The organism is Enterobacter cloacae complex sp. 2022EL-00788 (assembly GCF_026627565.1).
Classification (GTDB): Bacteria; Pseudomonadota; Gammaproteobacteria; order Enterobacterales; family Enterobacteriaceae; genus Enterobacter; species Enterobacter pasteurii.
The window spans coordinates 1-57,671 of record NZ_JAPNMC010000002.1 but is presented as its reverse complement, the minus strand read 5'-3'; the positions used below and the strand labels follow the sequence as shown (position 1 = coordinate 57,671).

The window sequence follows — 57,671 nt, the reverse complement described above, 5'->3', positions numbered from 1 at the left end:
CAAAAAATACCCGGATCAGTACTTCGACGTTGCGATTGCCGAGCAGCATGCGGTCACCTTCGCGGCGGGCCTGGCGATTGGCGGATACAAACCGGTGGTGGCGATTTACTCCACGTTCCTGCAGCGCGCCTACGATCAGGTTATCCATGACGTTGCCATTCAGAAGCTGCCGGTGCTGTTTGCTATCGATCGCGCGGGCATCGTGGGGGCTGACGGCCAGACGCACCAGGGGGCGTTTGACCTCTCCTTCCTGCGCTGCATCCCGGACATGATTATCATGACGCCAAGCGACGAGAACGAGTGTCGTCAGATGCTCTTTACCGGCTACCACTATCAGGACGGACCCTGCGCGGTGCGTTATCCGCGCGGCAATGCCCTGGGCGTTGAGCTTAAGCCGCTGGAAAAGCTGGACATCGGTAAAGGTCTGGTGAAGCGCCGCGGCGAAAAAGTGGCGATTTTGAACTTTGGCACGCTGATGCCTGAAGCGGCAAAAGTCGCTCAAGCCCTGAATGCGACGCTGGTCGATATGCGCTTTGTGAAGCCGCTCGATGAATCGCTTATCCTGAGCATGGCGGAAAGCCACGACGTGCTGATTACGCTGGAAGAGAACGCCATCATCGGTGGCGCGGGCAGCGGCGTTAACGAGGTGCTGATGGCGAACCGTAAGCTGGTTCCGGTGCTGAACCTCGGCCTGCCGGACCACTTCATCCCACAAGGCACTCAGGACGAGGCGCGCGCGGACATTGGTCTGGATGCCGCCGGTATTGAAGCCAGAATCCGCAGCTGGCTGGCCTGATCCCTCCCCTTTTCTGCTCCTGCTATGCTTAAACGTATTGTTTAAACAGCAGGAGCGGAACCATGCAATACACGACATTAGGAAAAACGGACCTCAGGGTGTCCCGGCTTTGCCTGGGCTGCATGACGTTTGGCGAGCCTGACCGGGGAAACCACGCCTGGACGCTGCCGGAAGAGAGCAGCCGCCCCATCATCAAACGCGCCATTGACGGCGGCATTAACTTCTTTGATACCGCCAACAGCTACTCCGACGGCAGCAGCGAAGAGATCGTGGGCCGCGCCCTGCGGGATTTTGCCCGTCGGGATGAGGTAGTGGTCGCCACCAAGGTGTACTATCCGGTGGGCGACCTGGCCGAAGGACTTTCGCGCGCGCAGATCCTGCGCTCCATTGATGACAGCCTCAGACGCCTGAACATGGATTACGTTGACCTGCTGCAAATCCACCGCTGGGACTACAACACCCCGATTGAAGAGACGCTTGAGGCGCTGAACGACGTCGTGAAGGCCGGTAAAGCGCGCTACATTGGCGCGTCGTCTATGCACGCGTCGCAGTTCGCTCAGGCGCTCGATCTCCAGGCGCAGCACGGCTGGGCACGCTTTGTCACCATGCAGGATCACTACAACCTACTCTATCGCGAAGAAGAGCGCGAGATGCTGCCGCTCTGCTATCAGGAAGGCGTGGCGGTGATCCCGTGGAGCCCGCTGGCGCGCGGGCGTTTAACCCGCCCGTGGGGGGAGACCACGGCCCGCCTGGTGTCGGATGAAGTGGGGAAAAATCTGTACGACGCTACCGAAGCCAGCGATGCGCTAATTGCCGAACGCGTGGCCGGGATCGCCGACGATACCGGAGCAACCCGCGCCCAGGTGGCGCTGGCGTGGCTGCTGAGCAAGCGCGGCGTCGCCGCGCCGATCGTGGGTACATCGCGGGAAGAACAGCTGGATGAGCTGCTGAGCGCGGTGGATTTATCGCTGACGCCGGAGCAGATTGCCGAGCTGGAGACGCCGTACCAGCAGCATCCGGTGGTGGGGTTTAAGTAAGCAAACGCCGGGTAGCGCAGCGCTTACCCGGCGCTCAAAACATTCAGCCGAAGTGGTCGTACCCTTTCCAGTCGAGCTTAACCGGCGCGCCCTCACGGACAAACTGCAAACCTTCACTCTCCGGCATCACCTGCCCGATGCAGGTAAATTTCGCGCCCAGATGCGCTAACGCCACATCCAGCGTCCCGCGGTTCAGTTCGGGCACGGTGAAGCACAGCTCGTAATCTTCTCCGCCGGATAGCGCCCAGCGCAGCGCCTGTTCAGGCGCTGCATGGCGCAGCAGCTGCTCTGACAGCGGGAACAGGTCCAGATCGATACGCGCTCCCACGCCGCTGGCCTTGAGGATGTGGCCGAGATCGGAGATCAGCCCGTCAGACAGATCGATAGCCGAGCTGGCGCGCTCGCGCAGCGCCTGACCGTGCAGAATACGCGGCGTTGGCCGCAGGTGGCGCTTCACCAGGTATGCCGCATCGTCGGCGTCGTTAACCTTCAGGCGGTCCTGGAGGATCGCCAGCCCCGCCGCGCTGTCCCCCGGCGTACCGGTCACGTAGATCCAGTCACCCGGTTTTGCACCCGAGCGCTTCAGCGCACGTCCCACCGGCACGTAGCCGTGGATCGCCAGGGTCATCGACAGCGGACCGGCCGTGGTATCACCGCCAATCAGCTGCATATCGTAATAGTTCAGCTGCTCAAACAGCGCATCGCTAAAGGCTTCAAGCCAGGCTTCATCCACCTCTGGCAGCGTCAGGGCCAGCGTCAGCCAGGCGGGATCGGCGCCCATTGCCGCCAGATCGCTGACGTTAACCGCCAGCGCTTTATACGCCAGATCGGCAGGAGCGATATCAGGTAAAAAATGACGTCCGCACACTAAGGTGTCGGTGCTGATTGCCAGCGTCTGTTTTTCGGGAACATTGAGAAGTGCACAGTCATCGCCAATGCCGGTTTCAACATCAAGACGAGAGGTTCTGACACGGTCGAAATAACGGGCAATCAGGGAGAATTCGCCGCATGCCATACGTTATGCCTCAGCAAATAAAAGAAAAAACCGGAGCCGCACTGCCCGTCAGACAATGCAGGACTCCGGTTTGCGGATCACTTTTTGTGGGGACGGATCGCAGGTGCGGCTTTATCCAGCACGCCGTTAACAAATTTGTGGCTGTCTTCAGCGCCGAAGGTTTTCGCCAGCTCGATCGCTTCGTTGATGGCTACCTTGTACGGCACATCATCACGTTTTGACAGCTCAAACAGCGCGATACGCAACACTGCCTTTTCCACCTGACCCAGCTCTTCCAGCAGGCGGGACAGGTATGGCTTCATCAGACCATCGAGATACGCGCTATTAGTCGCCACTCCCGACAGCAGTTCACGGAAGTACAGAACGTCAACGTCTTTCACGTCCTGTTCTGACAGGAACTGGTATTCAACATCAGCGATGTCGTTCTGGGACAACTGCCAGGAGTAAAGTGCCTGGACGGCACATTCACGGGCGCGGCGACGAGCAGCAGGTTTCACGGAATTCCCCTTACAAAAAATCAGGCCTTAATGGCTTTCAATACATTGATCATTTCAAGCGCGGTCAGTGCAGCTTCTGCACCTTTGTTACCGGCTTTGGTGCCAGCACGTTCGATGGCTTGTTCAATACTTTCGGTAGTCAGCACGCCGAACGCGACAGGAATTTCAGCATCCTGTGCAACGTGTGCCAGACCATTGCTTGCACCGCCCGCAACGTACTCGAAGTGCGCAGTGCCGCCACGAATAACGGTACCCAGCGCAATCACGGCGTCGTATTTACCGGTTTTCGCCAGCGCGCCTGCTGCCAGTGGCAGTTCGTATGCACCTGGAACCCAAACAACGGTAATGTTGTCATCTTTAACCTGGCCGATACGCTTCAGGGCGTCAACCGCACCTTCCAGCAAGCTGTCGTTGATGAAGTTGTTGAAACGCGCAATGGTGATGGCGACGCGAGCGTCCGGGGTAGCTACAGCAGCTTCAATAATGTTCATACTCTTCCTTTACGGGTTCATTTGGCCCCGCAGGGGGGCGGATTTTATCATAATACTTTGCGCGCTGCTTCCCTATTTCGGGAGCAATTACGCTGTCGTTAAATGGAGGCAGACATCCGGACCCACCGGACGTATCTCGCTGAAGGCGAGTTGCGGTGCGTCGGCCAGTTTTTCAAGGCCGGGCAGCACAAACAGGCCGCGCGCGTCGTTCCCTAACAGTTTAGGTGCAAGGTAGACGATCAGCTCGTCCACCAGCCCCGCCTGGAGCAGCGCGCCGGCGAGCGTCGGGCCCGCTTCGACCCAGATGCTGTTAACCTGCTGTTTGCCAAGCAGCATCATCAGCACCACCAAATCGAGATGCCCGTTGTGCTCCGGCACCATTATGCTGCGCACGCCTTCCGGCCACGCGCGCGTATCGTCTTTAGTGCGCGCAATCCAGGTTTCACCCGGCTGCTGCACGATGCGGTGCTCCGGCGTCACGCGGTTCTGGCTATCAATGATAATGCGCAGCGGCTGGCGCAGGTTTTCCTGCGGATAAAGCGCCTGAGTATCGGAGTTCAGCTCGTCCCAGCGCACGGTCATGGCCGGATCGTCAGCCAGCACCGTTTCACTGGTAGTGAGAATAGCATGGCTTTGCGCGCGCAGACGTTGCACATCGCGCCTTGCCTGTGGCGACGTGATCCACTGGCTTTCACCGTTCGCCATCGCCGTCCGGCCGTCCAGCGACGCGCCAAGCTTCAGCTGGATAAACGGGAAGCCGGTGCGCATACGCTTCAGGAACCCTTTGTTGATCGCTTCCGCATCCTGCATCATCAGGCCGTGACTGACGTCGATCCCTTCCTGCTGCAGGCGATACAGGCCGCGCCCCGCCACCTGCGGGTTAGGATCCTGCATGGCGGCAACCACGCGCGAGACGCCTGCCGCAATCAGCGCTTCGCAGCACGGCGGCGTGCGCCCGTGGTGGCTGCACGGCTCAAGCGTAACGTAGGCCGTTGCGCCACGCGCTTTTTCTCCCGCCATGCGCAGGGCATGGACTTCGGCATGCGGCTCGCCCGCGCGGTAGTGAAAACCTTCCCCCACGATCTCGCCATTGTTAACAATAACGCACCCAACATTCGGGTTAGGGTGAGTGGTAAACCGACCGCGCTGCGCCAGCTTCATGGCTCGCGCCATGTACATCTCGTCCTGCATGGTCTTAATCCTGTAAGCGGGCGATCTCTTCGCCAAATTCTTTGATATCTTCAAAGCTACGGTAAACCGAGGCGAAGCGGATATAGGCGACTTTATCGAGCTTTTTCAGCTGCTCCATCACCAGATTACCGATCATTTTGCTCGGCACTTCGCGCTCGCCCAGACCCCGCAGATAAGATTTAATATGGTTTAGCGCCATTTCGACGTCATCGGAGCTGACGGGCCGCTTCTCCAGCGCCTTGAGCATTCCGCTACGCAATTTCTCTTCGTTGAACGGCTCGCGCACATCGTTACTTTTTACCACGCGCGGCATCACCAGCTCTGCCACCTCAAAGGTGGTAAAACGCTCGTTGCACACCAGACACTGCCGACGACGGCGCACGGAAGACCCTTCGCCTACAAGACGTGAGTCGATGACTTTGGTATCCACAGCGGAGCAAAATGGGCAATGCATACGATGTCCCTGTTATCTGGTTAACTGATTTCTATTTTACCCTGAACTGGCCCGACAACAAAGGAAGAGCTTTTTGAGACAAAGGATCTATGCCTGAGCGCACTATCCTGTCTACCATTGCAACAATCTGTGATTTCAAGGAATTAAACGCAATGACAAGACGTTACCTGAAAATAGTGCTGCTGGGGAGCCTCTTCACGCTTAGCGCCTGCGCACAGCAAAGTGAAGTCCGCGAGATGAAACAGAGCGTGAATACGCTGAACGTGGCCATGGACAAGCTCAACAAGGAAACGGTGAAGATAACCCAGCAGAACGCGCTCAACGCGAAATCCAGCAACGGCGTTTATTTATTGCCAGGCGCAAATACGCCGGCCCGACTCAACAGCCAGATTGGCATGCTTAAAATGTCTCTGGTGAACGTTGCAGCCAACGCGGATGGTACGCGCGCCACACTGCGTATCCAGGGGGAGTCCGACGATCCGCTTCCGGCCTTTAGCGGCACCGTCGAGTGGGGGCAGATCCAGGGCACCACCGAAGATTACCAGGAAGTGAACGTGAAGAACCAGCTTTTCACCGCCCCGGCAAGCACGCTTGCGCCGAGCGACGTCGATATCCCCGTTCAGCTGAGCGGCCTCACTCCGGAACAGTTAGGCTTTATCCGCATTCACGATATTCAGCCCGCCGCGCAGTAACCTCAGATCCGCAGCGGAGTGCAATTTCACTCCGCTAACATTTACACTCCGCAAAGATTGGCAACATAAATGATTGCCGCTACAATCCCGCCCGTCTAAAGTACGCAAACGTGAACGCAATCGATTACGTATGTGAGAGATATGTGAAACAACACATATTTTTGTGAGCAGGGATTCCTATAATAGGCTCCGCAGAAACACGAAATATTTAGAAACGCAATTCGCGCATTTTTCACTCCCGGAAGGGAATTTCAATCAGTGGCATGATTATGAAAAAAACATTACTCGCAGCCGGTGCAGTTCTGGCACTCTCCTCCTCTTTCGCCGCTAACGCAGCGGAGAATAACAAGCCAGAATACGTATCCGACTGGTGGCATCAGAGCGTTAACGTTGTAGGCAGCTATCACACCCGTTTCGGACCGCAGATCCGTAACGATACCTACCTGGAGTACGAAGCCTTCGCCAAGAAAGACTGGTTTGATTTCTATGGCTACATGGATGCGCCGGTATTCTTCGGTGGTAACACCGACGCGAAAGGTATCTGGAACCACGGTTCTCCGCTGTTCATGGAGATCGAACCGCGCTTCTCCATCGACAAACTGACCGGTACCAGCCTGGCGTTTGGTCCGTTCAAAGAGTGGTATTTCGCGAACAACTATATCTACGATATGGGCCGCAATAAGTCCGGTCGCCAGAGCACCTGGTATATGGGTCTGGGTACTGACGTTGATACCGGCCTGCCAATGAGCCTGTCCCTGAACGTGTATGCAAAATACCAGTGGCAGAACTACGGCGCTGCGAACGAAAACGAGTGGGATGGCTACCGCTTCAAGGTGAAATACTTCGTGCCGATCACCCAGCTGTGGGGCGGCAACCTGAGCTACATTGGCTTCACCAACTTTGACTGGGGTTCAGACCTGGGCGACAACGATTTCCGTGACCTGAACGGTAAAAAAGCGCGTACCAACGACTCCATCGCCTCCAGCCACATCCTGGCGCTGAACTACGATCACTGGCACTACTCTGTTGTTGCGCGTTACTGGCACAACGGTGGTCAGTGGAACGACGATGCGAGCCTGAACTTCGGCAACGGCGACTTCAGCGTTCGTTCTACCGGCTGGGGTGGTTACCTGGTCGTGGGTTACAACTTCTAACCCGTGCAGTATCGCACCCTCGCCTCCTCCACGGGAGAGGGCGCAAACACAAAAAACGGCAACATCGTTGCCGTTTTGCTTTTACCTCGCCACCCGGCTTTTACTGCTTAACCTTGCGCAAAAAATCCGCCAACGACCTGTCCGCGCTTTCGCTGTACCGTCTTTCCGTCTGTGCAATATTAAGGCATCTGTCGAGACGGAAGCAGCGATAGTCATTGCGCCGCTCGCACCACGCGGCCAGCAGCCAGTGCTCGCCCCAAAAGAACAGCCCCAGCGGCTGGACCTCACGCCGGCTTAACTGCCCGGCCTCATCACGATAGTGCAGCGCCAGCACGCGCTGAGCGGAGATGGCCTGGTGAATCAGGTCGAAGCCGCTGCGCGAGTGCTGCTGTAGCGCAATTTCCGGGGCATAAATCCGCGTCTGTTCGGCCCTGCGGCGACGCTCCTCCGGCAGGATCGCCAGCACTTTTTCCTGCGCCGACTCAAGCTCTCGCGACAGTAACTCCCCGCCCCAGGTCTTGAGCAGACGGATCGCCACCATTAGCGCCTCGGACTCTTTGTTGGTCAGCATTAGCGGCGGCAAATCAAAGCCCGACATCAGGCGATACCCGCTTCCCGCCTCGCCTTCTACCGGCACGCCAGACAGCGACAGGTCGCGGATATCGCGGTAAATCGTGCGTTCAGATACGCCCAGCCTTTCTGCCAGATGCGCCGCCGTTGTCAGTCTCCTGCCCCGCAGGATTTGCACAATCTGAAATAAACGGTCAGCGCGTCGGGTCATCGTGTTTGTTGCTCTCAGGCCGGTTGATGAAGGCCGACGCGATTGCCTTCGCTGTCGGTAAACAGGGCGATAGTGCCAATACCGTCTGGCAATTCCAGCGGGCCAAACACGCACTTGCCGCCCGCGGAAGCGATACGATCGAGCGTGGCCGCCAGGCTGTCAGTGTGCAGATAAATAATAGCGCCCTGAGAGGACGGCGTAATACCATCAAATTTTGCCAGCGCGCCGCCGGTGGCGGGATCCTCATGCGGGAAAATCGCCAGTTCCGCCACGTCCATCTTCTCGCGACGCAGCGCAACCTGCATCACCGGCTCGTAGAATTTAATGGCGCGGTCCATGTCGACGACGGGAATTTCAAACCAGTTAATCACACTTTTCATACTTCCTCCTGCCTGCTGTTAGGGTTCAGAGGGAGTCTACGCCAGGGCTCCTGACAGCATACTGTCAGGAGTATTTATCCGGTTAAGGTAAAAAAAAATCCCGGCCAACAGGCCGGGATTTCGATACGCATAAGACGTTGCCTTACGGCAGAATTGACGGCTGATCCGCCCCTTCTTTCTCGACCTTCTGCTGGATCAGGTGCTCGCGCTTCATGCCCAGCTTCAGCGCCAGCGCGGACGCCACGTAGATAGATGAGGCCGTACCGATAGAAACACCGATCAGCATGGTCAGCGAGAAGCCTTCCAGCACCGGGCCACCGAACAGGAACAGCATCAGGATCACCATCAACGTGGTGCCGGAGGTGATCAACGTACGGTGCAGCGTCTGGGTCAACGACACGTTAAAGATTTCGTACGGCGTACCGCGACGGATCTTACGGAAGTTTTCACGAATACGGTCAGATACCACGATGCTGTCGTTCAGTGAGTAACCGATAACGGACATCAGGGATGCCACAATCGTCAGGTCAATCTCAATGTGGAACAGGGACAGTATGCCCATGGTAATGACCACGTCGTGCGCCAGAGCGATAACCACGCCTGCCGCCAGTCGCCACTCAAAGCGGAAACCGACGTAAATCAGGATCGAGATCAGCGCCACCAGCAGCGCCATAGCGCCGGTCTGCGCCAGGTCTGCACCGACGCTCGGGCCGACAAACTCGATACGCTTAACCGTCGCGTCCTGGCTGGTCGTTTCGTTAATAACCTGTACGACCTTGCTGCCCAGCTCCTGGCTGCCGTTAGCATCGTGTACCGGCGGCATACGCACCATGATGTCGCGGCTGCTGCCGAAGTTCTGCAGCAGCGGCTCTTCAAAGCCCGCTTTTTGCAGCGACTCGCGCATCTGGTCCATATCGACCGGTTTTTCCAGGGTAATCTCAATCACCGTACCACCGGTGAAATCAAGCCCCCAGTTAAAGCCCTTCACGCCCATAATGACGATGGACAAAATCAGCAGAAAACCTGAAATGCCGAAGGCCCAGTAGTCCCAGCGCATAAAGTCCCAGACTTTACGGCCATGGTTCAATTGTTCAACAGTATATTCCTGTGCCACAACGCACTCCTCAGATAGACAGCTTTTTGACGCGCTTGCCGCCGTACAGCAGGTTCACGATGGCACGGGTGCCGACAATAGCGGTAAACATCGACGTTGCGACACCGATACCGGTTGTAATCGCAAAGCCTTTGATCGCGCCAGTACCCACTGCATACAGGATAAGAACCTTAATCAGTGTTGTTACGTTCGCATCAAAGATGGAGCTGAACGCCCCTTTGTAGCCTTCTTCAATCGCCTGCTGTACAGAGCGACCGTTGCTCAGCTCTTCTTTGATACGCTCGTTTATCAGTACGTTGGCGTCGACCGCCACCGCAAGGGTTAGCACGATACCCGCTATACCCGGCATGGTTAGCGTCGCCCCTGGCAGCAGGGACATGATACCGATGATCAGCACCAGGTTGGCAATCAGCGCGGACGTCGCGATCAGGCCGAACTTCTTGTAGAAGAAGATCATGAAGATGATGGACACCGCCAGACCAGCCAGACACGCTTCCAGGCCCTGTTTGATGTTCTGCATACCCAGGGTTGGACCAATCGTACGTTCTTCAACAATCTGAATTGGCGCAATCAGCGCACCGGCACGCAGCAGCAGAGAAAGCTGACGCGCTTCGTTCGGGTTGCTGATACCGGTAATGCGGAAGCTGTTACCCAGACGAGACTGGATGTTGGCGATGTTAATCACCTCTTCCTCTTTCACCAGCACCGCGCGACCATTAGCGTCTTTTTTACCGCTGTCTTTGTACTCCACGAACAGGGTCGCCATCGGCTTGCCGATATTGTCCTTGGTGAAGTTAGACATGATGTTACCACCCGCGCTATCCAGCGAGATGTTAACCTGCGGCTGGTTGTACTCATCCTGGCTTGAAGTGGAGTCGGTGATATGGTCACCGGTCAGGATCACGCGCTTGTACAGCACAACAGGCTGGCCTTCACGGGTCTGTTTCACTTCTGAATCGCCCGGCACACGGCCTGAGGCCGCTGCAGCCTGATCGACGTTGGAGTTAACCAGACGGAACTCCAGGGTCGCCGTCGCGCCCAGAATCTCTTTCGCCCGCGCGGTATCCTGGATACCCGGCAGTTCAACCACGATACGGTCGGCACCCTGACGCTGTACCAGCGGCTCAGCCACGCCCAGCTGGTTTACACGGTTACGCAGAATGTTGATGTTCTGCTGAACGGCGTATTCACGCGCTTCGCTCAGACGCGCATCCGTCATTACCGCACGCAGCTGGTTGCTGCCCTGAGAGGTGATGACCAGATCGCGGTGACGCTGGGTCAGATAAGTTACAGCCTGATCGCGCGCCGCGCTGTCGCGGAACGTGATGCTCATGCCGTAGTTATCTTCTTTACGGACGGTGGTGTACGGAATGCCTTTATCGCGCAGATCGCTGCGCAGGCTATCGATATTTTGTTCCTGCAGCTTGCCGAGGGCGGTATCCATATCCACTTCCATCAGGAAGTGAACGCCACCACGCAGGTCAAGACCGAGTTTCATTGGCTCTGCGTTCAGCGCAGCCAGCCAACGTGGGGTTGCAGGAGCAAGGTTAAGCGCCACGACGTATTTATCACCCAGCACGCCCATCAGCGCTTCACGTGCGCGGAGCTGCGTGTCGGTGGTGTCGAAGCGAGCAAGAATTGCGCCCTCTTCCAGTGCCACAGACTTAGCGGTAATTTTTTCTTCTTGTAACGTTTTCTGGACCTGGATCAGCGTTTGCTCACTGGCGGCGACACCGCGCGCGCCAGTGATTTGAACGGCCGGATCCTCACCATACAGGTTGGGAAGCGCGTACAGCAGGCCGACGATAATCACGACGACCAGCATGATGTACTTCCACAAAGGATAACGGTTTAACACGGCAGTTCCCTTTGGGAAAAGTTGGGATTACAGCGCCTTCATGGTGCCTTTCGGCAGAACGGCAGCTACGAAGTCACGTTTGATAACCACTTCAGTGGTGTCGTTGAGGGCGATAGCAATGTAGCCGTTTTCCGCTACTTTGGTTACGCGACCTACCAGGCCACCATTGGTCAGGACTTCATCGCCTTTCGCGATGGAGTTCATCAGGTTTTTGTGCTCTTTAGTACGCTTCTGCTGTGGACGCAGGATCATGAAGTAGAAGATCAGACCGAACACAACCAGCATCAGAATCAGTGACATTGGGCTGCCCTGCGCTGGTGCTCCCGTTGCTGCTACCGCATCAGAAATAAAAAAGCTCATTCAAATTCCCTCATTATTAAAATTAATCAACGTTCAACGGTGGAACATCCCGCCCCTGACGTTGGTAGAAATCGGTCACGAAGCTCTCTAATTTACCCTCTTCGATAGCCTTACGTAAACCAGCCATTAAGCGCTGATAATAACGAAGATTATGAATGGTATTGAGTCGCGCGCCCAAAATCTCGTTGCAACGATCGAGATGATGCAGATACGCGCGAGAATAATTGCGACAGGTATAGCAATCGCACTCGGAATCGAGCGGGCTGGTGTCACTCTTATGCTTCGCGTTACGGATTTTCACCACGCCATCGGTAACGAACAGATGACCGTTACGTGCATTTCGTGTTGGCATGACGCAGTCGAACATATCAATGCCGCGACGTACGCCTTCAACCAGATCTTCCGGTTTGCCCACACCCATCAGGTATCGTGGTTTATCCGCCGGGATTTGCGGGCAGACATGCTCCAGAATGCGGTGCATATCTTCCTTCGGCTCACCCACAGCCAAACCGCCGACAGCGTAGCCATCAAAGCCTATCTCTACCAGACCTTTAACGGAGATATCGCGTAAATCTTCGTAAACGCTGCCCTGAATAATGCCGAACAGCGCATTTTTGTTCTGCAGGGAGTCAAAACGGTCGCGGCTACGCTTCGCCCAGCGCAGGGACATCTCCATTGAGCGTTTCGCGTAGTCCCAGTCCGCCGGGTATGGCGTGCATTCGTCGAAGATCATCACGATATCGGAGCCGAGATCGTACTGAATCTCCATTGATTTTTCCGGATCGAGGAAGATCGGATCGCCGTTGATCGGGTTACGGAAGTGTACGCCCTGCTCGGTGATCTTGCGGATATCGCCCAGGCTGAAGACCTGGAAACCGCCGGAATCGGTCAGGATCGGGCCTTTCCACTGCATGAAGTCGTGCAGGTCGCCGTGGAGCTTCATGATCTCCTGACCCGGACGCAGCCACAGGTGGAACGTGTTGCCGAGAATGATCTGTGCGCCAGTGGCTTCCACCTCTTCCGGCGTCATCCCTTTTACGGTGCCGTAAGTGCCCACAGGCATAAACGCGGGGGTTTCAACCACGCCGCGATCAAACACCAGGCGACCGCGACGCGCGCGGCCATCGGTGGTATCGAGTTCAAATTTCATTTTTTCTCCGACGTCAGAAAAACAGTCCAACGTTGTAACACGGTGCCGCGGACTTATTCCCCGACACGCTCATTCAAAGCCTGCGGATTGTACGTGATAAACATCGCGTCACCGTAGCTAAAAAAGCGATATTTTTGTTCTACCGCAGACTTGTAGGCATTCATCGTATGCTGATAACCCGCAAATGCGGAGACCAGCATAATCAGCGTAGATTCAGGCAGATGGAAGTTGGTCACCAGCGCATCAATCACTTTGTACTGATAGCCCGGGTAGATAAAGATCTGCGTATCGCCAAAGAACGGCTCGATCAAACCGCTTTTCGCGGCCTGCGCGGCGCTTTCAAGGGAACGTACCGACGTCGTACCGACGGCCACCACGCGGCTGCCGCGCGCTTTCGCCGCCAGCACCGCATCCACCACCTCCTGCGGCACTTCGGCATACTCAGAGTGCATGATGTGGTCTTCAATGCTGTCCACGCGTACCGGCTGGAAGGTTCCCGCGCCGACGTGCAGCGTGACAAACGCCATCTCAACGCCTTTGGCGCGCAGTTTTTCCAGCAGCGGTTCATCAAAGTGCAGGCCTGCCGTCGGCGCCGCGACCGCGCCAGGCTTCTGGCTGTAGACGGTCTGGTACAGCTCGCGGTCGGCCTCTTCGTCCGGGCGCTCAATGTACGGCGGCAGCGGCATGTGGCCGATGGTGTTGAGGATATCAAGCACCGTGCGCTCGTCGTTGAACTCCACCTCGAACAGCGCATCGTGACGCGCGGTCATGGTCGCTTTGATACTCTCGTCATCGCCCAGCAGCAGCTCAGCGCCCGGCTTCGGCGCTTTGGAGGCGCGAATATGTGCCAGAATACGTTTATCATCGAGCATACGTTCGACCAGCACCTCAATCTTGCCGCCGCTGGCTTTACGGCCAAACAGACGCGCCGGGATCACGCGGGTATTGTTAAAGACCAGCAGATCGCCAGGGTTGAGCTTGTCGACCAGATCGGTGAAAGTACCGTGCGTCAGCGCGCCCGTTGGCCCGTCAAGTGACAGCAAGCGACAGCTGCTACGCTCAGGCATGGGGTAGTGAGCAATCAGGGATTCAGGTAGTTCAAAGGAGAAATCGGCGACGCGCATGACGTATACTCGTGACTTAAAAACAGGCGGCATAGTCTAGTGCTCACACCCATTTGCTGCAACAACTAGCCGCCACCGGACAAATAAAACGCATGAATTTTCTCGCTCACCTGCATCTCGCTCACCTCGCGGACAGCTCCCTTTCCGGCAATTTGCTGGCCGATTTCGTGCGCGGCAACCCCGCTGACGCCTATTCCCCGGAGGTTGTCGACGGGATTTTTATGCATCGCCGCATCGACGTGATGACCGACAACCTGCCGGAAGTGACGGAAGCCAAAGCCTGGTTCCGTCCCGAAACGCGCCGCGTTGCGCCGATTACCCTTGACGTGATGTGGGATCATTTCCTCTCGCGCCACTGGGAACGGCTTTCGCCAGAGATGCCGTTACCCGAATTTGTGCGCTATGCCCGTCAGCAGGTGGCGATCATTTTGCCTGACTCGCCGCCGCGCTTCGTAAATCTCAATAATTACCTGTGGTCGGAACGCTGGCTGGAGCGTTACCGCGAGATGGATTTCATTCAGAACGTGCTTAACGGCATGGCCAGCCGCCGCCCGCGTCTTGACGCGCTGCGCGACTCCTGGCACGACCTGGACGAACATTATGACGCGCTGGAAACGTGCTTCTGGCAGTTCTACCCGCGCATGATGGCGCAGGCAAAAAACAAGCAGCTCTGAGTGCGTTTTCATTGATAGGTAAAAGCTGGCGGAACGATTGTCACCACCTCTTTGTCTTATGAGCGAACACTCTCTATACTGGGCCGCGTTGCGTTCCAAATAACCTTAGTATCTACAGGAGAATCATATGGTTCTGGTAACTCGTCCGGCTCCGGATTTTACGGCTGCAGCAGTTCTGGGCAACGGTGAAATCGTTGAAAACTTCAACTTCAAACAGCACACCAACGGTAAAGCGACCGTTCTGTTCTTCTGGCCAATGGACTTCACCTTCGTTTGCCCGTCTGAGCTGATCGCGTTCGACAAACGTTACGAAGAATTCCAGAAGCGTGGCGTGGAAGTGGTTGGCGTCTCCTTCGACTCTGAATTTGTACACAACGCATGGCGTAACACCCCTGTCGACAAAGGCGGCATCGGTGCGGTGAAATACGCGATGGTTGCGGACATCAAGCGCGAAATTCAGCAGGCTTACGGTATCGAACATCCGGACGCTGGCGTTGCGCTGCGTGGTTCTTTCCTGATCGACGCCAACGGCATCGTTCGTCACCAGGTTGTGAACGACCTGCCGCTGGGTCGTAACGTTGACGAAATGCTGCGCATGGTTGACGCGCTCCAGTTCCACGAAGAGCACGGTGAAGTGTGCCCGGCTCAGTGGGAAAAAGGTAAAGAAGGTATGGCTGCTTCCCCGGACGGCGTGGCTAAATACCTGTCTGAGAACGTATCCAGCCTGTAATCGGCACGGTTTACGGAAGAGGCCCGCTTATGCGGGCCTTTTTTTATGCTTTACGCTGCGTCTCTCGCCAGATGCGCCAGGCCATGCCTGCCAGCAGGATCACGCCCGCAATCAGCACGCCCCACACCAGCAGCGTGTTCATCCTGCTCGCCCGTTCGGCCGCAGAGGTGGCGCTCAGGCGAGCCTCGCCGCCTAAGGCGACATTATCCTTAAGATCGGCCTGCGGCAGGTTCGCCATATCATACGTTTTACGCAGCGCGGCAGGGATCAGCATGTCAGGCTCCACGCCGGCAGGTTTTGCAGCCCCGTTTCCCCATGCGAGGAGGTACGGCGCTTTTCCCTGCGCGTTAAACACCAGGTCATAGCGGTCGCGATGCCCGATGACGCCCGGCAGGTATTCCGACAGACGCGCATTCAGCGTCGTGATTTTCACCGCCTGCACCAGGCCTCCGCTAAGCGAAACGGGTGGAGAGGTTTTGCCCTCCAGACGGTAAAGCACCTCTTTTTTCAGAGGATGCCATTTGTCCTTCTCCGTACCCCGCCACGCTATCTCTACGGGAAGGACGCCGTCGCCATTCAGTAAGATACTGACCGCACGCAGCGGCTGCGGCCGCGCCCAATGCCACTGCGCTTCGCTTGTAGATAGCTGCTCCCCTTTCCCCTCCAGATCGATCGTTTCAGGCGCCGCCTGCGCGGGAGCGCCGATCGCATTTACGCCTGTCAGGGTTATTCCGGGGCTCTGCGCGTTCAGCACCACCATGAGATAGCGATTCGCGTCGGGAGATAAAACCGTATCAATATCGATCCGATCGAGCTTAAGACGATCCTCGCCGCTAACGACGTCCAGCAGGGGCGTATCTTCGCGCAGGGTATACCAGCGCTTAAGATCCTCACTGTAATAAACCGACGCCGTTCCCTGCCACGGCGTCTGAGAGGTATTCCAGAGCAGCTGAAGCTGGGACAGGGCAACCTCACCCGTAGCCTGCTCCGGCAGGGTCAGCAGATAATGCTGCCCGGCTGCGGCGGCTTTTTGCCCTTCCAGCACAATCTCCACGCCGTTTCGGGAACGGAGCAGGATTTTATCGCGGTCCTCGTCCCCTCGCGCAGGCGCCAGCGGCGAGGCATCCAGAGGAAAGAGGCGCAGCGCCGTGGTTTGCACAGACGGCTGCGGACGCGTCGCGGCGACCAGGCTGAAGGGAACCGGCTCGCCCGACTGATTAAAGACGCGAACGTCCTGCAGTTCCGGCGACGTGCTCTGCGCATAGACGGCGAGCGGCAGCATCACCCGATACCACTGGGAAGGGACAGACGTATCCAGCGAAAGACCGAAGGCATAATCCCGCGGCGATTCCGTCTGCACCTCGTCGCAGAACGCCGGGCCTGCAAGCGCCAGCAGCGCGGTACACGCTACCGCTTTCATCCATTTCATTTTTCTTCTCCTGCTTTAGGCGGTAGCGGCGAAAAATAGCCTACAATCAGCACCAGGATCGCCACGCCGATAAACGCGACGGCGCGCGACAGGCCGCCGCCGCCCGCGCTATCTACGAGCATCAGCTTGAGCATGACCACGCCCAGCAGCGCCGCACCGCAGAGCCACTCCTGCCGGGCGGCCCGGCGGGTAGCGCGGATCATGACCACCAGCGCGCACAACATCCAGAACAGGGCAAACGTGGTCTGGATAAGCCGCGAATCCCACAGCGACGCCATATTCCATGCCACCTCGCCGTACCACGCCAGCGCGCGCAGCAGCGCGCCGTTAAGCCACCAGAAGCCAAACGCCATCAGCATGGCGGCGGGCCACGGGCGAGACTGCGCGAGCGATGCCGGGCAATAGCGATCCACGGCCCGATAAAACACCACCAGCCCCAGCAGCGCAAACGCGGCCCCTTCCTCAAGCGGGTTTACCAGCGGCAGCCAGGCTTGACCATAAACCACACCGTCCTGGAAATTGGTCACCACCAGCAGTACCAGCAGCGCTACGACCACGGGGATCGGTGCCACGCACGCATAAAGTGCAGGCCACTCCCGGAACGGCCACCCGCGACGCCGCACCGCCGCAGAGAGCGCCATAATTACCGCGCCGCCAGCGGCCATGGCCAGCCCACAGCCCCAGGGCAGCATGCCCCACGGCAACGATCGGGCAAACCAGTAAAGCTCAGCGGCCAGCGCCAGTAAAATCATCCACAGCAGCGAAAGATGCAGCCCCATTGAGGGACGCGGCAGGAGACCTTCTCCGTCACGCCGCAACAGCAGCAGCGCGGAAGGCAGCGCAACACACCAGGCCAGATTTGCCCAGCCGGCGGCAAAGACCTGCTGGTGCGAGAGTTGATAGCCCAACATCAGCAGCATTACCGGCCACAGCAGCCATTTGCTTCCATCCAGCTCCCGCCACGCCAGACAAGCGGCCACCTGCCGCCAGCCCCAGACCGACGCCGCCGTCAGCGCCAGCACGCCCGCCAGAATCGATAGCTCCTGCTTCATCAACAGCTGCGATGCGCCCAGCAGCGCGACTAACCAGATCAGCAGCCCGCCGGCCAGCAGCGCCCAGCTGACCGGCAGCACATAACGCCGCCACAGCCAGGCCGCAGCCAGCCAGCTAAGGCTGAGAATGGCGAAGATCAGCAGCAGGCTCAGCGACGTAACGCCGTCCCTCTGCGCCCACAGCGCGCTGCCGAGCGCCAGCACCAGCAGCGCCGTCCCGCTATAGCTCATGCGCCTTTGCTGCTGCTGGATCCCCAGCCAGAGGATGCCCAGCCCTTCCAGCGCCCAGGCCATTGCCGTCCAGCGCGCCGACAGCGCCAGCGGGATGGCGAGCGTCGCGAAACCTCCGCCGATGGCCAGCGCCGCCATCACCAGCGGCCGCCCGACTGACGGATAGCGTCGCAGCGCAAGGAACGCCAGCGAGAGGTAAAACGCCCCATACCCCAGCGCGCCGAGCGCCGGGCCGTATGTCCAGTGCGACGTCATGCCGTACTGCATTCCAAATCCAACAAGCGGCGGCGCAAACAGCAGTACGCCGTCAATAATCTGTTTACCTTTTTCCTGCGCCCGCAGCGACAGCGCTACGCTAAACACGCCGAAAATTAGCGTATTGGCAATCAGGAACAGCTGGCAGATAACGTAGTCTTCAGGCTTATAGTCGCTCAGCCCCCACCATCCCCCCACGCCAAACGTAAAGAGCAGCCCGAGCAGGTTGAGCTCGCGCCAGTGCTGCCAGATGCTGATGGCGAGAATGCCGATAGAGAGCAGGAGATAGAAGGAGAACAGCGCCACAAAGCTCCCTCCTCCCGTCGACAGCAGCAGCGGTGCAAGGTACCCGCCGAGGCTCGCCAGCATGGCAAGGCTCAGCGCCCTTTGCAGCACGGCCAGCCCGACGCTCGCCGCGCAAATCACCACCAGCAGCGCAAACGCCAGGGTCATCGGCAACATTTGCCAGAGCCGGAACGCGCCAAAGACGGTCAGGTAGAGCACGCCGGTTGCGCCGCCCTGAAGAATAAGGGCATAGATCCGCTGCCTGTGCCGCAGCCGCCATCCGACGGCCAGCAGGACCATGGCAAACAGCTCCGTGGCCGCCAGGCGCAGCTCAAGCGGAAACAGTGAATGTTCGACGGTATAGCGCAGCAGGAAAGAGAGGCCGAGGAAGAGCAGCACAATCCCCAGCTTCGCCAGCGGATTGCCCTGCATAAACCAGCGCGTCAGTGAAGACAGGATGCCGCCAAAGGCGGAGGGCCGTTTCGGGGCCGGTGCCGGCGCTGGTTTTGCCTCAGTAACAGGCGGCCCGGGGCGCCAGGGATCGACGGGCGAAGACTCGACCTCTGCCGCCGGAGCAGGCTCCGCCACCGGCGCGGCGGGCTGCACCGGTTCCGGCGCGTTATCAGCCGCGCCGCGCTGCTCAAGCGCCTCAATGCGCTGGCGTAGCCGGACGATCTCCTGCTGCGCCGCCGTGCTTCGGTTAAAGCCTATAACCGCAAGCACGGGCGCCACCAGCAGCGCAAAAACCAGGAACAAACAGCCAAGGATGTAAAGCTCGTCCATGTTTCCACCTTCACCGTAAACGATCCGTTAAGATTGACACAAATAGTTGCATTTGCGCCATCTAAAAGGTGAAAACCGCTCCGCCCGCAGTTAGCTGCCGAACCAGACCGCCGCTGAAATGGCCGGAAGCGTAAGCACGCTTTCCTGGAACGTCGCTTTACCCGCTTTGCTCTTCCACGTTTTACCGGCCAGCAGCGGTGAATCTTCCAGCACCACCTCGCACGCCTCGCCCCGGTTGAGAGCCACCAGCACGCGCTGCTGGTTATAGACGCGGACAAACACCACCACGTTATCGTGAGCGTACATCACCTGACAGCCCCCATAGCGCAGGGCCTGGCTCTGCTTGCGCAGCGTCGCCATGCGCTGGTACAGGCTGAACAGCTCCCGATCCTGATTCTCAGGCTCCCACGGGAACGTTTTACGGCAGAACGGATCGTTGTTGCCGTCCAGCCCCACTTCATCGCCATAGTAGATGCAGGGTACGCCGGGCCAGGTAAAGAGCCAGGTTACCGCCAGCGGCAGTCGCGCTACATCCTTACCAAGCAGCGATTTGAAGCGGGCGGTATCGTGGCTGTCGAGCTGGTTGAACATCCGCAGCTGCTGCTGATGCGACAGGCTGGCGCGGTAGTTCTCCATCCACGCCATGCAGGTTTCGGCATCAATATGGTTCGGATCGTATGAAATGTCGGTATTGGCGAGGAATCCCCACAGCGGGAAGGTGAAGCCGCGATAGTTCATCGCCGCGTCTTCGGCATCTGCCTGCAACCACTGGCGCGCGTCGCCAAAGTGTTCGCCAAAGACAAACGCCTCCGGACGCGCGATTTTCGCCGAGCGAGAGATCTCCCGGACGTGGTGAAGGTTGTTTCGCGCTCCGCCCGCCTCACCGAGCATATGCACGACGTCCAGCCGCCAGCCGTCCATATTCCACGGCGCCTTCAGCCAGTGGCGCACGATGCTGTCTTCGCCGCCGTAGATCTCATTCACCAGAGAGGGCGACTGAAAATCCAGCTTCGGCAGGCTCGGGTAGCCAAGCCAGTCCAGGGCGCGGCCGTTTTCGTCAAAACTGTACCAGTCACGCTGCGGTGAGTCCGGGTTATGGCATGCGCCGCCCATCGACTGATTATGACGGTCGAACCACGCGTGAGAATCACCGCTGTGGTTGAACACGCCATCGAGTATCAGGCGCATACCTTCCTTTTGCGTGTTGTGGCGCAGCCGCAGCAGCGCCTCGTCACCGCCAAACTGCTCGTCAACGTGCCGGTAATCCTGAGTATCGTACTTATGTACGCTTGGCGCCTTAAACACCGGGTTCAGGTACAGCGCGGTCACGCCGAGCTTTTTCAGGTACGGCAGCTTTTCGCTGATACCGTCGAGATCGCCGCCGTAAAAGGTCGAGCCGCCCGCCTGCGCGGTCAGCGGCTCGCCCCATTTTTTGATAATGATGTCGTGACCGGCCGCATGGTGGTAGTAGACCTTGTCCTGCCCGGCGGTGCGTTTTTCACTGCGCGCAAAGCGGTCCGGGAATATCTGGTAAAAGACCCGATCGTTAACCCACTGCGGGCCGTTATCCGGATAATCAACCGCAAACTGCTCAAGCCTGGCCGGAGGGAAACGGCTAAACCCCTGCGGGGTAAACCACAGCTGACGGTTATTCCACAGCAGCTTAAAGCTGTAGCGGCGACGCGGCTGCCCGCTGCGAAGGTCGATATTCGCCCGCCACGCCGTGATTCCCGGCTGAGGCTGGCTGCGCGCCTTGTGCATTTTCAGCGACGTCTCTTCGTTATCCACTTCGGCGCGTAAGGTCACACGTTCAGGCTGATTTTCCCCCGCCAGCCAGAGCGTAATCACAAGGTTGTCTTTGTTTTGCTTAACAAATGGGGCAACCGGAAGGTGCCAGGCGTTTAACATCACGAATCCCCTTTGATGAAATTGACGTCACCATGCCACAGGGTGGTTAAGGTTAGCTCATCGTGAGGACGTTTATTGGGGGAGGAGGACGGGGGATGAGGCATCAGTGCGGCCTGATGCCCTCATCCTGAGCCTCTCCCGGCGGGAGAGGGGATTAAAATATTACTGCGCTTGCGCCAGCTGACGGTCACGGCGGCATTTAAACATCCAGCCCACCAGCAGCAGGACGATCCACGCAAAGCCCACGTAAAGCGAGATACGGGTGTCCGGATGGTAGCCAATCAGGCCGATGATAAACACCAGGAAGATCAGCCCGACGACGGTCGTTGCGATGCCGCCCGGAACCTTAAACTTCAGCGCCTTTACCTCTTCCGGCGGCAGACGGCGGCGGAACGCAATCTGCGACAGCAGGATCATGATCCACACCCACACGGTCGCAAAGGTCGCCAGCGACGCGATCACCAGGAAGACGTTCTCCGGCATGATGTAGTTCAGGTAAACCGAGAACAGCAGCGCTACGGTCATCACCAGCACCGTTACCCACGGCGTGCCGCGGCGCGACGTTTTGGCGAAGACCTTCGGCGCACTGCCCTGCTCCGCCATGCCGTGCAGCATACGGCCAACGCCGAAGACGTCGCTGTTGATGGCCGACAGCGATGCGGTCAGCACCACAAAGTTAAGAATGCTGGCAGCAAACGCAATGCCCATGTGCTGGAAGGTCAGGACAAACGGGCTGCCGTTGGTGCCCACCTGGTTCCACGGATAGATGGACATAATCACAAACAGCGTCCCCACATAGAACACCAGAATACGCATCGGCACCGAGTTGATGGCGCGCGGAATGGATTTCTCAGGATCTTTCGCTTCTCCGGCGGTGATCCCGATAATCTCAATACCGCCGTAGGCGAACATAACCATCTGAAGCGACATCACCATTCCGAGCCAGCCGTTGCTGAAGAAGCCGCCGTTGCTCCATAAATTATGAATGCCCGTCGGCTGTCCGCCGTTGCCAATACCCCAGATGATGATGCCAAAACCGGCGAGGATCATGATGATGATGGTCGCGACCTTGAAGAAGGAGAACCAGAACTCCAGCTCGCCAAACACCTTCACGCTCATCAGGTTGACGGCGCAGATGATCAGCACCACGCTCAGCACCCAGATCCAGTGCGGCACGGCGGGGAACCAGACGCCCATATAGATGCCAAACGCCGTGACGTCGGCTATGGCCACAATCAGGATTTCGAAGCAGTAGGTCCAGCCGGTGATAAACCCGGCCAGCGGGCCTAAGTTTTCCTGCGCGTAGCGTGAGAACGAGCTGGCTGACGGGTTGTGAACCGACATCTCCCCCAGCGCACGCATGATGATGTAGGCCGCGGCGCCGCCAATGATGTAGGCCAACAGTACGCTTGGACCGGCCATTTTGATGGCATCTGCCGAGCCATAAAAAAGACCGGTGCCGATAGCCGAGCCCAGCGCCATAAAGCGGATGTGGCGGGTGCTCAATCCACGTTTAAGTTTGTTAGTGCTTTCCATTAAAATCTTGCCATTCAACACGAAAAAAACAAAAAACCACGGGGCCTTAAGCCCCGTGGTTAAACAATTTGTTGCCGTTGATTAATGGGCGTTTGATGTAACCTGACGCCCCGCCGCACGGTCCCAGACAATAGCCAGCACCAGCGCAACAACGGATGGCATCAGCCAGGCCAGTCCCTGCTCGGACAGCGGCAGACGCTGTGTCCATGCTGGCAGGATGTCGGCGAACGCTGATGCTTTGATCCCGTCAAGGATACCAAAAATCAGGCTGATAAACATGGTTGGCGCAATAATTCGCGTGGAGTTATGCCACCACGGACGGGTGAAGCTCAGCACCACCAGCACGATGCAAGGCGGATAGATTGCCGTCAGTACCGGAATCGACACCTGAATCAGATGGCTCAGACCGAGGTTTGACACCGCCATGGAGAAGATGCCGAGGATAAACACCAGCGAGCGGTACGAGAGCGGCAGATACTGGGCAAAGAACTCCGCACAGGCGCAGGTCAGCCCTACCGCCGTGACCAGGCACGCCAGGAAAATCAGCGCCGCCAGCAGCATGCTGCCCGCACCGCCAAAGGTGTGCTGCACGTAGGCATGCAGGATCGCCGCGCCGTTTGCACTCTGATCGACCAGCGTTGCGCTGTCTGAACCCAGGCGGAACAGCGCCAGATACAGCAGCGTCAGGCCAACACCGGCCATCAGGCCAGCCCAGATGGTGTAGCGGGTCAGCAGACGCGCTTCGGTTACGCCGCGGGAACGCGCGGCGTTAACGATAACAATGCCAAACACCATAGCGCCCAGCGTATCCATCGTCAGATAGCCGTTAACAAAACCGTTCGAGAACGCCGCGTTCTCGTACGCGTCCATCGCAGAGCTGATAGGACCCGCAGGCCAGACGATGGCCGCAACCGCCAGCACGATCAGCGCAACAATCTTCAGCGGCGCCAGGAAGTTACCTACGGTATCCAGCAGTTTGCCCGGATAGAGCGACACCAGAATAACGATCGCGAAGTAGATCAGGCTGTAGATAAACAGCGGCATCGCACCGTCACCGGTCAGCGGGGCGATACCCACCTCAAAGGAAACCGTCGCCGTGCGCGGGGTCGCAAACAGCGGGCCAACGGCCAGATAGCACACGGTCGCCAGCAGAACGCCAGCTACCTTGCCAATCGGCGTGCTGAGGCTGTCCACGCCGCCGCCGACTTTCGCCAGCGCGATGACGGTCAATACCGGCAGACCCACCGCAGTAAGCAGAAAACCAAACGCGGCCGTCCAGACGTGTTCACCCGCCTGTAAGCCAACCATTGGAGGGAAAATGATGTTGCCTGCGCCAACGAACAGCGCAAATGTCATAAAGCCCAGCGCGATAATGTCACGCGATTTCAAGTGATGGGTCATAAAACCTTACTGCCTGTGGATGTGGTGTTGAAAACGTTGAGTTTTTCGCCATCCCTGACGGGACAATACAGCGGAAAATTTGCTCAATTTCAGCGGGAAATGCTCCCGTCCTGGCGTGGAGAAGAATAGTTTTTCGATTTACCACGCAAATACAGTCGGTCTGACAGTATATGGGGGGCAATTTAAACGCTTATAACGTTTAAAGGCAAGAAGGGATCGTAAAACCAGAACAATATGCCAGCATGAAAATACAGGCCAACATAATATGCCATGTATAAGAAAAACCCATGGCTAATCATGCGAACAAAAAAGCATCAACCGTATAATATTCACCCGCGCTTCGCTTGACTGCAAAGCAAACGGGCTAGCAGTGGCTGGCCCGTGGAAAGCATGACTGACACACCCGCGGTCAGGCGCTCTTTTTGGCAATTAATCGTTCCGGGATAACAAAGCTAAAGCGCGTGCCCTTGCCCAGCGTGCTTTCGATATCAAGACGGCTCTCATGGTGGCCCACCGCATGCTTCACGATTGCCAGCCCCAGGCCGCTGCCCCCGGTCTGCCGCGAGCGCGCCTTGTCCACCCGGTAGAACCGTTCGGTGAGGCGCGGGAGGTGTTCAGACCCTATTCCCGGCCCGTTGTCTTCGACGCTAAACTCAGCGCCCGCCGGGGTATGCTGCCAGCGCACCACGATGTGCGTCCCTTCCGGGGTATGGTTTACGGCGTTGTACACCAGGTTCGAGATGGCGCTGCGCAGTTCATCTTCGCTGCCGAGCACCTTCAGGTCGTTATCAACCTCAAACGCCAGGGTGTGTTTTTTATGGCTCAAGGTTTGCGCCTCGCGCTCCACTACGCGCAGCATCATCGGCACGTCAATGACCTCGTTGAGCGCCAGCGACGGCGCGGCCTCAATCTTCGAGAGCGTCAGCAGCTGTTTGACCAGCCCTTCCATGCGGTACGTCTGCTCGCGCATGGTGTGCAGCGCTTTCTCATGCGGCGCACCTTCAAGCGTTTGCTCCTGCATCATCTCCAGATAGCCCTGCAACACCGTCAGCGGCGTGCGCAGCTCGTGGCTGACGTTTGCAAAGAAGTTGCGACGCGCCCCTTCCAGCTGGTGCATCTGGGTGACATCTCGCGCCACCATCAGCCACTGCCGATCGCTGTAGGGCATCACGCGAATTTCAAGATGGCGACCGTTATTGAGCTTCAGATTGTGCGGACGACTAAAATCACGCGTTTTCAGATACAGCGTGAACTCGGGATAGCGCAGAAGGTTGAGGATGTTCTGGCCGTTATCATCCGGCCAGCGCAGGCCAAGCAGCTGCTGTGCGAGGCCATTACACCAGAAGATCGTCCCTTCTTCGGTCGTCAGGATCACCGCGTCCGGCAGCGACTCCGCGCCGCTGCGAAAGCGTTTGATCAGGCTTCCCAGCTCCCGTCGGCGCTTTTTATTACGCATCTGCATCTGGTGCAGGCCGTAGAGCAGCGGCTCCCAGCTTCCGCTTCCCGGCGGCGGCGTCATACTTTTGTCGACCCAAAGCCACCAGGAGAGGCGCAGTAAATTCCAGAAATGCCAGACGAGCAGTCCCGTCACGGCCACCAGTAAAAACCACGGCAGATAGCCAAAAATAGCCCCCAGAATGAAGGCCGGAATACAGCATAAGATCAGTTCAAAGACGAGCCTTTTCCATGACAGACGTTCCAGCACGCGTCACACTCCTGTCATTGTTCAGAAACGGGTCGAGAAACGATAACCCGTGCCGCGGACCGTCTGTACCATGCGATCGTGGCCGCTCAGCTCCAGTGCTTTGCGCAGGCGGCGAATATGGACGTCAACCGTTCGGTCTTCGACATAGACGTTAGTTCCCCAGACGTTATTCAGCAACTGTTCGCGGCTGTAAACGCGTTCCGGGTGTGTCATAAAGAAGTGCAGGAGTTTAAATTCGGTTGGCCCCATATCGAGGGGATTTTCGCCGGTCATCACGCGGTGCGAGGTAGGATCCAGGCTTAGCCCCTGCATCTCAATCACCTCTTCCACCGCCATCGGAGAAATGCGGCGCATCACGGCCTTAATGCGAGCGACCAGCTCCTTCGGGGAAAACGGTTTGGTAATGTAATCGTCCGCACCGGTTTCCAGACCGCGCACGCGATCCTCTTCTTCACCGCGCGCCGTCAGCATAACCACCGGGATATCGCGGGTCAGCGCTTCGCGTTTGATATGCTTGATAAACTGCAACCCGGAACCGCCAGGCAACATCCAGTCCAGCAGGATGAGATCGGGCCAGGGTTCATTCAGCTGGTTCACCGCGCTGTCATAATCTTCCGCTTCAACCGGCTGGAAGCCATTTTGTTCAAGCACGAAGCACACCATTTCACGGATCGGAGCTTCATCTTCTACGACCAGAATACGTCTCGCCATACTTTGCCCTGTCTTATCGTATTTAAGTTACAAGTCTGTAATGCGGCGTCATTATGCGTCAGATTTATGACAGATTTATGAAAAACATTACCACGGTAAATAGCAAACTGTTGTTTTATTACAGCGGTTATTTTCCGTTCCCTGAAAGTTTATAATCCTGCTTCCTTATTTTTGCCACGGATCACTTATGCGCATACTTCACACCTCAGACTGGCACCTGGGTCAAAATTTTTACAGCAAAAGCCGCGCCGCTGAACATGAAGCGTTCCTGAACTGGCTGCTGGAGACTGCCCGGAGCCATGAGGTGGACGCGATTATTGTGGCGGGCGACATCTTTGATACCGGGTCGCCGCCGAGCTATGCGCGCGAGCTGTACAACCGTTTCGTGGTTAACCTCCAGCAAACCGGCTGCCACCTTGTGATCGTCGCCGGTAACCATGACTCCGTGGCGACGCTGAATGAATCCCGCGATATTCTGGCGTTTCTCAATACCACCGTGGTAGCCAGCGCCGGGCATGCGCCGCAGATCCTGAAAAAACGCGACGGCACGCCGGGCGCGGTGCTGTGTCCGATCCCCTTTTTACGCCCGCGCGATATCGTGCAGAGCCAGGCTGGTCTTTCCGGCAGCGAAAAGCAGCAGCACCTATTGCAGGCCATCACCGACTATTACCATCGCCAGCACGCGGAGGCCTGCGCCCTGCGCGGTGAACAGGCCATTCCGGTCATCGCCACCGGACACCTCACGACCGTCGGTGCCAGCAAAAGTGACGCGGTGCGCGAGATCTACATCGGTACGCTGGACGCGTTCCCGGCCCAGAACTTCCCGCCCGCCGACTATATAGCCCTCGGGCATATTCACCGGGCGCAGGTCATCGGCGGCTGCGAGCACATTCGCTACTGCGGGTCGCCCATTTCGCTCAGCTTCGACGAAACGGGCAAAGCAAAATGCGTGCATCTGGTGAGCTTCACCGAGGGCAAACTCAGCGCCGTGGAGAGCCTTGAGGTTCCCGTCACCCAGCCGCTGGCGGTGCTGAAGGGCGATCTGGCCGCCATTACCGCTCAGCTTGAGCAGTATCGCGGCGCCGAACATAACCCGCCCGTCTGGCTCGATATCGAGATTACCACCGACGAGTATCTGCACGATATGCAGCGCAAAATCCAGGCGCTGACGGAGACGCTGCCCGTAGAAGTGTTGCTGGTGCGCCGCAGCCGCGAGCAGCGCGAGAAAACGCTGCTAAGCGCCCGGCGCGAAACGCTTAGCGAACTTCGGGTTGAAGAGGTCTTCGAGCGGCGGCTGGCGCATGAAGAGATGGACGACGCCAGGCGCACCAGGCTTAACGAGCTGTTTGCGCAGACTCTGCACACCCTTCATGACGAGGAAGAAAACGCATGAAAATTCTTAGCCTGCGTCTGAAAAACCTGAACTCGCTGAAGGGCGAGTGGAAAATTGACTTTACCGCTGAGCCGTTCGCCAGCAACGGGCTGTTTGCCATTACCGGCGCCACGGGCGCGGGGAAAACCACGCTGCTGGACGCCATCTGCCTGGCGCTTTACCACGAAACGCCGCGTCTGAATAAGGTCTCCCAGGCGCAAAACGACCTGATGACGCGCGATACCGCCGAATGCCTGGCGGAGGTGGAGTTTGAGGTTAAAGGCGTCGCCTATCGCGCTTTCTGGAGCCAGAACCGCGCCCGCAACCAGCCGGACGGAAACCTGCAGGCACCGCGCGTTGAGCTGGCCCGCTGCGAAGACGGCAAAATCCTGGCGGATAAAGTCACGGATAAGCTGGAACAAACCGCCGCACTGACCGGGCTGGACTACGGCCGATTTACCCGCTCAATGCTGCTCTCTCAGGGACAGTTTGCCGCCTTCCTGAACGCTAAGCCGGGGGATCGCGCCGAGCTGCTGGAAGAGCTGACCGGCACGGAAATTTACGGCCAGATTTCCGCCACGGTCTTTGAAAAACACAAGGCGGCACGCGGCGCGCTGGAGAGGTGCGAAGCCCAGGCCGCTGGCGTTGTGCTCCTGAGCGAAGAACGGCAGCAGCAGTTGCAGCAAAGTTTGCAGGCGCTTACTGACGAAGAGAAAACCCTGCTGGCTCAACAGCAGAGCCAACAGAAAGATTTTCAGTGGCTGACGCGCAACGACGAGCTTGTTGGTGAACAGCAGCGTGCGGCCGCTTCGCAGCAGCAGGCGCAAAGGGCTTTGGCCGATGCCGCGCCTGAACTGGCGAAGCTCCAGCTGGCTCAGCCCGCCGCCCAGCTGCGGCCGCTGTGGGAGCGCCAGCAGGAGCAGACCACCCGCCTGGCGCAAACGACGCAGCGGATTGTCGAAGTAAATACTCGCTTACTCGACAGAACGGCGCTGCGCTCGCGTATCCGCAACGGCGCGCTGGGTATACGCGAACGCCTGCAGGCAGAGCACGCGTCGCTGGCGCAGTGGCTGACCGAACACGATCGCTTTCGTCTGTGGGGCCAGGAGATGGCCGGCTGGCGGGCGAATTTTACGCAGCTGAGCCGCGATAAAAATCAGCTCGCGTCCCAGTCGGCGCGCATTGCGGAACTCCGCCAGAAGCTGGCTGACATGCCGGAAAGCGCGCTTACGCTGACGGCTGAGGCGCTCGCGACGGCCATGGAGCAACAGGCGCAATCCCGGGCGCTCCGTCAGCGCCTGACCGCGCTTCACGCTCGCTACCAGCCGCTGCAAAAGCGGCTGCGCCAGAATGGGGAAAGCCTGCAAAAGGCGCAGGCTGAGCAGGGTAAGCTCAACGAAACGCTGACCCTGCGCCGCCAGCAGTATAAAGAGAAAAACCAGCACTTCGCCGACCTTAAAACGCTCTGCGAGCGTGAAGCGACAATCAAAGATCTTGAGCACTATCGGGAACGGCTGGAAGCGGGTAAGCCTTGTCCGCTCTGCGGTTCAAGCGAACATCCGGCCGTGGTGGAATATCAGGCGCTTGAGCTGACCGACAATCAGCGCCGCCGTGACGCGCTGGAAAAAGAGGTTGCCGCGCTTAAGGACGAAGGATTGCTGGTGCTTGGGCAGGTGAATGCGCTGGCCCAACAGATCCAGCGAGAAACAGAGGAAGCCACGACGCTCTCTCAGGAAGAGCAAGCGCTCACTAAAGAGTGGTTTGAGGTCTGCACTTCCCTGAACGTAGCGCTGAATATACAGGATGATATCGCCCCCTGGATGAGCGAGCAGGAGCAGTACGAGCGCCAGCTTTATCAGCTCAGCCAGCGCCTGACGCTGCAAAATCAGCTCAGTGAACAGGAAGGTCAGGCGCGCCAGTACCAGCAGCAGCTGACGGCGACGCGTGAGGCGCTGGCGTCCTCGCTACGGCCGCTGTCGCTCAGCATGCCCGATGAAGGTGAGGAAAGCGCCTGGCTCAGCGCGCGCGAAGCCGAATATACCCGGTGGCAGGAAAAGCAGACCCAGCACGGCGTGATTCAGGAACGTATTAACGCCCTGACGCCGCTGCTGGATACGCTGCCGGTCTCCGAGGGCGCGGAAGCCGAGGCGATCATTCCTGAGAACTGGCGCGGGATCCACGACGAATGCCTGTTGCTGCAAAGCCAGCTCGCCACCCTTCAGCAGCAGGAGACGCTCGAGCGCGAGCGGCTACAGCATTCGCAGGAACAGTTCAGCGCCGCGCTGGCCGCGAGCTGCTTCGCCGATCGGGAGGCGTTTCTCTCCGCCCTGCTGGATGAGGCGACGATCCGCCGGCTTGAGCAGCAAAAGCAGACGCTGGAAAATCAGCTCCAGCAGGCTACGGCGCTTTCCGGGCAGGCAGGTCAGCAGCTTCAGGCGCATCAGGCGCTGCGCCCGGAAGGGCTGGACACGGATGCCGCAAGCCTTCAGGCGCAGCTACAGCAGCTGGGGCAGCAGCTTCGGGACAATACCACCCATCAGGGTGAGATCCGCCAGCAGCTCAAGCAGGACGCAGATAACCGTCTGCACCAGCATGCGCTCATGCAGCAGATTGAAGAGGCGGCGCGTCTGGCCGACGACTGGGGCTACCTTAACTCGCTGATAGGCTCCAGCACCGGCGACAAATTCCGTAAGTTCGCCCAGGGGCTGACGCTGGATAACCTGGTGTGGCTTGCCAACCAGCAGCTTAACCGCCTGCATGGCCGCTATCTGCTGCAGCGTAAAGCGAGCGACGCGCTGGAGCTGGAGGTGGTCGATACCTGGCAGGCGGACGCGGTACGCGATACCCGTACCCTGTCCGGCGGCGAGAGTTTCCTCGTCAGCCTGGCGCTGGCCCTGGCGCTTTCCGATCTGGTCAGCCACAAAACGCGGATTGATTCGCTGTTCCTGGACGAAGGGTTCGGCACGCTTGATAGCGAAACGCTGGACACCGCGCTGGACGCGCTCGACGCGCTGAACGCCACCGGGAAAACCATCGGCGTGATCAGCCACGTAGAGGCGATGAAAGAGCGCATTCCGGTACAGATTAAGGTGAAGAAGATCAACGGGCTGGGGTATAGCAGGCTGGATCGGGAGTTTGCGGCGCGGTAAATGGTGGGTCGGTGCGGTCTGGTGCCCTCACCCTGACCCTCTCCCAAAGAGAGAGGGAACAAACATCAAAAACCGCAACGTGCGTTTTTTATTCGGGCCATAGCCATGCCGCGCCGCGCACGCCGCTGGAATCCCCGTGGACGGCTTTGCGGATCGGGGTTTCACACTCGCCGCCAAATACCCACTGTTTCACCAGCGTCGGCACCGTCGCGTACAGCCGGTCGACGTTGCTCATGCCGCCACCCAGCACAATTACGTCGGGATCGAGGATATTGATCACGTGCGCCAGCGATTTTGCCAGCCGCATTTCGTAGCGGCTGAGCGCCAGCTCGGCCACCGGATCCTGCTCCTCAACCAGGCGCATAATCTCGTTCCCCTTCAGCGGTTGCCCGCTCAGGCGGTGGTAGTCCGTCGCAAAACCGGTGCCGGAGATAAACGTCTCGATACAGCCCTGCTTGCCGCAGTAGCACGGCACGTCGACGCGGTACTTAAGCTCATCTTCATCCATCCACGGCAGCGGGTTATGCCCCCACTCGCCCGCGGTGCCGTTGCCGCCAATATGCGAACGTCCACCGAAGGCCAACCCGGCACCGCAGCCGGTACCGATAATCACCGCAAACACGGTCTGCGCGCCTGCTGCTGCGCCATCGACGGCCTCAGACACCGCCAGGCAGTTAGCGTCATTCGCCAGACGCACCTCCCGGTTCAGGCGCTGGCTTAAGTCTTTATCGAACGGCTGGCCGTTAAGCCAGGTGGAGTTGGCATTTTTCACCACGCCGGTATATGGCGAAACAGAGCCGGGGATACCTATTCCCACCGTCCCCGTCTCGCCCGTGGCCTCCTCGGCCATATCGATCAGCCTGGCAATCGTCTCGATGGTCTGGTGATAGTCATCACGCGGCGTAGGCAGACGGTGGCGAAACAGCTGCTGCCCCTGCTCGCTCAGCGCAATAACTTCCGTTTTGGTGCCGCCCAAATCAATCCCAATACGCACAAGACACTCCTCATTATTTTGATTATCAACAGAGTAGAAGCCTGCTTCCCGATTAGCAATGCAAGCGATGCGACAATTCGCTATCATGCCCGCTGATTTAACGACAAGGCCGTGGAAATTATCATGCTGTGGTTCAAAAATTTGATGGTTTACCGTCTCAGCCGCGACATTTCGCTGCGTGCAGAAGAGATGGAAAAACAGTTAGCCGCTTACTCCTTTACCCCTTGCGGTAGCCAGGACATGGCGAAAACCGGCTGGGTTCCGCCAATGGGTTCTCAAAGCGATGCGCTGACCCACGCCAGCAGCACGGGGCAAATCATCGTTTGCGCCCGTAAAGAAGAGAAGATCCTGCCAACGCCGGTGGTTAAACAGGCGCTCGAAGCGAAGATCTTCAAGCTGGAAGCAGAACAGGGCCGTAAGCTTAAAAAAACCGAAAAAGATTCGCTGAAGGATGAAGTGCTGCACTCGCTGCTGCCTCGCGCCTTTAGCCGCTTTAGCCAGACCATGATGTGGATCGACACCGTTAACGGGCTGATCATGGTGGACTGCGCCAGCGCCAAAAAAGCGGAAGATACGCTGGCGCTGCTGCGTAAGAGCCTCGGCTCGTTGCCGGTCGTTCCCCTGGCGCTGGAAACGCCGATTGAGCTGACCCTGACGGAGTGGGTGCGCAGCGGTACTGCCGCTCAGGGCTTCCAGATCCTCGATGAGGCAGAGCTGAAAGCGCTGCTGGAAGATGGCGGCGTGATCCGCGCGAAGAAACAGGATCTGGTGAGCGACGAAATAGCCGTGCACATTGAAGCGGGCAAAGTCGTAACCAAGCTGGCGCTCGACTGGCAGCAGCGTATTCAGTTTGTCATGTGTGATGACGGCTCCGTGAAGCGTCTTAAATTCTGCGATGAACTGCGCGATCAGAACGAGGATATCGACCGCGAAGATTACGCGCAGCGCTTTGATGCGGACTTTATCCTGATGACCGGAGAGCTGGCGGCGTTGATCCAGAATCTGGTGGAAGGCCTCGGCGGCGAAGCGCAGAGGTAATGTCCTTCCCCCTCGCCAGTCAGGGTTGAGGGGGAAGAAAGAAGATTATTTCAGATAGCGGCACAGGTAAGAGGTTGGCTCTGCCACCTGTAAATGGAACTCGCTGTGGCCCGGCACGTTGAATACCTGCCCGGCGCTATATACTTTCCACTCTGTTTCACCCGGCAGCAGGACGTTCAGCGCGCCGCTGACCACCGTCATCTCTTCCGCTTCTGCGGTGCCAAAGGTGTATTCTCCTTCCGCCATCACGCCCACACTGGCGCGGCCAGTGCTGCTGCTGGTAAAACCGATGGATTTCACTTTACCGGAAAAGTATTCGTTACTCTGAAGCATGAACTGGCCCTTATATTTATAGAGAAAAATCCACTATAGGGGCCATGCTCATGACCTGTCACGCAAAATCATTACACCAGTAATTCTGACGCCAGACGCGCCATCAGCACGTTTGAGAGCAGCACCGGAACGTCCAGCGCTTTTTGCAGTAAATCACGATGCCGCTGGTGGAAGCCCAGGCAGTCCAGCATCAGCACGTCCGCCCCTCTGTCGATCAGCTCTTGCCCCGCGGCAATCAGCTTCGCTTCGCTGTCCCAGAACGGATTTGCCAGCGCATACAGCGGCGGGTGCTCCAGCGCGGACCACTTCACCGCCTGGTTATCCAGCAGCTCCTCAACGGGAACAATAACCCCAACCTGATGGCCGTCGACAATGGAGGCCACCAGCGGTGGAATGATCCGCATCGGCTCCAGCAGAATCGCATTACGCGCGCTGAGTCCTTTAACCGGGGCCGTGCTCATCAGCAAAATAACGTCATAATCCTGATTATCGAGCACTTCAATCACGCCCTGAAGCGCGCGCTCAATTTTCTGGCGCGACACGTGCGCCAGTTTACCGTCGCTTAATAACGTCGCCAGGGGATCGTCCCCCGCCTCGACAGCGTAGTCTTCCATGACCTCTTCCCGACTCAACTTCCCTAACAGGCTAAGATGCGTGATCTGTTGTTCAGAGACATGCTCCGTTAAGAGCGGTAATACTTCGCTTACAGGGACCACACCAATCGTGAGGATCGCCAACGTCGCCTTCATTTTGATCGCCTTTCGTTACTGCCATAACTACAACACAGGTACAGGCTCACTACGCTGCACGGTTCGTTTTTTGAACAAAACAGCACCAAGCGTAGCAGCGGATCTCTACACCGTAATGTAAAGATCGACTGGCCTTAACGAATCTACCTGTAATAACTAAATATTAACTGCTACTTAACATTAGCGATAAGTTAAAAATGTGATTCAGGCACGGTTGTAACGAATTCGGAACCCTGTCAGGTCTTATCCGGATCCTCATACCGCCGTTTCGCATCCAGCGCTTCCTGTTCGGTATCATGTTCGCTGATGAGCGAATCGGGTTTTGGGTGATCGGCACGCAGCTGATACCAGGTTACAGTCCGATCGCCATTACCTTTTTCAACGGTAACAATGCGGGCTTCACGTGGATAGGGAGGTCTGGTTGGCATAGCTCATCCTTTTTTTATGTCTGAGCTATGAGTATAGACGGCTGTTAGCTGGCGCAAGCCAAACGCAGGGCGGTAATAATCTGAATCGCAACTTTTTCGGGTGACGCAGACGCATCCACCACGTGGTGCGCGGCCTCGCGGTATAGCGCATCGCGTTCGGCAAGCACCTCGCTGACCTCTTCGCTCAGCGGTTTCGCGGTTAATGCCGGACGCTGCCCCTCTTCCGGAAACGCTTCCAGCCGCCCCACCAGCGTAGAGACCGGCGCGCAGAGATAGATGACCTCCCCATTTTCACGCATAAACTGGCGGTTGTACGGCGCCAGAATAATGCCTCCGCCGGTCGCAATCACGGTAGATGGCGCGGTGACGGCCTCAAGCGTTGCCGTTTCACGCGCACGAAAGCTCTCCCAGCCCTCTTTTTCCACGATATCGGCGATGGTCCGACCGGCCTTCTCCTGCAGCCAGTGGTCAGTATCGACAAACTGACTCTGGCACAGACGCGCCAGCTCCAGACCAACGGTGGTTTTCCCACAGCCGCGAGGGCCAACTAAAAAGATGGGTGGGTTCATAACCAGGTGTTCCCCTTGATGCCGGATAACTGAAGGCTGTAAAGAAATGATTGCAGAAGATGTTGCGCTAACTTTACTGCAAAGCGGTACGGAATGACAAGCCTGTGGAGGCCACACTGTACCACAAAACAGCCCGGCTGAGGATTACGCCGGGCGGCGCTTCACTTCCAGCAGCCATTTATCCAGCTCGGCGGCAAACTGCTGGCGGTCGCGCTGAGACAGGCTGTCCGGCCCGCCGGTCTGGACGCCGCTGGAACGCAGGGTATCCATAAAATCTCGCATGGTGAGCTTTTCCCGAATCGTTGCCGGAGAGTAGCGCTCGCCGCGCGGGTTAAGCGCCGCGGCCCCCTTCGCCAGCACGTCGGCAGCCAGCGGGATATCCGCCGTGATCACCAAATCTCCGGCGCTGCACAGGCGCACAATCTCGTTATCCGCCACGTCGAACCCGGCCGGCACGCGCAGAGAACGAATGAACCTGGAGGGCGGCACGCGGATATTCTGGTTCGCCACCAGCGTCATCGGCATCTGCACCCGCTCGGCGGCGCGGAATAAAATCTCTTTAATCACATTCGGACACGCGTCCGCATCAACCCAGATAGCCATAGTCTCTCCCCATTATGTTGCTGGCGACTATTGTCGCCTGCATTTCGTTGTTAAGCTATCAGTCAGAGATAACAACGCATAATAACGGAGAGACGTGATGGATAAGAAAATCGGGTTTATCGGCTGCGGGAACATGGGCAAAGCGATCCTCGGCGGGCTGATCGCCAGCGGTCAGGTTCTGCCCGGGCAGATTTGGGTTTATACCCCATCACCGGATAAGGTCGCGGCGCTGCGCGATGAGTACGGCGTTAACGCTGCTGAAAGCGCGCAGGAAGTGGCCCAGGTTGCGGATATTGTCTTTGGCGCCGTTAAGCCAAACATCATGATAAAAGTCCTGAGCGAAATTACCTCCAGCCTGAATAAAGAGACCCTGGTGGTGTCGATTGCCGCAGGCGTCACCCTCGACCAGCTCGCCCGTGCGCTGGGCCACGATCGGAAGATCGTCCGCGCCATGCCGAACACGCCGTCGCTGGTGAATGCCGGCATGACCTCCGTCACCCCGAACGCGCTGGTCACTTCTGAAGACGTGGCGGATGTACTGAACATTTTCCGCTGCTTCGGCGAAGCGGAAGTGATTGCCGAACCGATGATCCACCCGGTTGTCGGCGTAAGCGGCTCTGCGCCAGCCTACGTGTTTATGTTTATCGAAGCCATGGCCGATGCCGCCGTGCTCGGCGGTATGCCGCGCGCGCAGGCCTATAAATTTGCCGCGCAGGCGGTGATGGGCTCGGCCAAAATGGTGCTGGAGACGGGCAAACATCCGGGCGAACTGAAGGATATGGTGTGCTCACCGGGCGGCACAACTATTGAAGCCGTGCGCGTGCTGGAAGATCGCGGGTTCCGCTCCGCCGTGATCGAGGCGATGCAAAAATGCATGGAAAAATCAGAGAAGCTGAGCAAGTCCTGACGAGCAGCGCCGGGCGTCAGGCGGCCACTTCGGTGCGGCCACGTCCGGCATTCTTGGCTTTATAGAGGGCCACGTCCGCCGCCTTCAGCCATTCACGATAGTGCGTGAACTGCGCGCCCCACGGGGCAACCCCAACGCTGATGCACAGCCTCGCCGCTGGCGCACCGTGCAGCGGCATATTAACCAGCCGCTCGTGCACGCGCGACATGGCAGCAATCGCGCTGTCGGCAGGCGTGCCGGACATGATCACCGCAAATTCATCTCCCCCGAAGCGGCCAATAAAATCCCCGGCGCGCAGCGCCAGCTGAAGCTGCCGCGTGATCGCCACTATCGCTTCATCCCCCACGTCATGACCCCAGGTGTCGTTGATATTTTTAAAGTGATCGATATCGATGAGCAGTATCGTCGCCTGTCGATGGCCACGACGGCAGGCCTCAAACTCGTTACGCAACAGCGTTTCCCAGTGGCGGCGGTTAAACACGCCGGTCATACCGTCGCGGGTACTCATCAGCTCAAGCCGGCGCTTATGCTCTGCAAGCCGGATCGCCGTGCGGTGGCTGAGCCAGGCAAACAGCACGGGGTAGACCACCAGCACAGGCAGCGTCAGCCACAGCACCAGCGGCTCAGCGCTTAATCTCACCGGAATGGCCGCTACGTGCACGGTAAGCAGGGCAGACAGGGCAAGCAGCACGAGTCCCGTCAAAAATAACCGGCAGCCGCCCGATCCCATCATGTTCATCCCGATCGTCACGATCAGCGCCGCCGCCGGCAGCGCGTTGAGCCCTGTCAGCCCAACCCACACGCCGGCAATAATGGCGTCGATTTTCAGATTAACGATCTCGCTGCTGAAAGGATCCGCCGCACGAAAGGCAAGCTGCCAGGCGAGGTGTGGCCAGACGAAGGCCCAGCCAAGCAGAAATAACCACCAGCCGCCGGAGAAAAACTGGCTGACCAGAACGCTGGCAAGCGGGAAAAACAGGGCTCCCAGGCCAGCGATGCGGGCCAGCCGTATACGCCGGGCAAACTGCAGGCCGGAACGGCAGGCGTCATCCTGAGAAAGCTGCTGGTGCCACGCTTCCCGAATGCTCTGGTCATGGTTATAAATTTCATCATTCATCATTTTTGGGAATATTCTGAAACATTTTCCCAAATTATAGAGAGGGGCATGTCGGGGAAAGTATGAAATTTCGGGTGAGCCAGCGTCGCGGCTCACCCGTTAGCACTACGCCTGTTTCTTAAGACACGCGCTCATAAACTTGCTGCGATCGTCCCCTTTCAGCATCTGCTGCGTTGCCTGGGCGTTACATTCGCGCATTTTTTGCTGCTGCGGAGTCAGGCTTTTTTCGCCCGGTTTAGTCGCGCCGTTTTTAAGACAGTCGCTCATATAGGTTTTGCGGGCGTCCCCTTTCAGGCTTTGCGACGTTGCCTGTTGATTACAGGTTGTCATGCGCTGCTGCTGCGGGGTCAGGGTTTTCTCTTCCGCGTGCGCTGAGGCGATCAGACACAGGCCGGATAACAGGGTAACCAGTAATGTTGTTTTCATTGCACCATCCTTTTGTGAAGTTCCACGTTAAGTCTGGTTCGTTGCGGGAAAAAAACCACCCTGCAACCATGATTTTCGTCGGGTTTCTCGATTATTTCAGCCCGAACGCGGCGTGGTTATCATTACCGGGACTCGCGAGAAGAGAGATATTTAACAGAGGACATAACGCGGTGTAAAAGCGCGCTCTGCTTCAGTTAATATTACTACCTGAAATAAAAACAGAGCGACTACAGGCATCCTGCATGACAATTCTATGACATGCCCTATTCGCATTCAGCAGGCTAGGTGCGAGGATGCCTTAATAGCTTTTTTACGTATTGCTGAAGCAGCTCCGCATCTTCAGCGGGCACCTGTGAATCGGGGCGAGCCTTGTCCAGCGCGCCTTCAACGTTGTCGATCAGCGCCTGTTGTTCCGGCTGCGCCATCTGTCGCAGCAGCGCCGTGACGACAATTTCAAGCGCCTCAACCTGGGCGACCAGCTCTTTCGACTCTTCTTCCTTTTGGGCAAGCTTAACCAACAACTCAGCAATGAGATTTTTCATGGCGCTATTTCCTTATGTGATTTTCCCTGAAATTAGCACTCTCCCTGAATAATGAAAAGCATGGATTAGTTTTATCTTATGCAAAAGTGACGTCGCTGCCAAAAATCATATTCAGCCCTGACAGCGAAACGTTTTTCTTTAAAAAAAAGGGCCGCATTTCGTTATATAAAAATGCGGCCTTCATAAGAATTAATAATATTTTATCGCGCTTACCGGACTGATTTTGCCGCGGCGATTTGCCTGCGACGGCGCAAGGCGAAGGCCAGCTGTATAATATTCAGAAGCACCACGACCGCCGTCGCGGCAAATACCCAGCGGAACCCCGCCATTGCCGAAACCGATGCGCCAATGAGCGGGCCGGCTACGTTGCCTAAATACATAAAGGACTGGTTATAGCCAAAAATGCGGCCCGTCACCTGGTCACTGGAATATTTCACCAGCAGCGTCTGAACCGCAGGCAGCATGGCGCCATCCGCAAAGCCAAGCAGGAAACGGAGCACCCCGAGCTGAAGCGGCGTCGTGACAAACGACATGGCAAAGAAGAGGATCACCGCAATGACAAGCGTCGCCATCAGGATACGCGCCGTCCCGATCCTGTCGCCCAGCTTCCCCAGACGCGGCGCAGACATCAGCGCCGACACGCCCGGCACGGCGGCAATCATCCCGCTCAGAAACGCGATGTTGCTGCTGTCCGGCTCCATTGACTTAATAAACAGCGCCAGGATAGGCCCCACCGAGCCGTTGCAAAGCTGGATCACCATCGTCGTAACGAAGAGGCTAATCATCAGGCCAGGATATGGCAGCGAGGCGAATACCGCCTTGCCGCTCAGGCGTTCGGATTTGCTGACCATTGGCCGCCCGCCCTCTTTGATCAGAAAAAGCGTAACCAGGAAGCTTATCGTCAGCAGAATGGCGGTGATGATAAAGACCGCGCGCAGGCCAACGTGGTCGGCCAGGAAACCGCCGAGCAGCGGGCCGCCGATGACCCCGCTAATCTGCGCGGTGGAAAGCGTGCTGAGCGCCCAGCCGCTTCGCTCACGCGGTACCTGCGAGGCCACCAGCGCCATCGCATTCGGGATATACCCGGAAGTCAGCCCCATGATTGCCCGCAGAATAAACAGCTGCCAGACGTTGGTCGCGAAGGCCTGAAGCAGGATGGCAATCGCCATTCCCAGCGAGGCGCGCAGCAGCATCAGCTTGCGCCCCTTGCGATCCGCCAGGCTGCCCCACATCGGCGACACGATGGCGGATACCAGAAACGTCACGCTGAACGTCAGGCCGGACCACATGGAGAGCGCTTCATGGGAAGTCACCCCGAGCTGCGACACGTACAGCGGCAGGAAGGGCAATATCTGGCTGATAGCCAGTCCGGTAAAGAAACAGCCGAACCAGACTGATATGAGGTTAACTTTCCAGGATTCCATAACAGAAATAGTCTTCATTTTTAGGCGAATTCGCCGACAGATTAGCAAGTTACGCGTGATGAGATAGCGCCAGAGATGCGGCCCTGCAGACTTCAGTGTTTTATCTGCCCAGTCATCATATTTGTGAAATAAGTCACAAAATATCCAAATTCTGGCGGAAGATTATGCTTTAGCGGCATAACCCATACCCGCGCATACCGAGATGGAAATGGTTGGCATGGGCGGCATTATAGTCCGGCCCCAGGCCGTTACCGTAATAGCCGCAGCTTGCCGACAGCAGCGCCTGTAGCCAGGGCCTGGTCTTTTCCGCCTTCCAGCCGTTGAGTATGGTAACGCGCTCTCCGTTTGCCAGCCGGAAGGCGCTGATATCCAGCGCGTCCGCCGTGGCGTGTTCGCTGCGCCGCGCGTCCGGACGGCTGTAGATGTTGCGGCAGGCAAAGCTGCCGAGGTGTTCGATGCGCGTGAGCTTGCTTCCCGTCCAGGACTGGGTGAGCGGCCGCGCCTGCTGGCTGACAAACAGAGCAGAACTTAACGCCAGCGGACAGCTGGCAAGAAAGCTACTGTTCAGGCTGACCGGACCAAAATCGCGCACCCGCACCACGTTACTCAGCGGGCATTCACCGGCGCTGTCAGCGACGGCCTGAGTGCGGATAAGCTGGCGCTGATTGGCCCGCGCCAGCAGGCTTTCGCACGCCTGAGGCGTTAAGCGCCGAAGCTTAAGCTGGGTTATTTTTCCGGGCGGATCGTCAAGCGTAAGCGGCACGAAAGGGTTGTAATGCGGCGGCAGCCAGCGGTAGCCCACCGCGGCAATCCCGGCAATAACGATAAGAATAAGCAGACCTTTTCCCCTCACGCGCCCTCCTTCAGCATCCCTCAAAACATTATGGCAGAAGGCCGCGAAACCCGCCGGGCATCGTGGTATGTTATTGGCTTTTCGTCAGACTGGAAGAGAGTGAGATGGCTAAGCAGCGCGTAGGTATTGTCTTTGGGGGAAAATCGGCAGAGCACGAGGTGTCATTGCAATCGGCCAAAAATATCGTTGATGCGATTGATAAAAGCCGTTTTGACGTCGTGCTGCTGGGCATTGATAAACAGGGCCAGTGGCATGTTAACGACGCCAGCCAGTATCTGCTGAATGCTGACGATCCGGCGCATATCGCCCTTAATCCTTCAGATATCAGCGTCGCGACTGTGCCAGGCGTGGTGCAGGGGCAGCTTATTGATGCCGGTAACGCCCAGGCGCTGGCACAGATTGACGTGGTATTCCCTATCGTGCACGGCACGCTGGGTGAAGATGGCTCCCTGCAGGGCATGCTGCGTATGGCCAACCTGCCGTTTGTCGGCTCCGACGTGCTGGGCTCTGCCGCCTGCATGGATAAGGACGTCACTAAACGCCTGCTGCGCGACGCCGGTCTGAATATTGCGCCCTTCGTGACGCTCACCCGCGCCAACCGCGATCGATACAGCTTCGCGAAGATTGAGGCGCAGCTCGGTCTGCCGCTGTTCGTCAAACCCGCGAATCAGGGCTCTTCCGTTGGCGTCAGCAAAGTGACCAGCGAAGCGCAGTTTACCGACGCCGTTCGTCTGGCCTTTGAGTTTGACCATAAGGTGGTGGTTGAGCAGGGAATTAAAGGCCGTGAAATTGAGTGCGCCGTGCTGGGCAACGATTTCCCACAGGCGAGCACCTGCGGTGAGGTGGTATTGAACAGCGACTTCTACTCCTACGACACCAAATATATTGACGACAAAGGTGCTCAGGTTGTGGTGCCGGCCGCGCTCGATCCTGACGTTAACGATAAGATCCGGGCGATCGCCATTCAAGCCTATCAGGCCCTTGGATGCTGCGGGATGGCGCGCGTCGACGTGTTCCTGACGCCGGATAACGAGGTGGTGATTAACGAAATTAACACCCTGCCGGGCTTTACCAACATTAGCATGTACCCGAAACTGTGGCAGGCCAGCGGGATAAGCTATCCGGAGCTGATCACACGCCTGATTGAACTGGCGCTGGAGCGTCACGCTGCCGACAGCGCCCTGAAGAGTTCCGTAAGCGGTTAATCGACTTTTTGCGTCGTTTCCGTACGATCCGCCGTCGCCTCATCGGGACGGCGGCGGATAATGAGTCCCGCCAGCCAGAAACTGATAATCCAGGTCACCAGCCCAACCGCGTAGGTTTGCCAGCCCTTAGCTTCAAATCCCAGCAGCCCGACAACACCGTTAAGAATAAAGATCAGCCCGATAGCAAAGGCGTAGTAATGCCAGTCACGGCGTAGTTTGGAAGTGAGCTTCATGACAACTCCGGCAGAAAAAAAGCTATCCTCTCACATTTTAATGCAGGCAACTGTGGCGAATACGTAAATTCTGAAATGTGGCAAAGCTTCACTTATGTTATCAATTTGTGACGTGATGCAGAAATCGACAATCCAGGAGGAATCCTGAGCCGTATTTCCCACGATTCTGATATTGACAAATGCTATGACCTGTCACACTCACCCTGTACGACGCGTATTAAAACAGAGTGATATTTCGGGAGGTCTTATGGCAGACTTTACATTGTCGAAACCGATTTTTGGCGGAAAACAACCAAAAACCTCCACGGCGGGGAATATTGCCTATGCCCTGTTTGTTCTGTTTTGCTTCTGGGCGGGAACCCAGCTGCTGAACATGCTGGTGCATGCCCCTGGCGTGTATGAGCAGCTGATGCAGGTTCAGGATACAGGCCGCCCGCGCGTTGAAATCGGTTTAGGCGTGAGCACCGTCTTCGGGCTCATCCCCTTCCTCGCGGGCAGCATGGTTCTGGGCGTGATTGCACTCGTCCTGCGCTGGCGCCACCGCCGCTGATTACAGTCCCATACAGCGCGCCCGACGATCGTCCACGCGTTTCGCGAACCAGGCGGTCGTCAGGTTACGCGTGATCTTCGGGCTTTCCAGCTGAATACCCGGCAGAACGGCTCTCGGTAACGGTTTACCACTCTTCTTCTCTGCCAGCGTAAACACCTGCTTATACAAATCCGTCTTCTCGAACGCCAGGCTGTCGCCCTTCTCCAGCTGACGGCGGATATCGCTGTCGCTCATCCCAAGCTTCGTCGAAAGTTTACGCACCGCTCGTTCGGTGGTACCCGCCTCGCTGCTGCCGTAAGCAATCAGATCGCCGTCCAGGGCCAGCTTCACGCCGCTGGCGCGGCTTACCGCATTCTGGAAGGCCGCGTTTCGGCTGGCGTACCAGCCCGCGTTAAAGTCAGCAAAGCGATACAGCGGTTTGTCGTAATTAGCCGGATAGTTCAGCAGGTGATAAGTCCCAAACCACAGCCCACCGCGCAGGGAGAAGACTTCCTGACGCACCGTACCGTCGATCTCCCACGGATAGCCGTCGGTATGTTTTTCCGCAAAGGCGATGCTGACCTGCATCGGGCCGCCGGTATGTACCGGGTTCAGCGAGCCAAACAGCCTCTGCCCCATCGGCACCATATTGATAAGATCGTCGAAAATGGCGCTGAGCTGTTTCTCGGTCTTCACCGCATCCAGCCGTTCGCTGTAGCTTTTACCGTCTGGCGAGGAGATTTTAAGGGCGGTATGCACCAGGAAGACCGGGATGTGCAACGATTCGGCCCGGCGGTCTATCTCTTTCCAGGCGATTTTGTTCAGGCCGGGCACGACAGGATCTGACTGATACATCGACTCCTGCTGCGCCACCGCCAGCACCGAGCAGATATTCTCCTCGGTAGGCGCTATCTTCTGGCTTTTGAAGGTCGTTGCCAGAGCCTGCGCCCACGCATTGCGATCCTTCACGCTGGCGGGCATTTTTTGCCGCACGACGCTCGCCACATCCACAGGCTTTTCACCTTCCTTGAGCGGTGCGGCCCCTTTTTCGGCACAGCCCGCCAGCACGAAGGCGGCGAGCAACGTCAGCGGTAACGCACGTGGTACGGCAAATGGCATAGCAGTTCCCTGTCTTATCCTAATGTATGAGTAACTTCCTGCAGATCCTTATCGTCCAGCTCACGTTCGAAGCTGCGTAAGCGCTTATAGATGGACATCAGCTCCACCAGCGTGGTCCAGGAGCTAATCAGGTACTGGAACGAACCGCGAACCTGACCAAATACGTTGGTGATCTGGGTCATCAGACCGAGCGTAATGGTACCCGCAACGATAGACGGGAACAGCAGGAACAACCCGAAAACGTTATCAACCTGCAAATAAAGAATGCGCGCGATATTAAAATACATGTAATGGAAGTAGAGACGGAAGTAGTTACGACGTACGGCGCCAAACAGCTCACGCACGGTAGGCGGTGACGCACGGTCAGGATCGTCTTCGCCATACACCAGCTCTTTACGGTAGGCCGCCTCCACGCGCTGATTTTTGAACTCCAGCCCGGGCAGCTTGATCCCCACCACGGCCAGCAGCCCGGTCCCCATCAGCGACCAGACAATCGCGGCAATCACCAGGCCGTACGGCAGATGGCCGACTATCGGCAGCTCCGGAACATGTGACGAGAGCGTCACGAGCACCGGCAGGAAGGCGATCAGCGTCATGATGGCATTGATAAAGCTCACGCCCATATTCTCAAGGGTAGAGGCAAAGCGCATGGTGTCTTCCTGCACACGCTGTGCCGCACCTTCGATATGACGCAGGTGCTGCCAGTGCGCCATATAGTGTTCGTTCATCGCGGTACGCCAGCGGAACACGTAGTGGCTGACGAAGAAGTTATTCATCACGCCGATCACGACGGCGATGAGGGCGATGCCAAGGAAAATGCCCACCTCATGGTAAAACTGGTTTATGGTCACCTTGTGCGGCGAGCTCAGTGCCGTCTGGATCAGATCGTAGAACGGCGCATACCAGGCGTTGACCGCCACGCCCACTTCCACCAGGAACCAGGTAACAAAGATAATTAACGACGTGCCGAGAATCGACCAGTACTGCCAGCGGTGAGGTGAATAGAGGAACCAGAAGATGGCGAACAGCCCCACGCAGAGCATGTAATAGGCGTAGAAAAGCAGATAGCTCATGGACCAGAAGCGCGCCGCGCTTATGGGAATATCGCCCGTCGCGCCCGTAAGACGGGTCAACCACGCGCCGCCACCGGCCTGCCAGAAAATGACAGCCAGCAGTGCCCAAATAAATGCCGACAGAAAAAATGGCCCCGGCTTTGGGAAAAAAGACTTAAACATTGTGCTTCCTTCTTGTTGTTATGGCTGTTGCTGTGCTCAACATATCACCACGCGAAACCTTGCCTGTGCCAGCCGCCCGGCTCAGGCAAAAAAGTCAGACCTGCGGCTTAATTATTAGTTCGCTTTCCGGTTTCCCGGAATTGTTTCGGTCCGTTTCATCTGCAGCAGCCATCATAGCGACTATCATACGGTCGATGTCACAAAATGGGAGCCGGGTCGCAAGTAATTTATTGTTATTTACCCATGGTTACGTTTTTCTCGCTATCGTTATGCAAATCGGGCCATTGCTCCGTACCGATTAGTAGTATAAATACCCGTAACTTTCCTTATTCACTTGATGGATGTTTTTCGTTGAAACGTTGTCTGCTCTCTTTCGCCGCGCTGTGTGCGGTGAGCCTGTCTACCGCCCAGGCAGCTCAGCCTCTGACGGCCCCGGTGCTGGCCTCTGACATTGCCGATCGCTATGCAAACCTTATCTATTACGGCAGTGGGGCGACAGGCATGGCGCTGGTGGTGATCGACGGTAACCAGCGGGTGTTTCGCAGCTTTGGTGAAACGCGCCCGGGAAATAACGTTCGCCCCCAGCTGGATTCCGTTGTCCGTGTGGCTTCCATAACCAAGCTGATGACCAGTGAAATGCTGGTGAAGCTGCTCGATCAGGGCGTGGTGAAACTCGACGATCCGCTCAGCAAATACGCGCCGCCCGGCGCCCGCGTTCCGACATATCAGGGAACGCCGATCCGGCTGGTTAACCTGGCGACCCATACCAGCGCCCTGCCGCGAGAACAGCCCGGCGGCGCCGCGCATCGCCCTGTATTTGTCTGGCCAACCCGCGAGCAGCGCTGGAACTACCTGAGCACCGCGACCCTGAAGTCTGCCCCGGGCTCGCAGGCTGGCTATTCAAATCTGGCGTTCGATCTGCTGGCCGATGCCCTGGCGACGGCTTCGGGTAAACCCTACCCGCAGCTGTTTGAAGAACAAATCACGCGTCCGCTCGGGATGAAGGACACCACCTTTACCCCATCCCCGGACCAGTGCAAACGCCTGATGGTGGCAGAGAAAGGGGCAAGCCCGTGTAACAACACGCTGGCGGCCGTTGGCAGCGGAGGCGTTTACTCCACGCCCGGCGATATGATGCGCTGGATGCAGCAGTTCCTTTCTTCAGATTTTTACGCGCGCAGCAATCAGGCCGACCGTATGCAGACGCTTATCTACCAGCGTGCGCAGTTACGTCGCGTCACCGGCATGGACGTCCCCGGGAAGGCGGATGCCCTCGGTCTGGGCTGGGTGTATATGGCGCCGAAAGAGGGCCGTCCGGGTATTATTCAGAAAACCGGTGGGGGCGGCGGATTCATCACCTACATGGCGATGATTCCGCAATCAAACGTGGGAGCGTTTGTGGTGGTCACCCGCTCCCCGAACACGCGCTTCGTGAATATGAGTGATGGCGTGAATAACCTGGTCGCCGAACTGAGCGCCAACAAAGCGCAGGTTCTTACCGCGTCGAACTAGCCTCAATAGTCCGTGGGCAAGCGGTTAATACTGACCAGCTTGCCCCGGCTCATATTGATGTAATTCCCCTGCCGCAGCGCCGCCAGTACTTCTGCAACCACCGAGCGTGAAATACGCGTGCTACGCTGAATATGATTCATAACACCAATTTTTGAGCGTAGCGTGTCATCCCACTCGGCCATATTGATCAGCATCGCCCGTATCTGGCTGTAGGAACTATTTCCCACCAGCTGCATATCGCGCTTACCCATAATATGGTTAATCCAGGAGAGCCAGCAGAAAGCGTCCTGCCAGAGATCCTCCTGCTGAATAAGCTGGCACGTCGTTGAGGCGGGCAAATAAAAGCCTGAACAGGGAGTTTGTGCCATCAGGGAATATTCCAGATAGCTGTCATTTACCCATGCGCTCAACCCATAGATAAAAGGTGCCCGCGCAATACCTACAAGAAGCTCATCTGATTTACGGTGAACGGCGATTAGCCCGGACTGTATTACAAAGGTGGATGGCTCATCATCATTATTGCCGGTTGTTATTAATTGCTGTGGTTCGTGCTTAAAGGGGGTACCGGCGACTTCCAGACACTTTACGAGCCGGCTTAATTCAGAAAGTGGTTTCGCATTAACGTTCATGCATACCTCAAGTCATCTGTATCTGTCGGTTCTTTATTATTTTTAAACCATATAAAAAAGCGGGGGTAAAATCCCCCGCGCTTTCTTTACCAGGTATATTTCACACCCAGGTTTGCTCCCCAGTTCTGGTCAACGTCGCCGCCGCCCAGATAAGTCGCGTCAGTGTAGGCACTGAAGTTTTTCGTGAAGCTGAACTGGGTGCCCAGCCCCACGCGAACTGCCGAGCCTTCAACGCCGTTATCAATACTGTCAGTGTTGATATCCGCATTGTTGTCAGCATCGTCATACACGTAAGCCAGTTTGAAGTAAGGCGTCAGCGCCTGTTCACCGCCGTAGTTGAAGGTATAACCTGCATCCACGCCGAGTTCATAGCGCATGCTGTCGTAAGACTGACCATCAATACGCATGTCGTTGCTTAACTGGTAGTCATCACCAGACTGGAACAGGCCGGAGATCGCCGCATAAGGGGTGATGTAGCCGGACAGGTTTGGTTTCCAGTCATAGCCCAGCTTCATCCCAAAGCCAACGGCGTCAGTGGTGGTATCACCATCAACATACTGGCCGTTGCTCATTGTGGCAGAGAGCTCGTTGTTGAAGCGGGTGTAGCTCAGGGAACTGTCGAGGAAGATGTCGTTCATGAACTTCGCCGACGCGTAGATCATCGCCGTCTGGCTGTCCTGATCGACCTGACCCGTACGATCGCTGATATCGCCCTTCGCGAAGCCTGCCGCACCGCCGACAATCCACTTCGCATTGTTACCGTCGATCTGGGTATCCAGGCCAACCATAATGCCGCTTACGTCCTGATCGTAGCTGACGGTGCCATTATCCGCGTCAAAGTTGCCGCCGAAGTAGCTCACCCATGCTCCGCCGCTGTCGGCCAGGCCATGACGGCTGTTGGTCAGACGCGTGCCCACGGTATCCTGCTGCAGATTCCAGATGTTGGTATTGGCTGAAGGAATGCTCAGCGCCATGTTGGCGTAGTCGGTCAGCGCTTTCTGCTCCAGAACAACCGTGTCGCCCTTCTGCTGCGCCTGATAAGTGTATGCACCTAAATCGGCTTTGTTTGCGGCAGTAAAGCTGGCTGCGGTATCCGCGTTATTGTCGTAGACGCGAACGATCTCTTTGTTTTTGTAGTCGGCAACGGAACCTGCGCCGGTTGCATCGTCGATGCGCACCTTATAGTTACCCGCAACATCACCGTTCACCGCCAGATGGCCGTCAGAGTTCAGCGCGACAACACCATAGTCGTAATCCGCTTTGTACCGATCGTTGGTGATATAGCGTGCGTTGTTCAGGTCGCTGTTCAGCACATAATCGCGGCTGGCAACGTCGAGCACACCGCCGTCGGTCAGCACCATATTGTGCGTATCAACCTGGCCCAGTCCAAGCGCCAGCTCTGCACCGTTATCCACGGTAATGGTGTTGGCATACAGATCGGCGGTCTCTTCAGTCAGTGCCGCGCGGCTGCCGCTGTCCAGATACAGGCTGTCGGTTGCCACGGCTCCGCTGTCGCCGATATTCATGGTAGACGCATTGGTCAGGGTGATGGAATCCGCCAGCAGGCCAGAGTTTTCGACGTTGACCTGAGAGCGGTTGTTCACCTTCAGCGCGTCAATGTTAGAGACCTTACGGGTATCCCACTCGGAACCGTTATCCAGCGCCACGTTGAACAGACCGCTCTGATAAACCTCTTCACCGGCAACGTGGCCGTTGCTGTCGAAGGTAGAGTCAGGCCAGATGCTGTTCGGGGACAGCGCGTGCCAGTCAACGTTGCTGTAGCCCTGACCAAACATCTGCGACGTGCCGATAGCTTCCACGCTGGACTGCGCTGCACCGACCCACTTACTGCCGTTTGTCAGCGTAACATCCAGCTTATCGGTGCCATCCCAGCCGTTGGTGGTTGGGTTGTAGACGCCATCGTCTGTGGTGTCCGTTGCCGCATCGCCATTCTCGTAGAAGTTGTTATCGAAGGTGCTGGAGAAAAGAATGTCACCCGTTACGGTGGAGCGATCGAAGGTGGCCGTGGTTTGCATGGCGTTATCCGACGCGCCGGCGGCGACGATCAGTGCCGCGTCATCCGCACCGGTGGCGTTGGTTTCACCGTAGTCGCTCGGCTTCGCCGTTTGACCATAGAACCCGCTGGTGCCCAGATCGCTGTACGCGCCGGAGGTCAGCACAGAGTCTTTCACCACCAGCGTATCGGTAAAGACGTTGCTGCTGTTAGCCACGCCTTCTAGGCCGTCGTAGGGGGTGTTATCCAGTTCCTGATAACCCTGGGTCAGGGTGATACCCGCGACGTGGGAATTATTCTGAATGACGATATCAGACTCAACGTCCAGGGTAATGGCGTTACCCAGACCGAAGGTGTCCTGATAATGCGTTTCAGTGGTATCACCGTTGACGACATCATACGCGTAATGCTCGTACGTATCGTTGATGGTGGAGTGATCCACCGTCAGGCTGAAACGATCGTACTGGGTATGATGGTTACCGTCGGTATCCAGGCCATCAGCACACGTCGTGGTCATGCATTTTGACGTGATCATGCCGTTAACGGTGCTGTTAGAAATGCTCAGCGCATGCGCGCGGCCATTGGCACCATCATCCAGATAGTATGTCGAAATAACCCCGTTCACGGTTGATTTATTCACGACCGGATAAATATCACCGTCATGGGTGGCGTCTGAATAATTCCAGTCAGCGTAACCATAAAACCACGGTGCGGACGCCGTATTGTCATATCCAAAAGTATTATATGTCGTTCCTGATATATCTTTCGCATTGGCCTGAGAAGCGATAGCCAGGGTGCAGGCTAATGCAAGTTGAGATACAACCAGTTTCTTTTTCCATGTTTGCATTGGGTCATCCCTCCTCAGGGACGTAAGCAAGTTTGTCCATCAAATCATTTAGCAATTTTTAATTGCGGAAGGAATTATGCAGTTTCATTTCGAAAAGGTTCAATGAATGATTCCATTAAGTCCGTATCCAGACAAATAAGATTTACCACCCGGATTTATATCAGCCATTATAAATAAAAATCATAAAATCAGCACATTGCACGATTATTGTATTGGCTAAGAAAATATAATAAAAAATAATAGATCATTTATAATGATACATTCCCTGCGATACAGAAATAACACCAATATTTCAAAGCGAGTAAAAAAACCTGATTACGTTTGGAATAAATAAATGCATTGCCGCGCGTTTCGGCGCATTTTGCAAAATCAAAAAGCCCACTTTAGTAAAACACCGCCCCCGGCTTTCAGGTACACTATCCCTCTTTGTTCCACAAACATCAGGCATACCATGACCGATTTAATTGCACGTCCCCGTCGCCTGCGCAAGTCACCCGCACTGCGCGCCATGTTTGAAGAGACAACACTGACCCTAAACGATCTGGTGTTGCCGATTTTTGTTGAAGAAGAGATCGATGACTACAAAGCCATCGACGCGATGCCAGGCGTGATGCGCATTCCAGAAAAGCATCTGGCCCGCGAGATCGAACGCATTGCGAATGCGGGGATCCGCTCGGTGATGACGTTCGGGATCTCCCACCACACCGACGCTACCGGCAGCGATGCCTGGAAAGAGGACGGCCTCGTCGCCCGTATGTCTCGCATCTGTAAAGAGACCGTACCGGAGATGATCGTCATGTCCGATACCTGCTTCTGTGAATACACCTCTCACGGCCACTGCGGTGTGCTGTGCGATCACGGCGTGGACAATGACGCAACCCTGCTGAATCTTGGCAAGCAGGCGGTTGTCGCCGCCGCTGCGGGTGCAGATTTCATTGCGCCTTCCGCGGCGATGGACGGCCAGGTGCAGGCGATCCGCCAGGCGCTGGATGCCGCTGGCTTCACCGACACCGCCATCATGTCCTACTCCACCAAATTCGCCTCCTCCTTCTACGGCCCGTTCCGCGAAGCAGCGGGCACGGCGTTGAAAGGCGATCGTAAAACCTACCAGATGAACCCGCTGAACCGCCGCGAAGCCATTCGTGAATCGCTGCTGGATGAAGCTCAGGGCGCAGACTGCCTGATGGTGAAACCGGCGGGTGCGTATCTGGATATCCTGCGCGACATCCGCGAACGCACCGAGCTGCCGCTGGGCGCGTACCAGGTGAGCGGCGAGTACGCGATGATCAAATTCGCCGCACAGGCCGGCGCCATCGACGAAGAGAAAGTGATCCTCGAAAGCCTCGGGGCGATCAAACGCGCGGGCGCGGATCTGATCTTCAGCTACTTCGCGCTGGATCTGGCCGAGAAAAAAATCCTCCGCTAATCTTCACCAAACTGCAATACAACCGACATCTCCTCCTTCTACTGTCTGGGCAAGACGGCAGGAGGAGTGATCATGTTTAGTCTCGACAGCGTTCTCGATGACCTTTGGCCTCAGGCGAGGCCCGCACCCTGGCAAAAAAGTCTGTTAAAAAGACTGTTCCACGAAGACGAATTTCAGCAGTTTGCCGCCAGCCACCGTCACCTGAAAGGGCTGGACATGGTGGAGCAGGTTCTGGAACACCTCGATATTCTCTGCACCGTATCCGCACGCGATCTCGAACAAATCCCCGAACACGGTCCGCTAATTGTGATGGCTAACCACCCGACGGGCACCCTTGACGGGCTCGCGCTGCTGTATGCCGTCTCCCGCGTGCGCCGCGACGTCAAGGTGGTCACCAACCGGATGCTGTCCCATCTGGAACCGCTCAGTTCGCTGTTTATTCCCGTGGACAATATGGGCGGCAGAACCGCAAAAGCGTCGCTGGTGCAGATGGAGCAACATCTGCAAAACGCCGGCGTGCTGATCTTCTTCCCGGCGGGAGAAGTTTCCCGTCCCACGCGCAAAGGCATCCGCGATAAAAAATGGCATCCGGGCTTTATCAAGCTGGCCGGCAAGCTGCGGGTGCCGCTGCTGCCGGTGCATATTCAGGCGCACAACAGCCTGCTTTTTTATGCCAGCACGCTGGTCTCGCCGACGCTGTCCATGCTGCTGCTGATGCAACAGATGTTTCGCCGCCGTCACAGCCAGCTGCCGATTAAAATCGGCCAGCAGATTGCCTGGAATGCCGGCTTTAGCGCCACCCTTTCATCGCGTGAAATGGCCGAGCAGTGCCGTCAGCACGTGATACGTCTCGGCAAGGGACTGCCCGGCGTCTTTAAAACCCGGTGCGCCATTGCCCGCCCTGAAGACAGGGCCACGCTTAAGCGCGAGCTGGCACAGGCCGAGTGTCTGGGCAAAACCAGCGACGGTAAAACCATCTATCTCTGGCAGCGCAACGGCCAGGAAGACGCGCCGCTGCTGCGCGAGCTGGGACGCCTGCGCGAGATTGCCTTTCGCGCCGTGGAGGAAGGCAGCGGGAAGCGTCGGGATACCGACAGCTACGATGATGATTATCTGCACCTCATTCTTTGGGATGACGACGATCTGGAGATTGTCGGCGCGTACCGCTTTATGCCAACGGCCATGCAGGTGGAAAAACGCGGCGTCGAGGGGTTGTACAGCTACAGCCTGTTCCACTACGACGAAAAAATGCAGGACATTCTGGAGCACGGCATTGAGCTGGGGCGAAGCTTTATACAGCCGCGCTACTGGGGGCGTCGCGGCCTGGACTATCTGTGGTCGGGCATTGGTGCCTATCTGGCGCGCTATCCGCACTACCGCTACCTGTTTGGTCCGGTCTCGATCTCCGGCGGTTTACCGCCAGCCGCGCGGGATCTGCTGGTGGCGTTTTATCGCCTCTGGTTTCCGGCCAGCCATCCGTTAGCCGCCTCGCGTCAGCCCTACCCGGCCTCACTTCCGGACGTGCTGGCCCAGTTTGGCGGCGTGGATTACGTGGACGATCTGACGAAGCTGAAATCCCTGCTCGGCAATCTGGGCTGCGGCATCCCCCCGCTCTATAAACAGTATTCCGAGCTATGCGAGCCGGGCGGCGTGCAGTTTATTGATTTTGGCAGCGACCCGGCGTTTAACAACTGCGTCGACGGGCTGGTGCTGGTAGACCTGTGTTACCTGAAGGCGAACCGCTATCAGCGGTATATTGAGGCGCATTTAATACCCTCCCCCTAAAAGGGAGAGGGTGAAAACCGCCCCGGTCAGTCCCCTCGCCCCTTTGGGGAGAGGGTTAGGGTGAGGGGCTCAAACCGCACGGTAGAACGGCTTATCCCCCAGAATGGTTGCCCGCTGCATAATCCTTCGCTGCGGCAGATAATCCGCATTGGCATAATGCTGCGTCACGCGGTTATCCCAGATCGCCAGATCGTTCTCCTGCCAGCGCCAGCGCACCTGAAACTCCGGTTTGGTGATATGGGCAAACAGGAAGCCGAGCAGCGCCTCGCTCTCTTTTTCCGTCAGATCCACAATGCGTGTGGTAAACCCTTCGTTCACAAACAGCGCCTGCCTGCCCGTCACCGGATGGGTACGCACCACCGGGTGCAGCAGCGGCGGATGCTTCGCGACCGCCTCCAGCCAGCGCTGGTGCTCCTCTTGCGTCTTACGGTACTTATATTCCTGGAACGATTTTTTAAAATCATGCTCCGCCCGCAGGCCGCTCAGCAGGGTCTGAAACGGCGCGGAGAGCGCCTCAAAGGCCGCAATTCCGCTGGCCCACAGCGTATCTCCCCCGGTCTCCGGCAGCCGTTTTGCCGCCAGAATCGCTCCGGCCGGGGGCGTCTCGATAAAGGTCACATCCGTATGCCAGTTGTCGTTATCCGGCGGATTATCGTTGTGGGTATCCAGCACGATAATTTCCTCCACGCCTTCCGCATGCGGATAAACCGGGTGGATATGCAGGTCGCCAAAGCGCAGCGCCAGCGCGCGCTGCTGCTGCGGGGTGATGGCCTGCTCGCGCAGGAACACCACCTGATGGCGCAGCACCGCGTGGTATAGCTGCTCAAACTGGTTATCGCTCAGCGGACGGGTCACGTCCAGGCCCGACACCTGCGCGCCAATGTACGGCCCCAGCGGGGTAATGGTCAGACGTTCACTCATTGTATTTCTCCATGCCAGGGCGTCAGGCGACGCTGTAGCGCGCGCAGTCCCAGTTCTAAACCAAAGGCGATTGCGGCGATTAACGCGATCCCTGCCAGCACCACGTCAGTCGCCAGGAACTCCCCCGCCGACTGCACCATAAATCCCAGGCCGCGCGTGGCGGCAATCAGCTCTGCGGCGACCAGCGTTGACCAGCCCACGCCAAGGCCGATGCGCAGCCCGGTTAAAATCTCCGGCAGCGCGCCCGGTAAAATAACGAACAGCAGCACCTGAGCGCGGCTGGCGCCGAGCGACTGCGCCGCACGAATGCGCACCTGCTGAGCGCTTTTCACGCCGGCCAGAGCCGACATGGCTACCGGCGCGAAAATCGCCAGATATATCAGCAGAATTTTTGAGGTCTCGCCGATGCCAAACCAGATCACCATCAGTGGCAGGTAAGCCAGCGGCGGCACGGGACGGTAAAGCTCAATCAGCGGGTCGAGAATGCCGCGCAGCGTCGAACTCAGCCCCATCGCGATCCCCACCGGAACGCCAATAAAGACCGCCGCGAGCAGCGCCACCAGAATACGCGACAGGCTGGCGCCCGCGTGCTGCCAGAGCGTGGCATCCATAAAGCCCTGCGGCCCGGCGATGGCGATCAGCTTTTCCAGAACCTGACCCGGCGGCGGCAGAAACAGCGGGCTGATCCACTGCTGCGCGGCCACCGCCCACCACAACGCCAGCAATACCACCACCGTGCCAACGCTCAGCGTGAGTTGACGCGGCAAAGGCCAGCGCCAGCGCATCCCGGTACGGCGGGATTTTTCACTGAAGATAATGCTCATGAGAACGCCTCCCGCTGCTCAAACACGCGGCTTAAGATGTACTCCCGCTTCTCGATAAACAGCGGATCGGATTTGATGCTGCGCACCGGCTCTCCCGCCACATAGCGCCGGGCAAACGCTAGCGGCAGGCGCTCCATCACCCGCCCTGGCCCCGGCGAGAGCAGCACCAGTTCCGTCGCCATAAATACCGCTTCTTCGATATCGTGGGTAATCAACAGCACCTGCTTACCGGTCTCGTGCCACAGGCGCAGCAGCAGAGTTTGCATCTGCTCGCGGGTGAAGGCGTCCAGCGCGCCGAAAGGTTCGTCCAGCAGCAGAAGCTGCGGGTTGGCCGCCAGCGCGCGGGCGATGCCGACGCGCTGGCGCTGCCCGCCCGAAAGCTGCCAGATAAAGCGTTTTTCGGCACCTTCCAGCCCAACCTTTTTCAACATGTCGCGCGCGGTATTCAGGCGCCGCTCACGCTCGACTCCGGCCAGCTGCAGACCAAACGCGACGTTCTCCTGCACGTTACGCCACGGGAGCAGCCCTTCATTTTGAAAGACCACGCCGCGCTCCGCGCCCGGGCCTTCCACCTTTTTTCCTTCCAGCTGAATTGTGCCGTGCTGATACGGTATAAACCCGGCGATCAGGTTCAGCAGCGTCGTTTTCCCGCAGCCGGACGGCCCCAGCACGACCAGCAGTTCGCCGCTGTCCAGCGTCAGGTTGATCTCCTTCAGGGCAGGCTTGCCGTCGTAATCGGCGGACAGGTTGGTAATATTCAGCATTGCAGCCCCCTTATTTCACGAAGCGATCGGTCACGTAGGCGCTATAGTCCGCCGCCACCGCAGGCACTTTGCCCTGCTCTTTCAGGAAGGCCGCGGTATCTGCAATCGCTTTGCTCACCGGCCCGTTCAGCTGCTGGACCTGCTGCGCAGGCGTCAGATAGGTATTGCCCTTCACCAGCCCCGGCACGTCCGCTTCCGGTACGCCGCTCAGACGTGAGAGCTTTTCCAGGTTCGCAGGCTGCTTAAGCCACTCATCCGGGTTGCGGATGTAGGGCTGCTGGGCGTCAATGGCGCTTCTGGCAAAGGCTTTCACCACCTCAGGGTGTTTTTCGGCAAAGTCCTTACGAACCACCCAGACGTCGAGGGTTGGCGCGCCCCACTGCCCCACTTTTTCGGAGTCGGTCAGCACGGTGCCGTCTTTTTCCAGCGCGTTGACGGCGGGGGCCCAGACGTAGGCGCCATCAATGTCGCCGCGCTGCCAGGCCGCGATTATCGCCGGAGGCTGAAGATTCAGAATTTGCACCTGGCCCGGCTTAATGCCCCAGTGTCTGAGGGCTGCCAGCAGGCTGTAATGGGTGGTGGAGATAAACGGCACCGCGATGCGTTTGCCGATCAGATCCTCAGGTTTAGTGATGGTTCTCTTCACCACCAGCGCTTCGGAATTTCCAAGCTGCGACGCCAGCAGGAAAACCTCAATCGGCACCTGCTGGCTGGCGGCCACCGCCAGCGGGCTGGAGCCGAGATTGCCAATCTGCACGTCGCCGGAGGCTAACGCCCGCACAATCGCCGCGCCGCTGTCGAACTTGCGCCAGTCGACTTTCGCACCGCTCTCTTTGGCGAAGGTATTATCCGCCTGCGCGACTTTCGCCGGTTCCGCAGAGGTTTGATACGCGACGGTCACGTCCACCGCCTGCGCCTGAAAAGCCCACAGCGCCAGTGCGCCGAGTAATGTGATTCGCGATGAAATTGCCATAGTGCCTGCTCCCCCTGTTGTTATGGGGGCAGTATTTCCGGCGCGGGAATTTTGATAAAGGAATTAAAAAGCATCGCTAATGACGATTCGTTTTTAGAAAAAAAACGGGAAAGGATAGTGAATTTTGTGCGGTTGGTTTTTTCCCTCTCCCACCGGGCTCAGGGTTCCCCAGTAATTTTTTAAGCAGAAGCAATAATGTTGCTTTCTGAATGACTGAGGGCTGTCAGCGGTGCCCTGGTCCGGCTGTAAATCGCTGAGGCGTTTCCTGCAGGCCGGGGCGAGGCGCAGGGATGCGCCGAGAGGGCGGCTTTACAGGGACGTTACATCCGCCCGTACCCGATAAGCCGGAAGGAATAA

At 57.6% G+C, this 57,671-nt stretch carries 54 protein-coding genes (1 of these 54 running past the window's edge); 15 read left to right on the top strand and 39 right to left on the bottom strand.

Annotation, left to right across the window (positions count from 1 at the left end; translation table 11 throughout):
- Both dxs and OWK27_RS02745 read left to right on the top strand, forming a co-directional pair.
- A protein-coding gene (gene dxs / locus OWK27_RS02750; RefSeq protein ID WP_267589777.1) for a 1-deoxy-D-xylulose-5-phosphate synthase crosses the window boundary here: on the top strand, positions 1-796 show its 3' end. Its footprint begins 1,067 nt before the window's first position; the window shows 796 of its 1,863 coding nt (coding positions 1,068-1,863); the start codon falls outside the window, past its left edge; the stop codon is at positions 794-796.
- A 62-nt stretch (positions 797-858) separates the two neighbouring features.
- A complete protein-coding gene (locus OWK27_RS02745; protein ID WP_148420270.1) occupies positions 859-1,833 on the top strand; it encodes an aldo/keto reductase in 975 nt (324 codons plus the stop codon).
- A gap of 43 nt (positions 1,834-1,876) precedes the next feature.
- Here the strand turns inward: OWK27_RS02745 and thiL are convergent, their stop codons facing one another.
- The 5 genes from thiL to nrdR form a co-directional block, all read right to left on the bottom strand.
- Positions 1,877-2,848 (bottom strand): thiamine-phosphate kinase, encoded by a 972-nt coding sequence (thiL, locus tag OWK27_RS02740; RefSeq protein WP_267589776.1) that lies wholly within the window; start codon positions 2,846-2,848, stop codon positions 1,877-1,879.
- A gap of 77 nt (positions 2,849-2,925) precedes the next feature.
- Complete coding sequence (gene nusB, locus OWK27_RS02735) at positions 2,926-3,345, bottom strand: transcription antitermination factor NusB (protein WP_006809908.1); 420 nt, start codon at positions 3,343-3,345, stop codon at positions 2,926-2,928.
- Between the two features lie 20 nt (positions 3,346-3,365).
- A complete protein-coding gene (gene ribE / locus OWK27_RS02730; RefSeq protein WP_003859098.1) occupies positions 3,366-3,836 on the bottom strand; it encodes a 6,7-dimethyl-8-ribityllumazine synthase in 471 nt (156 codons plus the stop codon).
- A gap of 87 nt (positions 3,837-3,923) precedes the next feature.
- Complete coding sequence (ribD, locus tag OWK27_RS02725; RefSeq protein ID WP_267589775.1) at positions 3,924-5,027, bottom strand: bifunctional diaminohydroxyphosphoribosylaminopyrimidine deaminase/5-amino-6-(5-phosphoribosylamino)uracil reductase RibD; 1,104 nt, start codon at positions 5,025-5,027, stop codon at positions 3,924-3,926.
- A 4-nt stretch (positions 5,028-5,031) separates the two neighbouring features.
- On the bottom strand, positions 5,032-5,481 hold the full coding sequence (gene nrdR / locus OWK27_RS02720; protein WP_003859099.1) for a transcriptional regulator NrdR: 450 nt from the start codon (positions 5,479-5,481) through the stop codon (positions 5,032-5,034).
- A 152-nt stretch (positions 5,482-5,633) separates the two neighbouring features.
- Here nrdR and OWK27_RS02715 point away from each other — a divergent pair, with 152 nt between their 5' ends.
- Positions 5,634-6,173, top strand: a complete 540-nt coding sequence (locus OWK27_RS02715; protein ID WP_267589774.1) for a DUF3251 domain-containing protein — start codon at positions 5,634-5,636, stop codon at positions 6,171-6,173.
- Between the two features lie 269 nt (positions 6,174-6,442).
- Positions 6,443-7,327, top strand: a complete 885-nt coding sequence (locus OWK27_RS02710; protein ID WP_148420266.1) for a nucleoside-specific channel-forming protein Tsx — start codon at positions 6,443-6,445, stop codon at positions 7,325-7,327.
- Between the two features lie 100 nt (positions 7,328-7,427).
- Here the strand turns inward: OWK27_RS02710 and OWK27_RS02705 are convergent, their stop codons facing one another.
- From OWK27_RS02705 to queA, 7 genes are all read right to left on the bottom strand, one after another.
- Positions 7,428-8,108, bottom strand: a complete 681-nt coding sequence (locus OWK27_RS02705; RefSeq protein WP_267589773.1) for a helix-turn-helix transcriptional regulator — start codon at positions 8,106-8,108, stop codon at positions 7,428-7,430.
- A gap of 14 nt (positions 8,109-8,122) precedes the next feature.
- Positions 8,123-8,488, bottom strand: coding sequence for a VOC family protein (locus OWK27_RS02700; protein WP_267589772.1), 366 nt, complete (start codon positions 8,486-8,488; stop codon positions 8,123-8,125).
- Positions 8,489-8,630: 142 nt separating this feature from the next.
- Positions 8,631-9,602 carry a protein translocase subunit SecF gene (gene secF, locus OWK27_RS02695; RefSeq protein ID WP_003859105.1) on the bottom strand — a complete coding sequence of 324 codons (972 nt, stop codon included), beginning with the start codon at positions 9,600-9,602 and terminating at the stop codon, positions 8,631-8,633.
- Between the two features lie 10 nt (positions 9,603-9,612).
- Positions 9,613-11,460, bottom strand: a complete 1,848-nt coding sequence (gene secD, locus OWK27_RS02690) for a protein translocase subunit SecD (protein WP_148420262.1) — start codon at positions 11,458-11,460, stop codon at positions 9,613-9,615.
- Positions 11,461-11,487: 27 nt separating this feature from the next.
- Positions 11,488-11,820 carry a preprotein translocase subunit YajC gene (yajC, locus tag OWK27_RS02685; RefSeq protein ID WP_003859109.1) on the bottom strand — a complete coding sequence of 111 codons (333 nt, stop codon included), beginning with the start codon at positions 11,818-11,820 and terminating at the stop codon, positions 11,488-11,490.
- A gap of 22 nt (positions 11,821-11,842) precedes the next feature.
- Entirely contained in the window at positions 11,843-12,970 is a 1,128-nt protein-coding gene (gene tgt / locus OWK27_RS02680; RefSeq protein ID WP_003859110.1) for a tRNA guanosine(34) transglycosylase Tgt, read from the bottom strand.
- Between the two features lie 53 nt (positions 12,971-13,023).
- Entirely contained in the window at positions 13,024-14,094 is a 1,071-nt protein-coding gene (gene queA / locus OWK27_RS02675) for a tRNA preQ1(34) S-adenosylmethionine ribosyltransferase-isomerase QueA (RefSeq protein WP_267589771.1), read from the bottom strand.
- 92 nt (positions 14,095-14,186) lie between these two features.
- Here queA and acpH point away from each other — a divergent pair, with 92 nt between their 5' ends.
- Both acpH and OWK27_RS02665 read left to right on the top strand, forming a co-directional pair.
- Positions 14,187-14,768 carry an ACP phosphodiesterase gene (gene acpH, locus OWK27_RS02670; protein ID WP_267589770.1) on the top strand — a complete coding sequence of 194 codons (582 nt, stop codon included), beginning with the start codon at positions 14,187-14,189 and terminating at the stop codon, positions 14,766-14,768.
- A 127-nt stretch (positions 14,769-14,895) separates the two neighbouring features.
- A complete protein-coding gene (locus OWK27_RS02665) occupies positions 14,896-15,498 on the top strand; it encodes a peroxiredoxin C (RefSeq protein ID WP_148420258.1) in 603 nt (200 codons plus the stop codon).
- A 43-nt stretch (positions 15,499-15,541) separates the two neighbouring features.
- Here the strand turns inward: OWK27_RS02665 and OWK27_RS02660 are convergent, their stop codons facing one another.
- From OWK27_RS02660 to phoB, 7 genes are all read right to left on the bottom strand, one after another.
- Positions 15,542-16,927, bottom strand: coding sequence for a DUF3999 family protein (locus OWK27_RS02660; protein ID WP_267589769.1), 1,386 nt, complete (start codon positions 16,925-16,927; stop codon positions 15,542-15,544).
- On the bottom strand, positions 16,924-19,533 hold the full coding sequence (locus OWK27_RS02655) for a DUF2339 domain-containing protein (protein ID WP_267589768.1): 2,610 nt from the start codon (positions 19,531-19,533) through the stop codon (positions 16,924-16,926). Before OWK27_RS02655 ends, OWK27_RS02660 begins: the two co-directional genes overlap by 4 nt.
- 90 nt (positions 19,534-19,623) lie before the next feature.
- Positions 19,624-21,441: a maltodextrin glucosidase gene (gene malZ, locus OWK27_RS02650; protein WP_176611064.1), complete on the bottom strand. Its 1,818-nt coding sequence runs from the start codon at positions 21,439-21,441 to the stop codon at positions 19,624-19,626.
- A gap of 162 nt (positions 21,442-21,603) precedes the next feature.
- The gene (proY, locus tag OWK27_RS02645) at positions 21,604-22,977 is read right to left on the bottom strand and encodes a proline-specific permease ProY (RefSeq protein ID WP_148420254.1); all 1,374 of its coding nucleotides are present in this window, start codon (positions 22,975-22,977) and stop codon (positions 21,604-21,606) included.
- A gap of 81 nt (positions 22,978-23,058) precedes the next feature.
- Positions 23,059-24,378 carry a branched-chain amino acid transporter carrier protein BrnQ gene (gene brnQ / locus OWK27_RS02640; RefSeq protein WP_148420253.1) on the bottom strand — a complete coding sequence of 440 codons (1,320 nt, stop codon included), beginning with the start codon at positions 24,376-24,378 and terminating at the stop codon, positions 23,059-23,061.
- 409 nt (positions 24,379-24,787) lie between these two features.
- Positions 24,788-26,083, bottom strand: coding sequence for a phosphate regulon sensor histidine kinase PhoR (phoR, locus tag OWK27_RS02635; RefSeq protein ID WP_267589767.1), 1,296 nt, complete (start codon positions 26,081-26,083; stop codon positions 24,788-24,790).
- Between the two features lie 21 nt (positions 26,084-26,104).
- The gene (phoB, locus tag OWK27_RS02630; protein ID WP_148420251.1) at positions 26,105-26,794 is read right to left on the bottom strand and encodes a phosphate response regulator transcription factor PhoB; all 690 of its coding nucleotides are present in this window, start codon (positions 26,792-26,794) and stop codon (positions 26,105-26,107) included.
- Between the two features lie 187 nt (positions 26,795-26,981).
- Here phoB and sbcD point away from each other — a divergent pair, with 187 nt between their 5' ends.
- Both sbcD and sbcC read left to right on the top strand, forming a co-directional pair.
- The gene (gene sbcD / locus OWK27_RS02625; protein WP_267589766.1) at positions 26,982-28,187 is read left to right on the top strand and encodes an exonuclease subunit SbcD; all 1,206 of its coding nucleotides are present in this window, start codon (positions 26,982-26,984) and stop codon (positions 28,185-28,187) included.
- The gene (gene sbcC / locus OWK27_RS02620) at positions 28,184-31,315 is read left to right on the top strand and encodes an exonuclease subunit SbcC (protein WP_267589765.1); all 3,132 of its coding nucleotides are present in this window, start codon (positions 28,184-28,186) and stop codon (positions 31,313-31,315) included. Before sbcD ends, sbcC begins: the two co-directional genes overlap by 4 nt.
- An 88-nt stretch (positions 31,316-31,403) precedes the next feature.
- Here sbcC and mak read toward each other — a convergent pair whose 3' ends face one another.
- Positions 31,404-32,309: a fructokinase gene (mak, locus tag OWK27_RS02615; protein ID WP_148420248.1), complete on the bottom strand. Its 906-nt coding sequence runs from the start codon at positions 32,307-32,309 to the stop codon at positions 31,404-31,406.
- A gap of 123 nt (positions 32,310-32,432) precedes the next feature.
- Between mak and rdgC the strand changes: the two genes are divergently transcribed.
- On the top strand, positions 32,433-33,347 hold the full coding sequence (gene rdgC, locus OWK27_RS02610; RefSeq protein WP_148420247.1) for a recombination-associated protein RdgC: 915 nt from the start codon (positions 32,433-32,435) through the stop codon (positions 33,345-33,347).
- A 45-nt stretch (positions 33,348-33,392) separates the two neighbouring features.
- Here the strand turns inward: rdgC and ppnP are convergent, their stop codons facing one another.
- The 5 genes from ppnP to OWK27_RS02585 form a co-directional block, all read right to left on the bottom strand.
- Positions 33,393-33,680 (bottom strand): pyrimidine/purine nucleoside phosphorylase, encoded by a 288-nt coding sequence (gene ppnP / locus OWK27_RS02605; protein WP_003859131.1) that lies wholly within the window; start codon positions 33,678-33,680, stop codon positions 33,393-33,395.
- Positions 33,681-33,751: 71 nt separating this feature from the next.
- Positions 33,752-34,429 (bottom strand): AroM family protein, encoded by a 678-nt coding sequence (locus tag OWK27_RS02600; protein ID WP_148420246.1) that lies wholly within the window; start codon positions 34,427-34,429, stop codon positions 33,752-33,754.
- Positions 34,430-34,665: 236 nt separating this feature from the next.
- A complete protein-coding gene (gene yaiA / locus OWK27_RS02595) occupies positions 34,666-34,857 on the bottom strand; it encodes a protein YaiA (RefSeq protein WP_148420245.1) in 192 nt (63 codons plus the stop codon).
- Between the two features lie 44 nt (positions 34,858-34,901).
- Complete coding sequence (gene aroL / locus OWK27_RS02590; RefSeq protein WP_176611071.1) at positions 34,902-35,426, bottom strand: shikimate kinase AroL; 525 nt, start codon at positions 35,424-35,426, stop codon at positions 34,902-34,904.
- Positions 35,427-35,570: 144 nt separating this feature from the next.
- Entirely contained in the window at positions 35,571-36,029 is a 459-nt protein-coding gene (locus OWK27_RS02585; RefSeq protein WP_148420243.1) for a YaiI/YqxD family protein, read from the bottom strand.
- A gap of 97 nt (positions 36,030-36,126) precedes the next feature.
- Between OWK27_RS02585 and proC the strand changes: the two genes are divergently transcribed.
- Complete coding sequence (gene proC / locus OWK27_RS02580) at positions 36,127-36,936, top strand: pyrroline-5-carboxylate reductase (protein ID WP_045334495.1); 810 nt, start codon at positions 36,127-36,129, stop codon at positions 36,934-36,936.
- Positions 36,937-36,952: 16 nt separating this feature from the next.
- Here proC and adrA read toward each other — a convergent pair whose 3' ends face one another.
- From adrA to OWK27_RS02555, 5 genes are all read right to left on the bottom strand, one after another.
- Positions 36,953-38,056: a diguanylate cyclase AdrA gene (gene adrA / locus OWK27_RS02575; protein WP_148420242.1), complete on the bottom strand. Its 1,104-nt coding sequence runs from the start codon at positions 38,054-38,056 to the stop codon at positions 36,953-36,955.
- A 102-nt stretch (positions 38,057-38,158) separates the two neighbouring features.
- Positions 38,159-38,479, bottom strand: a complete 321-nt coding sequence (gene psiF, locus OWK27_RS02570; RefSeq protein WP_148420241.1) for a phosphate starvation-inducible protein PsiF — start codon at positions 38,477-38,479, stop codon at positions 38,159-38,161.
- A 281-nt stretch (positions 38,480-38,760) separates the two neighbouring features.
- Positions 38,761-39,021 (bottom strand): anti-adapter protein IraP, encoded by a 261-nt coding sequence (iraP, locus tag OWK27_RS02565; protein ID WP_148420240.1) that lies wholly within the window; start codon positions 39,019-39,021, stop codon positions 38,761-38,763.
- A 209-nt stretch (positions 39,022-39,230) separates the two neighbouring features.
- Complete coding sequence (locus OWK27_RS02560; protein ID WP_267589764.1) at positions 39,231-40,445, bottom strand: multidrug efflux MFS transporter; 1,215 nt, start codon at positions 40,443-40,445, stop codon at positions 39,231-39,233.
- Between the two features lie 169 nt (positions 40,446-40,614).
- A complete protein-coding gene (locus OWK27_RS02555; RefSeq protein ID WP_267589763.1) occupies positions 40,615-41,298 on the bottom strand; it encodes an extensin family protein in 684 nt (227 codons plus the stop codon).
- A gap of 104 nt (positions 41,299-41,402) precedes the next feature.
- On the opposite strand from OWK27_RS02555, the gene ddlA reads away from it, so the two are divergent.
- Positions 41,403-42,503: a D-alanine--D-alanine ligase gene (gene ddlA, locus OWK27_RS02550; protein WP_193355694.1), complete on the top strand. Its 1,101-nt coding sequence runs from the start codon at positions 41,403-41,405 to the stop codon at positions 42,501-42,503.
- Here the strand turns inward: ddlA and OWK27_RS02545 are convergent.
- Positions 42,500-42,736 carry a DUF2754 domain-containing protein gene (locus OWK27_RS02545; RefSeq protein ID WP_148420236.1) on the bottom strand — a complete coding sequence of 79 codons (237 nt, stop codon included), beginning with the start codon at positions 42,734-42,736 and terminating at the stop codon, positions 42,500-42,502. The two genes, ddlA and OWK27_RS02545, sit on opposite strands and share 4 nt — an antisense overlap.
- Positions 42,737-42,983: 247 nt before the next feature.
- Between OWK27_RS02545 and OWK27_RS02540 the strand changes: the two genes are divergently transcribed.
- Positions 42,984-43,286, top strand: a complete 303-nt coding sequence (locus OWK27_RS02540) for a DUF2755 family protein (RefSeq protein WP_148420235.1) — start codon at positions 42,984-42,986, stop codon at positions 43,284-43,286.
- Here the strand turns inward: OWK27_RS02540 and OWK27_RS02535 are convergent, their stop codons facing one another.
- Together OWK27_RS02535 and sbmA are read right to left on the bottom strand one after the other, a co-directional pair.
- A complete protein-coding gene (locus OWK27_RS02535) occupies positions 43,287-44,384 on the bottom strand; it encodes a DUF1615 domain-containing protein (protein ID WP_148420234.1) in 1,098 nt (365 codons plus the stop codon).
- A 14-nt stretch (positions 44,385-44,398) separates the two neighbouring features.
- A complete protein-coding gene (gene sbmA / locus OWK27_RS02530) occupies positions 44,399-45,619 on the bottom strand; it encodes a peptide antibiotic transporter SbmA (RefSeq protein WP_148420233.1) in 1,221 nt (406 codons plus the stop codon).
- A 351-nt stretch (positions 45,620-45,970) separates the two neighbouring features.
- Between sbmA and ampH the strand changes: the two genes are divergently transcribed.
- Positions 45,971-47,131 (top strand): D-alanyl-D-alanine-carboxypeptidase/endopeptidase AmpH, encoded by a 1,161-nt coding sequence (gene ampH, locus OWK27_RS02525; RefSeq protein ID WP_148420232.1) that lies wholly within the window; start codon positions 45,971-45,973, stop codon positions 47,129-47,131.
- Between the two features lie 2 nt (positions 47,132-47,133).
- Here the strand turns inward: ampH and OWK27_RS02520 are convergent, their stop codons facing one another.
- Positions 47,134-47,760, bottom strand: a complete 627-nt coding sequence (locus OWK27_RS02520) for a helix-turn-helix domain-containing protein (RefSeq protein ID WP_176611076.1) — start codon at positions 47,758-47,760, stop codon at positions 47,134-47,136.
- 86 nt (positions 47,761-47,846) lie between these two features.
- Positions 47,847-50,621, bottom strand: a complete 2,775-nt coding sequence (locus OWK27_RS02515; protein ID WP_267589762.1) for an autotransporter outer membrane beta-barrel domain-containing protein — start codon at positions 50,619-50,621, stop codon at positions 47,847-47,849.
- A gap of 451 nt (positions 50,622-51,072) precedes the next feature.
- On the opposite strand from OWK27_RS02515, the gene hemB reads away from it, so the two are divergent.
- Positions 51,073-52,047: a porphobilinogen synthase gene (hemB, locus tag OWK27_RS02510; RefSeq protein ID WP_014069064.1), complete on the top strand. Its 975-nt coding sequence runs from the start codon at positions 51,073-51,075 to the stop codon at positions 52,045-52,047.
- Positions 52,048-52,119: 72 nt separating this feature from the next.
- On the top strand, positions 52,120-53,832 hold the full coding sequence (locus tag OWK27_RS02505; protein ID WP_148420229.1) for a lysophospholipid acyltransferase family protein: 1,713 nt from the start codon (positions 52,120-52,122) through the stop codon (positions 53,830-53,832).
- Between the two features lie 69 nt (positions 53,833-53,901).
- Here OWK27_RS02505 and tauD read toward each other — a convergent pair whose 3' ends face one another.
- From tauD to tauA, 4 genes are read right to left on the bottom strand one after another with little or no spacing between them, the layout of a single operon-like run.
- Entirely contained in the window at positions 53,902-54,753 is an 852-nt protein-coding gene (gene tauD, locus OWK27_RS02500; protein WP_148420228.1) for a taurine dioxygenase, read from the bottom strand.
- Positions 54,750-55,577, bottom strand: a complete 828-nt coding sequence (tauC, locus tag OWK27_RS02495) for a taurine ABC transporter permease TauC (protein ID WP_267589761.1) — start codon at positions 55,575-55,577, stop codon at positions 54,750-54,752. Before tauC ends, tauD begins: the two co-directional genes overlap by 4 nt.
- Entirely contained in the window at positions 55,574-56,341 is a 768-nt protein-coding gene (tauB, locus tag OWK27_RS02490) for a taurine ABC transporter ATP-binding subunit (protein ID WP_267589760.1), read from the bottom strand. Before tauB ends, tauC begins: the two co-directional genes overlap by 4 nt.
- Positions 56,342-56,351: 10 nt before the next feature.
- Positions 56,352-57,314 (bottom strand): taurine ABC transporter substrate-binding protein, encoded by a 963-nt coding sequence (gene tauA, locus OWK27_RS02485; protein WP_267589759.1) that lies wholly within the window; start codon positions 57,312-57,314, stop codon positions 56,352-56,354.
- Between the last annotated feature and the right edge of the window lie 357 nt (positions 57,315-57,671).

Coding starts and splice junctions, on each gene's coding strand:
- OWK27_RS02745 (WP_148420270.1), top strand. CDS start 859: ATGCAATACACGACATTAGGAAAAACGGACCTCAGGGTGTCCCGGCTT.
- thiL (WP_267589776.1), bottom strand. CDS start 2,848: ATGGCATGCGGCGAATTCTCCCTGATTGCCCGTTATTTCGACCGTGTC.
- ribE (WP_003859098.1), bottom strand. CDS start 3,836: ATGAACATTATTGAAGCTGCTGTAGCTACCCCGGACGCTCGCGTCGCC.
- ribD (WP_267589775.1), bottom strand. CDS start 5,027: ATGCAGGACGAGATGTACATGGCGCGAGCCATGAAGCTGGCGCAGCGC.
- nrdR (WP_003859099.1), bottom strand. CDS start 5,481: ATGCATTGCCCATTTTGCTCCGCTGTGGATACCAAAGTCATCGACTCA.
- OWK27_RS02715 (WP_267589774.1), top strand. CDS start 5,634: ATGACAAGACGTTACCTGAAAATAGTGCTGCTGGGGAGCCTCTTCACG.
- OWK27_RS02710 (WP_148420266.1), top strand. CDS start 6,443: ATGAAAAAAACATTACTCGCAGCCGGTGCAGTTCTGGCACTCTCCTCC.
- OWK27_RS02705 (WP_267589773.1), bottom strand. CDS start 8,108: ATGACCCGACGCGCTGACCGTTTATTTCAGATTGTGCAAATCCTGCGG.
- OWK27_RS02700 (WP_267589772.1), bottom strand. CDS start 8,488: ATGAAAAGTGTGATTAACTGGTTTGAAATTCCCGTCGTCGACATGGAC.
- yajC (WP_003859109.1), bottom strand. CDS start 11,820: ATGAGCTTTTTTATTTCTGATGCGGTAGCAGCAACGGGAGCACCAGCG.
- tgt (WP_003859110.1), bottom strand. CDS start 12,970: ATGAAATTTGAACTCGATACCACCGATGGCCGCGCGCGTCGCGGTCGC.
- queA (WP_267589771.1), bottom strand. CDS start 14,094: ATGCGCGTCGCCGATTTCTCCTTTGAACTACCTGAATCCCTGATTGCT.
- acpH (WP_267589770.1), top strand. CDS start 14,187: ATGAATTTTCTCGCTCACCTGCATCTCGCTCACCTCGCGGACAGCTCC.
- OWK27_RS02665 (WP_148420258.1), top strand. CDS start 14,896: ATGGTTCTGGTAACTCGTCCGGCTCCGGATTTTACGGCTGCAGCAGTT.
- OWK27_RS02660 (WP_267589769.1), bottom strand. CDS start 16,927: ATGAAATGGATGAAAGCGGTAGCGTGTACCGCGCTGCTGGCGCTTGCA.
- OWK27_RS02655 (WP_267589768.1), bottom strand. CDS start 19,533: ATGGACGAGCTTTACATCCTTGGCTGTTTGTTCCTGGTTTTTGCGCTG.
- malZ (WP_176611064.1), bottom strand. CDS start 21,441: ATGTTAAACGCCTGGCACCTTCCGGTTGCCCCATTTGTTAAGCAAAAC.
- proY (WP_148420254.1), bottom strand. CDS start 22,977: ATGGAAAGCACTAACAAACTTAAACGTGGATTGAGCACCCGCCACATC.
- brnQ (WP_148420253.1), bottom strand. CDS start 24,378: ATGACCCATCACTTGAAATCGCGTGACATTATCGCGCTGGGCTTTATG.
- phoB (WP_148420251.1), bottom strand. CDS start 26,794: ATGGCGAGACGTATTCTGGTCGTAGAAGATGAAGCTCCGATCCGTGAA.
- sbcD (WP_267589766.1), top strand. CDS start 26,982: ATGCGCATACTTCACACCTCAGACTGGCACCTGGGTCAAAATTTTTAC.
- sbcC (WP_267589765.1), top strand. CDS start 28,184: ATGAAAATTCTTAGCCTGCGTCTGAAAAACCTGAACTCGCTGAAGGGC.
- rdgC (WP_148420247.1), top strand. CDS start 32,433: ATGCTGTGGTTCAAAAATTTGATGGTTTACCGTCTCAGCCGCGACATT.
- ppnP (WP_003859131.1), bottom strand. CDS start 33,680: ATGCTTCAGAGTAACGAATACTTTTCCGGTAAAGTGAAATCCATCGGT.
- OWK27_RS02600 (WP_148420246.1), bottom strand. CDS start 34,429: ATGAAGGCGACGTTGGCGATCCTCACGATTGGTGTGGTCCCTGTAAGC.
- yaiA (WP_148420245.1), bottom strand. CDS start 34,857: ATGCCAACCAGACCTCCCTATCCACGTGAAGCCCGCATTGTTACCGTT.
- aroL (WP_176611071.1), bottom strand. CDS start 35,426: ATGAACCCACCCATCTTTTTAGTTGGCCCTCGCGGCTGTGGGAAAACC.
- OWK27_RS02585 (WP_148420243.1), bottom strand. CDS start 36,029: ATGGCTATCTGGGTTGATGCGGACGCGTGTCCGAATGTGATTAAAGAG.
- proC (WP_045334495.1), top strand. CDS start 36,127: ATGGATAAGAAAATCGGGTTTATCGGCTGCGGGAACATGGGCAAAGCG.
- adrA (WP_148420242.1), bottom strand. CDS start 38,056: ATGATGAATGATGAAATTTATAACCATGACCAGAGCATTCGGGAAGCG.
- psiF (WP_148420241.1), bottom strand. CDS start 38,479: ATGAAAACAACATTACTGGTTACCCTGTTATCCGGCCTGTGTCTGATC.
- iraP (WP_148420240.1), bottom strand. CDS start 39,021: ATGAAAAATCTCATTGCTGAGTTGTTGGTTAAGCTTGCCCAAAAGGAA.
- OWK27_RS02560 (WP_267589764.1), bottom strand. CDS start 40,445: ATGGAATCCTGGAAAGTTAACCTCATATCAGTCTGGTTCGGCTGTTTC.
- ddlA (WP_193355694.1), top strand. CDS start 41,403: ATGGCTAAGCAGCGCGTAGGTATTGTCTTTGGGGGAAAATCGGCAGAG.
- OWK27_RS02545 (WP_148420236.1), bottom strand. CDS start 42,736: ATGAAGCTCACTTCCAAACTACGCCGTGACTGGCATTACTACGCCTTT.
- OWK27_RS02540 (WP_148420235.1), top strand. CDS start 42,984: ATGGCAGACTTTACATTGTCGAAACCGATTTTTGGCGGAAAACAACCA.
- OWK27_RS02535 (WP_148420234.1), bottom strand. CDS start 44,384: ATGCCATTTGCCGTACCACGTGCGTTACCGCTGACGTTGCTCGCCGCC.
- sbmA (WP_148420233.1), bottom strand. CDS start 45,619: ATGTTTAAGTCTTTTTTCCCAAAGCCGGGGCCATTTTTTCTGTCGGCA.
- OWK27_RS02520 (WP_176611076.1), bottom strand. CDS start 47,760: ATGAACGTTAATGCGAAACCACTTTCTGAATTAAGCCGGCTCGTAAAG.
- OWK27_RS02515 (WP_267589762.1), bottom strand. CDS start 50,621: ATGCAAACATGGAAAAAGAAACTGGTTGTATCTCAACTTGCATTAGCC.
- hemB (WP_014069064.1), top strand. CDS start 51,073: ATGACCGATTTAATTGCACGTCCCCGTCGCCTGCGCAAGTCACCCGCA.
- OWK27_RS02505 (WP_148420229.1), top strand. CDS start 52,120: ATGTTTAGTCTCGACAGCGTTCTCGATGACCTTTGGCCTCAGGCGAGG.
- tauD (WP_148420228.1), bottom strand. CDS start 54,753: ATGAGTGAACGTCTGACCATTACCCCGCTGGGGCCGTACATTGGCGCG.
- tauC (WP_267589761.1), bottom strand. CDS start 55,577: ATGAGCATTATCTTCAGTGAAAAATCCCGCCGTACCGGGATGCGCTGG.
- tauB (WP_267589760.1), bottom strand. CDS start 56,341: ATGCTGAATATTACCAACCTGTCCGCCGATTACGACGGCAAGCCTGCC.
- tauA (WP_267589759.1), bottom strand. CDS start 57,314: ATGGCAATTTCATCGCGAATCACATTACTCGGCGCACTGGCGCTGTGG.